Origin of the sequence: Pedobacter riviphilus (assembly GCF_014692875.1) — a bacterium.
Taxonomy (GTDB): Bacteria; Bacteroidota; Bacteroidia; order Sphingobacteriales; family Sphingobacteriaceae; genus Pedobacter; species Pedobacter riviphilus.
On sequence record NZ_CP061171.1, the window covers coordinates 863,995 to 921,089 of the forward strand.

General features: G+C 37.1%; 60 protein-coding genes and 3 pseudogenes (2 of these 63 only partly in view). 35 read left to right on the forward strand and 28 right to left on the reverse strand.

All coding sequences use genetic code 11. The annotated features are described in order from the left end of the window. Positions 1–883, forward strand: partial view of a TonB-dependent receptor gene (locus H9N25_RS03590; protein ID WP_190327975.1) — the 3' end only. 1,853 nt of this gene lie to the left of the window's left edge; the window shows 883 of its 2,736 coding nt (coding positions 1,854–2,736); the start codon falls outside the window, past its left edge; it ends in the stop codon at positions 881–883. Between the two features lie 84 nt (positions 884–967). Here the strand turns inward: H9N25_RS03590 and H9N25_RS03595 are convergent, their stop codons facing one another. Then, entirely contained in the window at positions 968–2,203 is a 1,236-nt protein-coding gene (locus H9N25_RS03595) for a glycosyltransferase (protein ID WP_190327976.1), read from the reverse strand. A gap of 153 nt (positions 2,204–2,356) precedes the next feature. On the opposite strand from H9N25_RS03595, the gene miaE reads away from it, so the two are divergent. After that, positions 2,357–2,938 carry a tRNA-(ms[2]io[6]A)-hydroxylase gene (miaE, locus tag H9N25_RS03600; protein ID WP_190327977.1) on the forward strand — a complete coding sequence of 194 codons (582 nt, stop codon included), beginning with the start codon at positions 2,357–2,359 and terminating at the stop codon, positions 2,936–2,938. Between the two features lie 41 nt (positions 2,939–2,979). Here the strand turns inward: miaE and H9N25_RS03605 are convergent, their stop codons facing one another. Genes H9N25_RS03605 through H9N25_RS03615 form a run of 3 tightly spaced genes read right to left on the reverse strand, consistent with a single transcriptional unit; the run spans position 2,980 to position 5,817 of the window. Further along, entirely contained in the window at positions 2,980–4,056 is a 1,077-nt protein-coding gene (locus H9N25_RS03605) for a DUF3810 domain-containing protein (RefSeq protein ID WP_190327978.1), read from the reverse strand. Between the two features lie 5 nt (positions 4,057–4,061). Then, positions 4,062–4,436, reverse strand: a complete 375-nt coding sequence (locus tag H9N25_RS03610) for a hypothetical protein (RefSeq protein ID WP_190327979.1) — start codon at positions 4,434–4,436, stop codon at positions 4,062–4,064. A gap of 46 nt (positions 4,437–4,482) precedes the next feature. After that, positions 4,483–5,817, reverse strand: a complete 1,335-nt coding sequence (locus H9N25_RS03615) for a dihydroorotase (protein WP_190327980.1) — start codon at positions 5,815–5,817, stop codon at positions 4,483–4,485. 293 nt (positions 5,818–6,110) lie between these two features. Here H9N25_RS03615 and H9N25_RS03620 point away from each other — a divergent pair. The 4 genes and pseudogenes from H9N25_RS03620 (at position 6,111) to H9N25_RS03635 (ending at position 8,788) form a co-directional block, all read left to right on the forward strand. After that, positions 6,111–7,456, forward strand: a pseudogene (locus tag H9N25_RS03620) (DEAD/DEAH box helicase). Then, positions 7,456–7,728: a hypothetical protein gene (locus tag H9N25_RS03625; RefSeq protein WP_167293366.1), complete on the forward strand. Its 273-nt coding sequence runs from the start codon at positions 7,456–7,458 to the stop codon at positions 7,726–7,728. The pseudogene H9N25_RS03620 and the gene H9N25_RS03625 overlap by 1 nt, the downstream one beginning before the upstream one ends. A 117-nt stretch (positions 7,729–7,845) precedes the next feature. After that, positions 7,846–8,181, forward strand: coding sequence for a gliding motility protein GldC (gene gldC / locus H9N25_RS03630; RefSeq protein ID WP_029275370.1), 336 nt, complete (start codon positions 7,846–7,848; stop codon positions 8,179–8,181). A gap of 205 nt (positions 8,182–8,386) precedes the next feature. Beyond that, on the forward strand, positions 8,387–8,788 hold the full coding sequence (locus H9N25_RS03635) for a hypothetical protein (protein WP_190327981.1): 402 nt from the start codon (positions 8,387–8,389) through the stop codon (positions 8,786–8,788). Positions 8,789–9,044: 256 nt separating this feature from the next. On the opposite strand, the gene H9N25_RS03640 is transcribed toward H9N25_RS03635, so the two are convergent. Next, complete coding sequence (locus H9N25_RS03640) at positions 9,045–9,443, reverse strand: cupin domain-containing protein (protein WP_190327982.1); 399 nt, start codon at positions 9,441–9,443, stop codon at positions 9,045–9,047. A gap of 20 nt (positions 9,444–9,463) precedes the next feature. After that, positions 9,464–9,943: a methylated-DNA--[protein]-cysteine S-methyltransferase gene (locus H9N25_RS03645; protein ID WP_190327983.1), complete on the reverse strand. Its 480-nt coding sequence runs from the start codon at positions 9,941–9,943 to the stop codon at positions 9,464–9,466. A gap of 120 nt (positions 9,944–10,063) precedes the next feature. Here H9N25_RS03645 and H9N25_RS03650 point away from each other — a divergent pair, with 120 nt between their 5' ends. From H9N25_RS03650 to H9N25_RS03665, 4 genes are all read left to right on the forward strand, one after another. Beyond that, on the forward strand, positions 10,064–10,729 hold the full coding sequence (locus H9N25_RS03650) for a heme exporter protein CcmB (RefSeq protein WP_108200712.1): 666 nt from the start codon (positions 10,064–10,066) through the stop codon (positions 10,727–10,729). Between the two features lie 143 nt (positions 10,730–10,872). Continuing rightward, positions 10,873–11,622: a cytochrome c biogenesis protein gene (locus tag H9N25_RS03655; protein WP_223833567.1), complete on the forward strand. Its 750-nt coding sequence runs from the start codon at positions 10,873–10,875 to the stop codon at positions 11,620–11,622. Between the two features lies 1 nt (position 11,623). After that, a complete protein-coding gene (locus tag H9N25_RS03660) occupies positions 11,624–11,842 on the forward strand; it encodes a CcmD family protein (RefSeq protein ID WP_029275364.1) in 219 nt (72 codons plus the stop codon). A gap of 652 nt (positions 11,843–12,494) precedes the next feature. Next, on the forward strand, positions 12,495–13,916 hold the full coding sequence (locus tag H9N25_RS03665; RefSeq protein WP_167293375.1) for a Glu/Leu/Phe/Val family dehydrogenase: 1,422 nt from the start codon (positions 12,495–12,497) through the stop codon (positions 13,914–13,916). A gap of 341 nt (positions 13,917–14,257) precedes the next feature. Here the strand turns inward: H9N25_RS03665 and H9N25_RS03670 are convergent, their stop codons facing one another. From H9N25_RS03670 to H9N25_RS03680, 3 genes are all read right to left on the reverse strand, one after another. Then, positions 14,258–15,607 (reverse strand): hypothetical protein, encoded by a 1,350-nt coding sequence (locus H9N25_RS03670; protein ID WP_190327984.1) that lies wholly within the window; start codon positions 15,605–15,607, stop codon positions 14,258–14,260. 49 nt (positions 15,608–15,656) lie between these two features. Beyond that, the gene (locus tag H9N25_RS03675) at positions 15,657–17,678 is read right to left on the reverse strand and encodes a hypothetical protein (protein ID WP_190327985.1); all 2,022 of its coding nucleotides are present in this window, start codon (positions 17,676–17,678) and stop codon (positions 15,657–15,659) included. A gap of 147 nt (positions 17,679–17,825) precedes the next feature. After that, positions 17,826–18,506, reverse strand: coding sequence for a hypothetical protein (locus H9N25_RS03680; RefSeq protein WP_167293378.1), 681 nt, complete (start codon positions 18,504–18,506; stop codon positions 17,826–17,828). Positions 18,507–18,762: 256 nt separating this feature from the next. Between H9N25_RS03680 and H9N25_RS03685 the strand changes: the two genes are divergently transcribed. The 10 genes and pseudogenes from H9N25_RS03685 to H9N25_RS03730 all read left to right on the forward strand — a co-directional run bounded on the left by H9N25_RS03685 (position 18,763) and on the right by H9N25_RS03730 (position 26,828). Next, entirely contained in the window at positions 18,763–19,197 is a 435-nt protein-coding gene (locus tag H9N25_RS03685) for a cytochrome c maturation protein CcmE domain-containing protein (RefSeq protein ID WP_057932366.1), read from the forward strand. A gap of 5 nt (positions 19,198–19,202) precedes the next feature. Next, positions 19,203–21,667, forward strand: a pseudogene (locus tag H9N25_RS03690) (heme lyase CcmF/NrfE family subunit). A 4-nt stretch (positions 21,668–21,671) separates the two neighbouring features. After that, complete coding sequence (locus H9N25_RS03695) at positions 21,672–22,436, forward strand: Rossmann-like and DUF2520 domain-containing protein (protein WP_190327986.1); 765 nt, start codon at positions 21,672–21,674, stop codon at positions 22,434–22,436. A gap of 40 nt (positions 22,437–22,476) precedes the next feature. After that, a complete protein-coding gene (locus H9N25_RS03700; protein WP_029275355.1) occupies positions 22,477–22,809 on the forward strand; it encodes a 2Fe-2S iron-sulfur cluster-binding protein in 333 nt (110 codons plus the stop codon). A 102-nt stretch (positions 22,810–22,911) separates the two neighbouring features. Next, positions 22,912–23,154: a Fe-S cluster assembly protein IscX gene (gene iscX / locus H9N25_RS03705; RefSeq protein WP_167293382.1), complete on the forward strand. Its 243-nt coding sequence runs from the start codon at positions 22,912–22,914 to the stop codon at positions 23,152–23,154. A gap of 71 nt (positions 23,155–23,225) precedes the next feature. Then, positions 23,226–23,753: a KdsC family phosphatase gene (locus tag H9N25_RS03710; protein WP_190327987.1), complete on the forward strand. Its 528-nt coding sequence runs from the start codon at positions 23,226–23,228 to the stop codon at positions 23,751–23,753. 386 nt (positions 23,754–24,139) lie between these two features. Next, on the forward strand, positions 24,140–24,970 hold the full coding sequence (locus tag H9N25_RS03715; RefSeq protein WP_190327988.1) for a universal stress protein: 831 nt from the start codon (positions 24,140–24,142) through the stop codon (positions 24,968–24,970). Positions 24,971–25,073: 103 nt separating this feature from the next. After that, positions 25,074–25,463: a Spy/CpxP family protein refolding chaperone gene (locus tag H9N25_RS03720; RefSeq protein WP_167293385.1), complete on the forward strand. Its 390-nt coding sequence runs from the start codon at positions 25,074–25,076 to the stop codon at positions 25,461–25,463. A gap of 69 nt (positions 25,464–25,532) precedes the next feature. Continuing rightward, positions 25,533–26,099, forward strand: a complete 567-nt coding sequence (locus tag H9N25_RS03725; protein WP_190327989.1) for a Maf family protein — start codon at positions 25,533–25,535, stop codon at positions 26,097–26,099. A gap of 48 nt (positions 26,100–26,147) precedes the next feature. After that, a complete protein-coding gene (locus H9N25_RS03730) occupies positions 26,148–26,828 on the forward strand; it encodes a hypothetical protein (RefSeq protein ID WP_190327990.1) in 681 nt (226 codons plus the stop codon). A gap of 55 nt (positions 26,829–26,883) precedes the next feature. On the opposite strand, the gene H9N25_RS03735 is transcribed toward H9N25_RS03730, so the two are convergent. The 8 genes from H9N25_RS03735 to H9N25_RS03770 form a co-directional block, all read right to left on the reverse strand. After that, the gene (locus H9N25_RS03735) at positions 26,884–27,798 is read right to left on the reverse strand and encodes a Ppx/GppA phosphatase family protein (protein ID WP_167293388.1); all 915 of its coding nucleotides are present in this window, start codon (positions 27,796–27,798) and stop codon (positions 26,884–26,886) included. Positions 27,799–28,037: 239 nt separating this feature from the next. Further along, positions 28,038–28,754 (reverse strand): DUF72 domain-containing protein, encoded by a 717-nt coding sequence (locus H9N25_RS03740; protein WP_190327991.1) that lies wholly within the window; start codon positions 28,752–28,754, stop codon positions 28,038–28,040. A 219-nt stretch (positions 28,755–28,973) separates the two neighbouring features. Then, positions 28,974–30,131, reverse strand: coding sequence for a molecular chaperone DnaJ (gene dnaJ / locus H9N25_RS03745; RefSeq protein ID WP_167293390.1), 1,158 nt, complete (start codon positions 30,129–30,131; stop codon positions 28,974–28,976). 89 nt (positions 30,132–30,220) lie between these two features. Further along, positions 30,221–30,802, reverse strand: a complete 582-nt coding sequence (locus H9N25_RS03750; RefSeq protein ID WP_029278681.1) for a nucleotide exchange factor GrpE — start codon at positions 30,800–30,802, stop codon at positions 30,221–30,223. Positions 30,803–30,930: 128 nt separating this feature from the next. Next, positions 30,931–31,614 (reverse strand): cell division ATP-binding protein FtsE, encoded by a 684-nt coding sequence (locus H9N25_RS03755; protein ID WP_190327992.1) that lies wholly within the window; start codon positions 31,612–31,614, stop codon positions 30,931–30,933. Between the two features lies 1 nt (position 31,615). Continuing rightward, positions 31,616–31,819 carry a hypothetical protein gene (locus H9N25_RS03760; protein ID WP_057932355.1) on the reverse strand — a complete coding sequence of 68 codons (204 nt, stop codon included), beginning with the start codon at positions 31,817–31,819 and terminating at the stop codon, positions 31,616–31,618. A gap of 51 nt (positions 31,820–31,870) precedes the next feature. After that, positions 31,871–33,817 (reverse strand): gliding motility-associated C-terminal domain-containing protein, encoded by a 1,947-nt coding sequence (locus tag H9N25_RS03765; RefSeq protein WP_190327993.1) that lies wholly within the window; start codon positions 33,815–33,817, stop codon positions 31,871–31,873. Between the two features lie 78 nt (positions 33,818–33,895). Continuing rightward, positions 33,896–34,912 (reverse strand): acyl-CoA reductase, encoded by a 1,017-nt coding sequence (locus H9N25_RS03770; RefSeq protein WP_190327994.1) that lies wholly within the window; start codon positions 34,910–34,912, stop codon positions 33,896–33,898. 78 nt (positions 34,913–34,990) lie between these two features. On the opposite strand from H9N25_RS03770, the gene H9N25_RS03775 reads away from it, so the two are divergent. Then, positions 34,991–35,341, forward strand: a complete 351-nt coding sequence (locus H9N25_RS03775; protein ID WP_025143125.1) for a 4Fe-4S dicluster domain-containing protein — start codon at positions 34,991–34,993, stop codon at positions 35,339–35,341. Between the two features lie 3 nt (positions 35,342–35,344). Here H9N25_RS03775 and H9N25_RS03780 read toward each other — a convergent pair whose 3' ends face one another. Both H9N25_RS03780 and H9N25_RS03785 read right to left on the reverse strand, forming a co-directional pair. After that, the gene (locus tag H9N25_RS03780) at positions 35,345–35,935 is read right to left on the reverse strand and encodes a P-loop NTPase family protein (RefSeq protein ID WP_190327995.1); all 591 of its coding nucleotides are present in this window, start codon (positions 35,933–35,935) and stop codon (positions 35,345–35,347) included. Positions 35,936–35,958: 23 nt separating this feature from the next. Beyond that, positions 35,959–36,408 carry a universal stress protein gene (locus H9N25_RS03785; protein WP_057932517.1) on the reverse strand — a complete coding sequence of 150 codons (450 nt, stop codon included), beginning with the start codon at positions 36,406–36,408 and terminating at the stop codon, positions 35,959–35,961. A 110-nt stretch (positions 36,409–36,518) separates the two neighbouring features. Here H9N25_RS03785 and H9N25_RS03790 point away from each other — a divergent pair, with 110 nt between their 5' ends. After that, on the forward strand, positions 36,519–37,304 hold the full coding sequence (locus tag H9N25_RS03790) for a C40 family peptidase (RefSeq protein WP_190327996.1): 786 nt from the start codon (positions 36,519–36,521) through the stop codon (positions 37,302–37,304). 135 nt (positions 37,305–37,439) lie between these two features. Here H9N25_RS03790 and H9N25_RS03795 read toward each other — a convergent pair whose 3' ends face one another. From H9N25_RS03795 to hisG, 9 genes and pseudogenes are all read right to left on the reverse strand, one after another. Continuing rightward, on the reverse strand, positions 37,440–38,339 hold the full coding sequence (locus tag H9N25_RS03795) for a WD40 repeat domain-containing protein (protein ID WP_190327997.1): 900 nt from the start codon (positions 38,337–38,339) through the stop codon (positions 37,440–37,442). Between the two features lie 78 nt (positions 38,340–38,417). After that, positions 38,418–39,020 (reverse strand): bifunctional phosphoribosyl-AMP cyclohydrolase/phosphoribosyl-ATP diphosphatase HisIE, encoded by a 603-nt coding sequence (gene hisIE, locus H9N25_RS03800; RefSeq protein WP_190327998.1) that lies wholly within the window; start codon positions 39,018–39,020, stop codon positions 38,418–38,420. 107 nt (positions 39,021–39,127) lie between these two features. Next, positions 39,128–39,883 (reverse strand): imidazole glycerol phosphate synthase subunit HisF, encoded by a 756-nt coding sequence (gene hisF, locus H9N25_RS03805; protein ID WP_190327999.1) that lies wholly within the window; start codon positions 39,881–39,883, stop codon positions 39,128–39,130. Between the two features lie 304 nt (positions 39,884–40,187). Next, positions 40,188–40,937, reverse strand: coding sequence for a 1-(5-phosphoribosyl)-5-[(5-phosphoribosylamino)methylideneamino]imidazole-4-carboxamide isomerase (gene hisA / locus H9N25_RS03810; RefSeq protein WP_167293480.1), 750 nt, complete (start codon positions 40,935–40,937; stop codon positions 40,188–40,190). A 1-nt stretch (position 40,938) separates the two neighbouring features. Then, positions 40,939–41,532, reverse strand: coding sequence for an imidazole glycerol phosphate synthase subunit HisH (gene hisH, locus H9N25_RS03815; protein ID WP_190328000.1), 594 nt, complete (start codon positions 41,530–41,532; stop codon positions 40,939–40,941). Between the two features lie 199 nt (positions 41,533–41,731). Next, entirely contained in the window at positions 41,732–42,865 is a 1,134-nt protein-coding gene (hisB, locus tag H9N25_RS03820) for a bifunctional histidinol-phosphatase/imidazoleglycerol-phosphate dehydratase HisB (protein WP_190328001.1), read from the reverse strand. A gap of 1 nt (position 42,866) precedes the next feature. Beyond that, positions 42,867–43,907, reverse strand: a complete 1,041-nt coding sequence (gene hisC / locus H9N25_RS03825) for a histidinol-phosphate transaminase (RefSeq protein WP_167293483.1) — start codon at positions 43,905–43,907, stop codon at positions 42,867–42,869. A gap of 117 nt (positions 43,908–44,024) precedes the next feature. Beyond that, positions 44,025–45,304 (reverse strand): annotated as a pseudogene (hisD, locus tag H9N25_RS03830) (histidinol dehydrogenase). A 49-nt stretch (positions 45,305–45,353) separates the two neighbouring features. Next, entirely contained in the window at positions 45,354–46,205 is an 852-nt protein-coding gene (gene hisG / locus H9N25_RS03835; protein WP_190328002.1) for an ATP phosphoribosyltransferase, read from the reverse strand. Between the two features lie 275 nt (positions 46,206–46,480). On the opposite strand from hisG, the gene H9N25_RS03840 reads away from it, so the two are divergent. The 13 genes from H9N25_RS03840 to H9N25_RS03895 form a co-directional block, all read left to right on the forward strand. After that, positions 46,481–48,043 (forward strand): L,D-transpeptidase family protein, encoded by a 1,563-nt coding sequence (locus H9N25_RS03840; RefSeq protein WP_190328003.1) that lies wholly within the window; start codon positions 46,481–46,483, stop codon positions 48,041–48,043. A gap of 71 nt (positions 48,044–48,114) precedes the next feature. Then, positions 48,115–48,807 carry an NUDIX hydrolase gene (locus H9N25_RS03845; RefSeq protein ID WP_190328004.1) on the forward strand — a complete coding sequence of 231 codons (693 nt, stop codon included), beginning with the start codon at positions 48,115–48,117 and terminating at the stop codon, positions 48,805–48,807. Between the two features lie 68 nt (positions 48,808–48,875). Continuing rightward, positions 48,876–49,709, forward strand: a complete 834-nt coding sequence (prs, locus tag H9N25_RS03850) for a ribose-phosphate diphosphokinase (protein WP_190328005.1) — start codon at positions 48,876–48,878, stop codon at positions 49,707–49,709. A gap of 8 nt (positions 49,710–49,717) precedes the next feature. Continuing rightward, the gene (locus tag H9N25_RS03855; RefSeq protein ID WP_190328006.1) at positions 49,718–50,203 is read left to right on the forward strand and encodes a nucleoside 2-deoxyribosyltransferase domain-containing protein; all 486 of its coding nucleotides are present in this window, start codon (positions 49,718–49,720) and stop codon (positions 50,201–50,203) included. 137 nt (positions 50,204–50,340) lie between these two features. Continuing rightward, a complete protein-coding gene (locus H9N25_RS03860; RefSeq protein ID WP_223833568.1) occupies positions 50,341–50,787 on the forward strand; it encodes an NADAR family protein in 447 nt (148 codons plus the stop codon). Between the two features lie 15 nt (positions 50,788–50,802). Next, entirely contained in the window at positions 50,803–51,312 is a 510-nt protein-coding gene (locus H9N25_RS03865; protein WP_190328007.1) for an O-acetyl-ADP-ribose deacetylase, read from the forward strand. Positions 51,313–51,325: 13 nt separating this feature from the next. Beyond that, entirely contained in the window at positions 51,326–51,676 is a 351-nt protein-coding gene (locus H9N25_RS24320) for an RNA 2'-phosphotransferase (protein ID WP_223833569.1), read from the forward strand. A 104-nt stretch (positions 51,677–51,780) separates the two neighbouring features. Continuing rightward, entirely contained in the window at positions 51,781–51,867 is an 87-nt protein-coding gene (locus H9N25_RS25230; RefSeq protein ID WP_330221106.1) for a hypothetical protein, read from the forward strand. A gap of 1 nt (position 51,868) precedes the next feature. Then, entirely contained in the window at positions 51,869–52,597 is a 729-nt protein-coding gene (locus H9N25_RS03875; protein ID WP_190328008.1) for a metallophosphoesterase family protein, read from the forward strand. A gap of 3 nt (positions 52,598–52,600) precedes the next feature. Beyond that, the gene (locus tag H9N25_RS03880; protein ID WP_190328009.1) at positions 52,601–53,071 is read left to right on the forward strand and encodes a macro domain-containing protein; all 471 of its coding nucleotides are present in this window, start codon (positions 52,601–52,603) and stop codon (positions 53,069–53,071) included. 12 nt (positions 53,072–53,083) lie between these two features. Beyond that, complete coding sequence (locus H9N25_RS03885; RefSeq protein WP_190328010.1) at positions 53,084–54,541, forward strand: nicotinate phosphoribosyltransferase; 1,458 nt, start codon at positions 53,084–53,086, stop codon at positions 54,539–54,541. 123 nt (positions 54,542–54,664) lie between these two features. After that, positions 54,665–55,081, forward strand: coding sequence for a hypothetical protein (locus H9N25_RS03890; RefSeq protein WP_190328011.1), 417 nt, complete (start codon positions 54,665–54,667; stop codon positions 55,079–55,081). 60 nt (positions 55,082–55,141) lie between these two features. After that, on the forward strand, positions 55,142–57,095 hold the 5' portion of the coding sequence (locus H9N25_RS03895) for a BatA domain-containing protein (protein ID WP_190328012.1). 89 nt of this gene lie beyond the right edge of the window; the window shows 1,954 of its 2,043 coding nt (coding positions 1–1,954); the start codon lies at positions 55,142–55,144; its stop codon lies off the right edge, out of view.

Consider the following 57,095-nt stretch of genomic DNA (forward strand, 5'->3'; position numbering starts at 1 on the left):
CGTGCAGGGAGGCAATGTTTTCGAAGTTAAAATCGCGCCGAACTACAGTCCAATTACAAGAGCAGCCGGAATTCCTGACCTGAAACAAGAAAAATCCATTAATGCAAGTTTAGGCCTTTCGTGGAAACCAGTTTCTGAAATTACAGTAACCTTAGATGGTTATCGCATTAATATTAAGGATAGGGTGGTATTATCTGGTCAATTTGACGAAAGTATACCCGCTTTAAAACCAATTTTGAATCAATTAAATGTTGCACAGGCACAGTTTTTTGCAAATGCAGTTAATACCACAAATTATGGTTTGGATTTAGTTGTCGATTATACTAAACGATTTGATAATAAAAGCATTAAAGTCTTGTTTACGGGAAACTTAAATCATCTAAATATTGATAAAATTAATATTCCGAATGCTTTAGATGGTTCTTATAAAAACCAACAGGCATTTTTTAGCGACAGAGAGCAAGCATATATTAAAGCATCTGCTCCTCCTGTAAAACTGGGATTAAACTTAGATTATGGGTTTGGTAATTGGATGGTTGGCACGCATTTTCTATACTATGGCAAAATTTCGATTTTAGGCTATGGTTATGCAAACACTTATCCACCATTGGTTGCATTGGATGATGATCCAAACAAAACAGTTTTGGAGCAATTTAATTATTCAGGTAAAATGGTTACCGATATTTATGGCTCTTACAAAATTTCGAAAAAAGTGACTGTATTTTTTGGTGCCGATAACGTATTTAATATTCATCCTGATTATGGTTACGTACAAGGTGCAAAGCTTTCTGCCTATGATGGTGAAACAGGTGGTGCATGGGATGCCGTTCAAATGGGTTTTAATGGGCGAAGGTTATTTACTAAACTTGCTTTTAATTTCTAAAATATTATACAAAAGAGGTTTTGATTTGTTCAATACCTCTTTTGTATTTTTAATACACTATATCTTCGGACTAAGGACTCTGAACTATCTCCTATTCTTCTCTTCAATCCACAAACTCATATATTTTGTACTCTGCGCGGTGTGGTGATTTAATATTTGTCCGAAAAAGTTATTTTGCCTGTGTGCAGTTAAATCTGAAGTTAATCTCTCAAGTTCTAGTATGAATGGACCAGTAAAATATTTAGCAGAATACCTTTTGTTAATAATCTGTACGCCATTTTGTTGTGCCACTTGCCAGGCATTTTTATCCTGATAGAGTTTTACAGCTTCGTCTATAAATAGCGCTAAATTATCTTCAATGCTACCGTTCCAATCTAAATTGCCTTTCATGGCCTCAGCACCAACTGATGTGGTAACAGATGGGGTACCTACATGCATGGCATCAATAAATTTGCCTTTTACACCTGCACCAAACTGAATAGGAGCAAGTAATATTCGGTGTTTAGCAATGGTTTCTTTAGCATCTACAGCTCTTCCTTTAATTAAGAACTTTTCGTTTTTGTTATCCAGTTGCAGCACCTTTTGCGATGCGTAAGATCCAAATATATTCAAACTTGCATGGGGAAGCCTTTTTCTGAGCACAGGCCATACTTTGGTTTTTAAAAACTGCACGGTGTTCCAGTTGGGTTCGTGAAGGAAATTGCCAATGAAAACAAAATCAGCCCGTTCTTCATAAGAAATCCAGTTCGCAATATTTTTTTTGGTGATTTCTTTTTCTAAAAATGGTAAATAATAAATTAATGAAGCATCGATCTTAAACTGTGTTTTCAGCATATCCATTTCCACTTCAGAAATGATTAAAGATAAATCGCAACGTAAAATTGAAGCAATTTCTCTTTTGGCCGTATCCGAAAATAAGTCTAAAACTTGTTTTTTCTTATCGCTTTGCTGGCGGGCACTTCTCAGGCAATGCAGATCTTCGGTATCTAAAACCTTAAGTGCATTAGGGCATTCCTGTTGAACGCGCCAGCCATATTGTTCTTCTACCATAAAACGGTCGAAAAGCACTAAATCTGGATTTAATTTTTTCAGAAATACGTTGAAACTTACATCGTTCAGTTTGATTTGCTGTTCAAAAACGTTAGTCTTACTAAAATCGTAACTGAAATCGCTTTTTGATGCTGCCGATGCAAAAACGATCTGATAACCTTTCGAAAGAAATAAATCAATCAACTGGATCATCCTTGTACCTGCTGCCGATGAGTTGGGTTCGGGCCAGACCAATCCAATTATCAATAATTTCTTTGTACTTGTATTCATTTGCCTGTAAAAATAAGTTCTTTTTTTTGGCTCCCGAGGATAAATGTGATTTTAGCGGGGTAAAATGTAAGCTGTATATTCTTTTAAATCTGCGGGAGATATTAAACGTATCTTAAATATTCCTAATTTTGCAGCTCAATTACAAAGCACTACATGTTAGGATTAAAATTATTGACAGACCCACGTTGGGCAAATATTGCTGAATCGAATTTAGAAGAAATTTTATCTGACCATGCCTGGTGCGAACAAAAGGCTGCAACCAACGCGATTACATTAATCACTCAAAATTCTGAACATCAGGACTTGGTAGATGAATTAACAGCAATTGCCATCGAAGAAATGCAACATTTTCAGATGGTAATTGAAATTATAAAAAAACGGGGCTATACTTTAAGTCGCGAGCGGAAAGATGACTATGTTGGTCGTTTGGTGAAATTTAGTAAAAAAGACGGAAGCCGGAATATGGCTTTTATTGACAGGTTATTGTTTGCAGCAATGATTGAAGCCAGAAGCTGCGAACGTTTCAGGGTACTTTCGTTAAATATAAAAGATCAGGAGCTGGCCAAGTTTTACCATGAGCTAATGGTTTCGGAGGCAGGGCATTATACCACATTTTTAAATTTTGCACGTAAATACAGTATCGATGTGGATGTAGATAAACGTTGGAAAGAATGGTTAGATTTTGAAGGAGAGCTGATTCAGAGTTTTGGGACCAAAGAGGCGATTCACGGTTAATTCAGTTTACAGTTTTTATTGTTACTGTTAATTGAAAACTGCTAATTGGCAACTGACAACTGCTTTTTATGTATATTCCATAGCCAAATTACAATATCTTGGTAGCTATCGATTCCTTTTTTCTGGTTGTTCAATTTTAAGAAGCTATCGAATGCGGCATCCATATAACCGAACATATCACCATTGTATTTTCGCCAGAATTCTTTTTCGGTTTTAAAATCGGCTAAAACCTGCGGTAGGAGCTTTGTGTGAAGTGTTTTATAATCGTCAGGTGATTTCATTCTGATCTCAAACAAAATATAGCGTAACATTTCATAATTGGCAGAATATTGGTAATTTACATCAGGGCTATTGCTTGCAGTTAAATAACCCAATAGGTTAGCTTCATCCTCATAAGCGACGCCCAATTGATGGCCTATTTCGTGGCAGCTTACATAGGGTTTTACAAAGTTGGGCAGATTCATATTCATGTTGGCTTCGCCAGAAAGTGGCGCATAATAACCTTCGATGCCAATTTTACTGATCATCCATGAGTTTAAAACCGATTTTAAACAAGGGTTTGGATAATGGAACAACTGATTTTTTTGTGCCATCAACGCATAAGCTGCTGCTGATTTTATTTCTAGTTCTTTGACCGTGTAAGTTGGGATTTTGCCCTGCTTCACTTTTAGTGCATTGGTTTTTTTGATGAAATAATCCCCAAGAACAACCAATTCTTTAACACTATATTTTTCATTCCCAATGCCCAATTCTTCGCTTATACTTGGTCGGCTGTAGTTTAAACCCCAAACTATTTTGAAAATGATATAAAGAATTAAAAAGAAGTTTAAAATCTGTAAGGGTATAATAATTCTATCCTGCTTTTTTAGTGATTTACGACGGCTGTAGAATCTAACGATTTTATAAAGTACAAAACCAATAAGTAAAACATAAATAATATCGCCAATAGCAAAAGGAAACAGAGCAGAAATAAACCTTAGCGTTGAGGAGATGTGAGGATAAAAACCTGTTGAATAATATTTTTGGACAAGGGTGGGGAAGAAACCAAAAAGGTAGATAAGTATAGCAATAAGTAAAATCGCAATAAATTTTGAGTAGATAGATTTATTTTTTTGCATTTATATTATAAGCTAAGAATAACGATTATCATAATCATCACCAATATGAATATTGGCCTTAGCCATCGTTGTTGGTCTGCTTTTCTAAGGTATCCATCTTTCCTTAATTCCCAGGAAACTATAACTTCTATAAAAGTACTTGGCTCAAAGATAAAGTCGAAAAAGGAATAAGATTCTTTCGCTCTTTTTAGATCTTGTAATCTAACCTTTTGTTTGGACTGGTGTTTTGCATGTTTGATCTCTGATTCATCAACATTTCTTAAGGTTAACTCTAGTTGGGCCTGTTCTATGGCGGATTCATCCCATGCATTTGGAGAGCCTACAATTAATAGCAGTTGTTTTGTTGTTCTATCTTCTATAGGAGGATTGAATGTAAGCATTATTTACCGATGATATTAATTGGATACTTCGATAAATATAACAAATCTATCTTGCAAAAGTTAATCGCTTTCCGATCTGATCTGTCGTGAATTTGCCATTTTGGTAAGCCAAATTACCTGAAACAAAGGTATGTGTAATACTTGCCTGGAAAGTATCACCATCAAAAGGGCTCCACCCACATTTGTAGAAATTGTTAAGCTTGGTTACTTTCCAGGAATCTTTTAAGTCTACCAACACTAAGTCTGCCCAATACCCTTCACGAATGAAACCGCGTTTTTCGATATCAAAACAGATGGCCAGGTTGTGCGCTGTTTTTTCTACAATTTTCTCTAAAGATATTTTGCCCTGTAAATGCATTTCTAGCAGTGCTGGCAAAGCATGCTGTACCAGTGGACCACCTGATGGGGCTTGAGCGTAAGGCTGCTGCTTTTCTGCCAGCGTGTGTGGGGCGTGATCTGTTGCAATCACATCAATATAGTCTTCAAGAACGCCTTTAAGCACACCTTTTTGATCATCTTCCGTTTTTACTGCAGGATTCCATTTAATAAAATTTCCTTTTGAAGCGTAATCTTTATCATTAAACCAAAGGTGGTGTACACAAGCTTCGGCCGTAATTTTTTTATCTTTTAATGGCGTAATGTTATCAAACAGGGTAATTTCTTTCGCTGTAGAAATGTGCAGGATATGCAAACGGGTTTTGTAGGCTTTCGCCAGCTCCACGGCCAATGACGATGATTTATAACAAGCTTCGGCACTGCGGATCAAAGGATGCATATCTATAGTAAGCCCTTCGCCATATTTGGCTTTAAATTCGGCCAGGTTATGGCGGATGGTTGCTTCATCTTCGCAATGCGTAGCTACCAATATTGGTGCTTTGCTAAAAATATTTTCCAGGGTTTTTTCATTATCCACCAGCATATTTCCGGTTGATGAACCCATAAAAACCTTAATTCCGCAAACATTTTTCGGATCGGTTTTTAAAACCTCTTCAATATTGTCGTTACTGGCGCCCATGTAAAATGAGTAATTGGCCAATGAGGTTTGAGCAGCAATTTCGTATTTATCAGCTAATAAATCCTGTGTTAAAGTATTGGGTACGGTGTTGGGCATTTCCATAAAAGAGGTAATCCCTCCGGCTACGGCAGCCATACTTTCGGTAAAAATATCGGCCTTATGGGTTAAGCCTGGTTCGCGGAAATGGACCTGATCGTCAATCATCCCTGGTAAAAGGTATTGTCCTTCTGCGTTAATTTCTTGGGCATCAGGTGCAGATAGATTTTGACCGATTTTGGCTATTAATCCATCTTTTATCAATACATCGGCAACAATTTTTTGTCCTTCGTTTACAATTGTGGCGGCTTTTATCAGGTAAGAATTCATGGTTTCAAAGGTAGTAATTTAGTGTTAAGTAGCTAGTATCAAGTATCAAGATTTTGATGCTGTGGATAGGGGGAATTGAGTTTTTATGTTACTGTTTTTGGTTAAATAAACCTGATAGCAGTGGACACGGAGTGTAACGAAGTAAAACGGATAGCAGGACCACAGGAACCGAAAAATTACTGAAATTGCTTTACTCCTAATTCTGATAAAAAGAAGCTTAGATTCTGCATTGGATTGAAACCTTCTGCCTTACACCTTCAAACCCTCAACCTTAATCACTATCTTTGTGCGCTATGGCAAAATCGTTCGAAGAATTTAAATTAAACAGGCAAATTTTAAATGCAGTTGCCGATGCAGGTTACACCGTTGCCACACCGATACAGGAAAAAGCAATTGCACCAGTATTATCTGGACAAGATATTTTTGGTATCGCCGAAACGGGCACAGGAAAAACAGCTGCTTTTGTTTTGCCAATTTTAATGCAATTGAAATACGCGCAGGGCGATAATCCAAGAGCGCTGATTTTATCTCCAACGCGTGAACTGGCCATGCAAATTGCTGAGCAGGTAAAGTTGTTTTCTACTTATACCGATTTACGTTCTTTAGTGATTTTTGGTGGAATTGGCCCGAAAACACAGAAAGAACAGATCGCAAAAGGAGTTGATATCCTGATTGCCACCCCGGAAGATTCCTGGATTTATATTTAGCAGGTGATATCAACACACAAAGCCTAAAGTTTTTGGTGCTTGATGAGGCTGATAAAATGATGGATATGGGGTTTATTGGCTCTATTCACCGGATTTTAGAAATTGTTCCACGTAAACGCCAGAATTTGTTATTCTCTGCAACGATGAGCGATTTGGTGCAGAAAATTGCAGGCGATTTCTTGAATAATCCGCTTGTAATTGAGGCATCTGCACAAGCAACCCCTGCAGCAAACGTAACACAGGCTTTATACTACGTTCCTAATTTTAAAACGAAAATTAATTTACTGCAGCATTTGCTGAAAAATGATGAGGCATTTAACCGCCTGATTATTTTCTGTAAAACAAAAACCGTTGCCGATAATATTTACAGTTTTATTGAACGCAGGTATGGTGCGGAAAATGTCCGTGTAATCCACGCTAATAAAGGGCAAAATACCAGGATTAACTCCATAAATAGTTTTAAAGAGGGTAATGTCAGGGTTCTAGTGGCTACAGATGTGGCAAGTAGGGGTATTGATGTGAGTGATGTAAGCCACGTAATCAATTTCGATGTGCCGATTATTATTGAAGATTATGTACACCGTATTGGCCGTACCGGTAGGGCTTTTGCCAAAGGTGATGCGATTACCTTTGCAACGGATGCCGAAAAATATTATATCCGCAAGATCGAAAAATTAATCCGCCAATATATTCCCGTGGCCGAAATTCCGGAAGGTGTTTTCATTGATGAAACGCCTTACGAAGAGCGCCAACATATTGCGAAGGAAATTGATATGCAGAAACGCAAGGAAGATCCTGACTTTAAAGGGGCTTTCCATGAGAAAAAACATGCTGCGGCGATAGAGAAAAAGGTAAGAGAAAAAGCCAAAGCAAAAGCTGGTAAGCAAGTAAAAAGTTTTAAAAAGGGTAAAAAATTCGATAAGAAAAAGTAATGAAGCTTAGGATTACGCCTTTAAATATTGTAAGCGCCATTGGTTTGGGACTAGTGGCCATAAATTTAGTTTCAGAGAAAAGCACAGCACCACGTCATGTGGATATGAGCGGCTTTTATCTCCTGATTTTAGGTTGTCTTATTCTTGTAACCTTTATTACAGATATGATTTTCCGATTCACCTTAAAAGATATTAAAAGGATCTGGGTGGTAGAATTGATCTTTATCTTCATTGCCGCAATCTTGATGTTAATATTACAAAAAGTAGTGTAAGGCTACGATGAAGTAAAACTAATATTAAGCATCTTTGCATCCGGAAAAATAAACTGATATCCTAAGAATCCCTTTATCGGTGTAATCCTTTAATCGGTGTAATCATATTTAAAAAAAATGAAAAAAGCAGAAATAAAAATAACCGTTGAGTTAGATGAAGGCAATAACCCAGATAATATACTTTGGGAAAGTACAGATTCTGGAAACGCTGATAAAGTGCCTGCAAAGGCTATGTTTTTATCGGTTTGGGACCACAATTATAAAAACACATTAAAGATAGATCTTTGGACAAAAGATATGCCTGTTGATGAGATGAAACGTTTCTTCTACGAAACTTTGCAGACCATGGGCGATAGCTTTTTAAAAGCCACAAACGAAACTTTGATTGTTGAAGATTTACGCGATTACTGTGCCCATTTTGCTGATAAGATGGGGATTATTGAGGGGCAGTAGTTTTAGTCATTAGTCATTAGTCATTAGTCATTAGTCATTAGTCATTAGTCATTAGTCATTAGTCATTAGTCATTAGTCATTAGTCATTAGTCATTAGTCATTAGTCATTAAAAAATGCCAGACAAGTTAGCGATTAAACTATTAATCATCGACTTCTGTCATAAACTATTAACCAATTTATCCAGTTAACCGATTAACCAAAAATATGTTAGTATTAAATAAATTCAGGGCTTGGTTAGGCATTTTGTTATGCGGTATTGCAGGTTTTTGCCCAATGTTAAAAGTGCCCATTAAAGGCAATTGGAACTTGTATCAATCAGATGCCCGTTTGTTTTTGATCACCTATGCCATTATCGCCATTTCGGTATTGTTTCTGTTTATCAGAAAAGTTGGTGCCTTTAAGTTTATGAGTTTCGTAATGGCTATCTGGTATGTTTTAGCAGTAGTTGCTGTTTATTTTACTGCAAATAATTATACTAAATATGGCTTCGCCAATAAACTTATCGGTAAAGTTGTTCATTTCCAGTGGGGCTGGATTGTACTTTTGGTAGGTGTTATATTTATGCTTTTTAGTATTAAAAAAACGCAGTTAGAGGTGAAATCTTAGCTCATTCAACCGAATTGTTTAGGAATAGCTAGCAGCCATGATTTTATCGGCTACGCGTGTTAAGAAAGAACGCTTAGATATAAAACAATATTAAATTAAAATGCAGGTAATCGTTAAGTTACCTGCGTTTGTTTTTTGAAACAAGGTTATGATGGAGAATTAATTGTTTCCTTTCTTTTTAATCTGCTCCAAACCTTGTATCAGGATATCGCCTATTTTTTGGATGTCAGCTGAGGTTTTGGCATCCTTTTCGGTTTTAAAACGAAGTATCTGCGATAAAATAATCATCTGTATCATCTTCCAAAGGAATATAAATCCGTTCCCATTCATTGCCTTCCATAACTTCCCAGGTGTGTCCTTCTCCAGCTGTATCATTGGCGATGAGTATAACCCCTGGCTCTATAATAAAAGTTTCGCCACTGCTTACTGTAAACCGAAGTTTACCCTTAAGCGTAATTACGTATTGACGTCTTGGGGCAGGGTGGGGGATTTTCTCTAAAGTGGATACATCGGTTTGTGCGAAAAAATAACTCGCATTAATATGCTGACGGATAGGGATTGTGCCCGTTTCAAAAGCACATTTGTTATCTTCAATATTAATTAAACGGATGGCTTTTATATCATTTTTAGTTGTTTCGGCTTGATCTGTGTTCATCTGCAAAAAAAAGTATGGTTTTAAAATTTTAATTCGGTTTGTCCTTTTTGGGCAACTTCACGTTCGTGTTGCAGCAGCCATTGTTTGCGCCATAAGCCACCTGCGTAACCTACAAGCTTGCCGTTACTGCCAATTACCCTATGGCAAGGTACTACAATGGCAATATTGTTTTTTCCATTTGCTGCAGCAATAGCCCGTATCGCTAACGGATTGTGTGCAGAAAATTTGGCATATGAGGTGGTTTCGCCAAAAGGTATGGTCAGTAAATTCTGCCAGACTTCCTGTTGAAATTCAGTCCCTTTTTGCTTTATAGGGAAATCGAAATCCTTTAAATCGCCTTTAAAATAATCATTTAACTGATTGGATACCTTTACCGTAAGTGCATTTTCTGATAATCCTGTAATATCCTTTTCAGCAAAAGTAATTATATGTACAAATTCGTCATCGGCTAAGATGGTTACTGGGCCAACAGGCGATGTTATAACTGATGCGTAATTCATATTTTTCCGTGACTTCAGTGTTTCTGTGGCTAATTTCCTTTGCGCTTATTCTTGAACAAAATTACAACAATACAACAATTTAAGCGTGCAATATTTATCAATAAAAGTATCTTTGCGGTTATGCAATTGGCCAAAGAGGTTAAATATTTAATTCACAAAGAAGTATTGTTAGAGTGGCGCTCCAAATATACCATTAACGGTGTATTGCTCTATGTGGTTTCTACCATTTTTACTTGTTACCTCTCTTTTGTTAGCCTGGGTGATAAATTAACATGGAATGCTTTGTTTTGGATCATCATGCTTTTTGCTTCAATAAATGGTGTATCTAAAAGTTTTTTGCAGGAAACCAAAGGTCAGCAGTTGTATAGTTATATTTTGGCAAGCCCAGCAGCGGTTTTAATCTCTAAAACGGTTTACAATACGCTCCTTATGTTGGTGCTTACTACAATTGCTTTAGGTTTTTATACGCTGGTTTTCGATTCTTTTACCCCCCCCGATTTGGTGATGTATTACGTAGCCGTGGTATTGGGTAGTATCAGTTTTTCTACTGTATTTACAATGGTTTCGGCAATTGCAAGTAAAGCGGGAAATGGTGGAATGTTGATGGCTATTTTAAGCTTTCCAATCATTATTCCGGTATTGATCTTGTTAATTAAACTGGCCAAAAATGCTGTTGACGGCTTGCCGTGGGAGAATAGTTACGATGAAATAGCGATGTTACTTGTAGTGAATGTGCTGATGGTGGCAACGTCTTTATTGTTATTTCCTTACCTTTGGAGAGATTAAAAAATGATTGAATGAGAGAATGATTGAATTATAAAAATGAGAAATTCGAAAGTATTAAATCCTTGATGCCTTATTAAAGATTAAAGGCATAAGAAAAGAACATCCGCTCATTCATAACTCAACATTCAAAATTAAATATACGCATGAATAAAATTTGGTGGAAAATTTTAGGTTCGGTTTTGGTAATTTATACTGCAATAGCAGGTTTATTACTTGGTGTACCGCATCTGGCTATTTTGAACGAAACAATCCGTAATCTGTATTTCCATGTTCCGATGTGGTTCGCCATGATTGTGCTCTTTTCGATCTCTGTTTTTTACAGTATAAAATCATTAAGCACCAAAAGTGAAATTGATGATATTAAAGCGGTAGAAAGCGTAAACGCAGGGATAGTTTTTGGCGTTTTAGGTTTAGTAACAGGTGCCATTTGGGCTAAATATACCTGGGGACAGTTTTGGAGTTTCGATCCTAAACAGAATTTCGCTGCCATTTCAATCTTGCTCTATTTTGCCTACCTCATTCTTCGCAATGCGATAGACGAAGAACAGAAAAGAGCCAAGATTTCTGCCATTTACAATATTTTCGCCTTCCCAATGATGGTGGTATTACTTTTTGTTTTACCCCGTTTAAAAGATTCATTGCACCCGGGCAATGGCGGTAATCCTGGCTTTAACAGTTACGATTTGGATAGTCGCATGCGTATGGTATTTTACCCAGCATGTTTGGGCTGGATATTAATCGGTTACTGGGTTTATACCATCCGTTTCAGAATACGTTCAATAGAAACCATCACGAATACACCTGATTACGGTGAAATGAAAGGTGTTCGTGATAGCTTCGTTACAGATGAAAATCAATCAACAACAAACGAAAACAAACAACAACATAACTAAGATGAAGAAGATATTTTTCTCCCTGATATTAATGATGGCCACTATGCAGTTATTTGCGCAGGATAATGGCGTAGAAATGGCCGATAGCCTTCGCAGCAATGGAAAGATATATGTTGTGGTAATATGTATCGTAATTATTCTTGTAGGTTTGCTGGCCTACCTGTTTTCGATCGATAAAAGGTTAAAGAAAATAGAAAAAGAAAACCAAACTGATAAATAATAGCGCAAATACGAATCCTGGTTAAAACCATATTTTGCTTTAATAGTCTGTAAATAGGTGTATTTTAAGGTTAAAATCATCAAATTTTTGTATTTATCTTATTGTAAAAGAGGTTTTTGGTGATTTTAAAAGCTCTAATTAAAAATACAGAGCAGTAACCACATAAAATACCTACATCACAGTATTGTTTTTTGGTAATTTATTGATCAAGTTTGATTAGATATAAATTAAATCAACGGGACGATTTAGATTAAATTAAGAAGTGATCAACACAATTGGTCACTTTTTTTTATATCCGGTTTTTTATAGGTTTTGCAATATTCGTAATATTGATCTGTTTTTTAGCTTCTATTTGTTGAGTGTTGTAACAAAAGGCCGTTTTGAATATTTTTTTTATAATTTTTTTTAGATCAAATAACCTATACTAAAACTTATAAAAATAGTCGTTTTTATGGTGTAAGCTGACTAAGATATCTGCGTTTAAATGTGTATGGGTATAGTTTTTAAACAGTTTTCTCCAACGGGTATAAAAGCTGTTGTTAGGCTAAAATATAATGGTGTTTGCTTTACACTAAGTCTTTTTACATTTGGATATGTGCGGTTTTTTTAGGCAATTTTGCATCGAAAACTTATTCAATATAAAAAATAAATAATGGCTAATCTAGCAGACGAGAACAAGTTCTTTGCAGATGTTTGTAAGAACTTTGACAGTGCGGCTCAATTCACCAATCATCCAGAAGGTTTATTGAACCAGATTAAAACATGTAATAGTGTGTATCGTTTCCAATTCCCAATCCGCCGCGGAAACGGTTTTGAAGTAATTGATGCTTGGCGTGTAGAGCACTCTCACCACATGAGCCCTACCAAGGGCGGTATCCGTTACAGTGAAATGGTAAACGAAGATGAGGTTATGGCACTCGCTGCCTTAATGACTTACAAGTGTGCCATTGTTAATGTTCCATTTGGTGGTGCAAAAGGTGGTATAAAAATTAACACTAAACAATACAGTGTTGCCGAGTTAGAAACCATCACCCGCCGTTATACTACAGAATTAATTAAGAAAAACTTTATTGGCCCTGGTATCGATGTTCCTGCTCCTGATTATGGATCTGGCGAACGCGAAATGAGCTGGATTGCCGATACTTATATGACCATGAATCCTGGTCAGTTAGATGCTTTAGGTTGCGTAACTGGTAAACCAATTGCGTTACACGGTATCCGTGGCCGTAAGGAAGCTACCGGCCGTGGTGTTGCTTATGCCGTACGTGAATGTGTAGAAGTGGCAGAAGATATGGCTAAATTAGGCTTTAAAGCTGGTTTAGGCGATAAAAGGGTAATTGTTCAGGGTTTAGGTAATGTGGGCTACCACTCGGCTAAATTCTTAGCAGAATTTGGTGCTACTATTGTGGGTTTATGCGAGTTTGAAGGCGCTATTTACAATCCTAATGGCTTAAATGTAGATGAGGTTTTTGCACACCGTAAAAACACAGGTTCAATTTTAGGTTTCCCTGGCGCTAAAGACTTTAAAAACTCAATGGAAGGCCTAGAGCAAGATTGCGATATCATTGTTCCTGCTGCATTAGAAAACCAATTTACCGAGCTTAACATTCGCAATATCAAGGCAAAAATTATTGCTGAAGGTGCAAATGGTCCAACTACACCAGAGGCCGAAACAATATTTACCGAAATGGGTGGTATCATTATTCCTGATATGTATTGCAATGCAGGTGGTGTTACGGTTTCTTACTTCGAGTGGTTGAAAAATCTTTCTCACGTGGCTTTTGGTCGTATGGAGAACCGTTATGCAGCTAATTCAAATGCCAATCTGATCAATACTTTAGAAAATTTAACGGGTAAAACCATCCTTCCAGAACACCGTTTAATGATTGTTAAAGGTGCATCAGAAATGGAATTGGTAAACTCTGGTCTAGAAGATACCATGATCCATTCTTACCACGAAATCCGCGAAACATTAATGAACAAGCCAGCAACTCAAACATTGAGAACAGCTGCTTTTGTAAATTCGATCGATAAAATTGCGGTTTCTTACATGAATTTGGGCGTTTGGCCATAATCAACTAATCGTCATTGCGAATCCCGATCCTTTATCGGGGTCTGGTAATCTTATTATGAAGCCTTGCAGGGTTAAAACTGCAGGGCTTTTTTGTGCCTAAGTTCGTTATCACAGATTCCGATTTGAATATTTAGCTGACTGTGTAAGCCATTTTTAGCTTTTTTTATTTTGGAAATGATAGGTCTGTGTTTCATGGGAGTGGGTTAGTCCTGCTGTACCTCCTGCCAATTGAAGGAATTGGCATCCGTCCCATCAGGTTTAGGTACAATGGACAGTTATCTGTGTAAATCACCTTGAATCTGCGACAAAAATATAACAGAACCTACCTCTATTACTTTTTGTTATAAACTTTTTAAAATCTGGTAAAGTGAATTAATATTTTCGTCTTTCAATTTAAGTTTACCATCGATCTTAACTCTTTTACCATCCAATAACTTTCCTTTAACTTCTAAATTTTTCAGCGTTTTAAAATAGCTGGTCATGAACGGCGCTTCTAATTGTTTACCCAGTTTGATCAGATCAACATTTAGATAAAGAAAATCTGTTGAAACAATATTTGAAGTTGAGGTATTCTGATTTTTAACTGTCGCGAAGTTTAAGTTTTCATTGCTGCTGTTCACAAATACTTTATAAAGCGGGAAAGCATTTTTATTTACCGAGTTGCTATCTAAATTAATCAACCCCTGGTTTGCCAGGTAATTTTTTAGTCCGTTGCCTTTCGAGCCGACATTAATCGAAATGGAAGGGATATTGCGTTTTCGTAAATCTACTTTTTCAACCTTTTCAAAATCATCATTGTATTCATAGGTAATAATAGAATCAGTTTGTGTGATGGAATTTGTCCATTCGAAATTTAAATTGCCATTATAATATTTTAATAAGCTATCCTGCTCGAAACTAAAATTCTTAAACTTATAAATTTTGTCTTTGTCGGGTTTTATGCTAACATTTAACCAAAAGGAAGCTGTACTATTTGGGTTCAAATGATGATGTAAAGGTTTGTTTGAGGCTAAAATATCCCCAGACAGAAACAGATCGTTTAAATTAATCACGCCATTCTCAAAATCGATCGATCCCTGATGCTGCGCGGTTTCAAAGGCAATATGCGCCAGCGATTTTGTTGAATATTTAAATTTGCTATCGTTTATTTTTATAAAATTTTTCTGGTTTAATATCTCCATTAAAAGATCATCCAAATTTTCTGCCTTAACAGATAATGAAACTGCAGCACTTTTACTGTTATAGTAAATAACCACATTGCCTAGTTTCGATCTGGCCATATTGGTGCCTTCTGTTCTTTTTATGATATCCAAGTGCATTAAGTCCCTCAAAGAATTTTCAAAATCGTTTATGTTTTCTATTTCAAAACGCGAAAAGTAAATCTGAGGTTTGCTTTCAATGGTATAAAAATAAATGCTTGCTGGTATTTTTAAACCGTTATTAAATTTATCGGGTGAATTTAAATTTGTAGTGTCATTTTTTAAATCAGATTTAAAATAATAACCCAGGTTACTTAGCATATTCGAAGCAAGCGTTCTACCTAACTCATCAACATTGATTTTGACAATCCCCGTAACATTTTTTGGAATCAATGTGCGTTCTGACTGATATCTCCGGTATTTTATAACACCGGCAAAAAAAATAAGCAGCAATAAAACTATTGCTGCTGTTATTTTTAAAAATTTCTTCATAGAATATGGTTAACTGTTTTAATCGGTTAACTGTAAACCGCCAACTAAACTACTTAGCTGCATTTTCAATTAAAGAAAACAGATATTTCAAAGCGTTTTCATGTCCGTTCGGAATTTCTGCGCTAATATCTGCTGAAACCAATCTGCCCTTAATCGGGTTCGATTTCATATACACATTGCCCATTTTCTCTAAAGTACTGTTAAATTTCTTAGCAGTTTCTTCGCCACCAATTTCCGAATCTGGTACCTTGCCCACCAGGTTTTTGGCATTAAACAGAAAGCTGAAATTGTTTTTGCTCAATAGTTGTTTGTGCAGTTTACTTAATTTACTGTTGTTGTATTGATTGTTGCTAATACCTTGCATTTCTGCTAACGAATTGCCGAAAAATACAATACCATCTTTAATCATAAAGTAAATATCAATAGGACTTTTCTTTTCCAATATTTTATAAATGTTGTTCTCAACAGATACGTAGTTTTTGTTTACACCGTATTTAATCAATTTGTTGATCAACCTGGTGTCTTCAGAAGAAAACATGAAAAGGAAATCAGGCAAAGTTTCTTTTTTGGTTTTAATTACTTCTTTCTGCTTGTAATCATCATCATATTCGTAAGTGGTATAAGTAACATCTTTGGTGTTTAGTCCATTAATTACAAATAGGGCATCGCCCTTAATTACTTTGCTTACTGCTTCTTCATCTAATAAAAGAGAGAACAGTTCAGCACCTAGGTCTATTTCTTGATCCATTTTAGCACCCAAAAAAGAACCATAGGTCTGTTTTAATAATTTAGGGAATTCTTCCAGATAAGCTTTGGTATCAATAGAATAGCTCATAAAACCAAGCGCTTTTTCACTGTTTACATATTTCAAAAAGTTTTTGTTTAACTTTCTGTTCAAGATTTTTTTATAGGAATCGGCTTGTTCCTGAGACAATTCTAAACCTGTTGAGATGCGGAAACTCTTATTGTCCATAAAAAGCTTTGCATTTAAGCTGCCATAACCTTTCATTAATCCTGCTTTACCATAAGCACCGAATTCTGGAGAAATCGCATTGTAAACATCTTGAAGGCTCGATACCCAAAGTTCTGCAATGGCTTTATTATCCAAACTCGCCGTGTATGATTTATTGTTTTCGATAGACTCGTAACTGCCATTAAAAATCTGATCCGCCTGGGCAGTCATCCAGGTAAATGCCAATCTCTTTTTCTTGGCATCTTGTTCTGCACGTTCTTGTTGGTAAGCATCATATCGTTCATCAACAATGCCATGAACTGGAGTCATAGCGCTTGCAGTATCAACTGCGAATTCTCTTGGTTCTCGGGATTCATCAAAATCTGAATCTATTTTGGTGACTTTTTTAGATTTTTTAGCCGTTTTCTTTTTGCCAGTTTTTTTTATTCCAGTAGTTTTTTTAGCAGTCGATTTTTTCTGAACTTTTATTTTTACAACAGGCGGGGCAGGTACTTCTTCAATCATCGGTTCTGCAACTGCTACAGAATCTACAGCTACTGCAGCAGTACTATCAATAGCTATTGCATCATCATTTTGAAATCTGATATCTTTAATTCCATAATGTGCAGATTTAGCAGAATCGGCAAAAAAAGAACTGCTAATGCTTCCGGTTACAAAGTACATCATGTTATTGTTCCACTTAATAATGCTTGTACTATCAGGCAAAATCATAGTCCTGACGTCGCCATCCCTTTTAAATTTATTCTCTTTGTTGTTAATTAAGCTTTCGAACTTAGTTGCATCTTTAATCGGTATGAGAAAGCAATTATAAGTAATACTATCACTCAACTGATTGAAGTAATACATGTTTTTCTCCAGGTTAATGCCGAAATCTTCTATGCTGGTAAAGCTTTTATCAAGTGATTTTGAAGTTTCGGTTAGTAATTTCTTACCCAGAAAAGATTCGTTAAAATCTTTTACAAACATTAGCTTAAATATATTATCACCTTTAATAGTGGCAACTGTAAAGGCATTTGCAGGTATTTTCTTAACCAGATCCTGAGCCTTGGCCAGGTTAAACGATAAGAAAAGAGAGATAGCAATTAGAATTTTTTTCATTGGATATAATTTGTTTTTTAGCGGTTATGAAGCTATCATGAGCATATTTATCTCGGTTTGTGAACGGTATGCTCCTGATGGTTTCATTGGATATAATTTGTTTTCAGTGGAGATGAAACTATCACGGATTAGGTGGTGGTTTCATCTTTATTTAGATAGTTGTATAGAATTAGATACGTTAATTTTTCCGTTAATTAAATCTGTGATGCTGCTTTTTAACATCACGGCTTTTTTAGATTTCGATACATTTGATGCTGGATTGGTACTACTTGTTACAACAGATTCGAAACGGTAGATACTGGTGTAGGTTGCGCCGTTAAAAACCGCCTTGTCTTTTGCTTTTAATTTATTGAATTCTGTTTTAGCCGTACCTATTGCCTGATATTTTCGGCTAAAGGTTTTGGTGGCTTTGTTATAAGTATACGAGGAGGTGTTAGTGGCCTTAATTTTTTGCTGGGCAAGAATGTTTTTGGTGATGTTATTGATATTTGAAACATCTTTAAAAGAAAAACTAATGCTTGCGATGTAATTGTTAAAATCGCTTGTGCTTTTTACATTAGAAATCCCTTCCGATTTTTTTAAATAGGCCACTGCTTCATTTAATTCTTGTTGAATTTTTTGTTTACTGGGTACTTTGTAGCCTTGAACGCTATCCAAAAGCATTACCGAAGCTACTTTGGTTTTGCTCTGGCTAAGATTTATCGTGAGTACCACATCGCCCGTTCCATCGTTTTTCATGGCAATTTCTTCAATTACCTCAAAACAAGAGCTTAAAAAGGGCATTAAAACTATAAATAACAAAAGCTTATAAAACTGCTTTAATTTCATGTTAATCCGGTTTATGTTTTACTGTGGGATGTTAAAAAGGAATGATTATCTGACAGGCCAAACTTAATAATTTCAGCCCGAACTTTTAAACGATTTAGGATATTACTTAAGATCGGTTATAAATAGTAGCTTTTGAAAAAATATTTTTACTTCAAAAATCAGATAATTGTCAATATAAAGACAAGAAAAATGTAAAAGAATGCTGGCTAAGCCGATTTTTCTATCTTTGTTGCCAGCTTTTACAACAAGTATAACCATGAAGAAAAGTGCAATCATTGGATTGATTACCATCGCAATTTCCGTAGGGATTTTATTTAGCTTAAACGCAAATACCGACACCTACTCTAATTTCAAACAGGCAGCCCTTTCTGAGAAAGAAGAGCATGTTATGGGCTATTGGGTAAAATCTATGGGTACTTACTACGACGCCGTAAAAGATGCTAACCATTTTTCATTCCATATGAAAGATGAAAAAGGGGAAGTGAGAGAGGTAATTTACGCAGGTACCAAACCGCAGGATTTCGAAAAATCAGAAAAGCTTGTGTTAATCGGTAAGATGAACAAGGACAAGTTTTATGCGTCGAAAATTTTAATGAAATGCCCATCTAAATATAACGACAACCTTGTTGAAATTAATAAAGACGGTAAGGTTGATACGGTAGGTAAGTACGGCGAGAAAAAATATAACTAATTTTAATGGATATTCAATTTGTAGGCGAAAACCTGCTACCGGGTAAAATCGGGCAGTTTTTTATTGTGCTGGCGTTTAGTGCATCATTACTTTCAACAATCGCATATTTTTATGCCAGTCGCGATAAAAATTTAGAAGATAAATCTTGGCGGAATTTAGGTCGGATTGGATTCTTGGTTAATTTTGCCTGTATAATTGGTATTGGAGCAATCTTATTCTACCTGGTACTGGGCATTACAATGAATACAGTTACATTTATTGGCACTCCTCAAAACAGCTTCCAATTTATTATATTATTTCGGCCTTTTGGGAAGGACAGGAAGGTAGTTTCTTACTTTGGGCTTTCTGGCAATCGTTTCTAGGTACATTATTAATCTGGAAAGCTAAAACCTGGGAGCGTCCTGTAATGACAGTTGTAGCCTTCTCCCAAGTATTTTTAACCTCAATGCTTTTGGGTGTAGAGATTTTTGGTGAGCGCATTGGAAGTTCTCCGTTTATTCTATTAAGAGATTCTCTTGATTTAAAATCAATGGCTCCTGTCGTTTTCGCAAATCCTGAAAACTACGCTAATTATTTAAAATTTATTACCGATGGTAGAGGATTAAATCCATTGTTGCAAAACTATTGGATGGTCATCCACCCGCCAACCTTGTTTTTAGGCTTTGCCAGTATGATTGTGCCTTTTGCCTATGGAATTGCGGCTTTATGGCAAAAAAGATATAAAGAATGGATTAAACCGGCTATGCCCTGGGCGCTTTTTGCGGTAATGGTTCTAGGTACAGGTATTATTATGGGCTCTTTCTGGGCTTACGAAGCGCTAAACTTTGGCGGTTTCTGGGCTTGGGATCCTGTAGAAAATGCCTCTTTAATTCCGTGGTTAACCTTAATTGGTGCTGTACACGTAATGATAGCGTATAAAAATACTGGGCATGCTTATTTTACCGCAATTGCTTTAGTATTTTTAAGTTTCTTATTGGTGCTTTATGCCTCTTTTTTAACCCGAAGCGGGATTTTAGGCGATACATCGGTTCACTCTTTTACCGATATGGGGATGTTTGGCCACTTGATCTTATACAATGTTGTATTCGCTGTTTTAGCAATTGTGCTCATTGTAGTACGATGGAAAGAATTGCCAATTACCACCAAGGACGAAGAGACCTATTCGCGCGAGTTCTGGATGTTTATTGGTGCTTTAGTCGTAACTATTGCTTGTATCCAGGTTATATTCTCTACTTCAGTTCCTGTATTTAATAAAGCATTCGGTACCAAATTTACGCCACCAATTGATGCTGTAAAATATTACAATCAATGGCAGGCACCTTTTGCGGTATTAATTACCTTAATTTCGGGATTTTCTCAATACTTAAAATACAAACGAACAGATCCTCGGAAATTTTATAGCAGTTTAATCTCTGCGATTTTGTTTTCTATTGTATTAACGGCAGGTTTGGTATACGTGGCCGAGATTTATACCAATACCATGTACATCCTGATTACTTTCAGCTGTTTATTTGCTGTACTTTCCAATGCGGCAATATTGTATCAGGCTTTTGGTGGTAAGGCAAAATTAGCAGGTTCTGCAATTGCACACATTGGTTTTGCACTCTTAGTTTTAGGTGCATTAATTTCTGCGGCTACCAACAGGCCTTTATCAATTAATACTACTAAATTCATTCCGGTAAAAGATTTCGAAAAAGTAGAAAAACCGGGTGAGAACATTATGTTATACAAAAACGAACCCAAGAAAATGGGTAAGTATACCGTAACCTATGTTGCCGATACCACTGTAGCGCCTAATACCATTTATACCCTTAATTTTAAGGTTTTAGATAAAGAAGGTAAGGTTAAAGAAGATTTTAACTTACATCCACACGTACAGGAGAACGAAAAAATGGGCTTAATTGCCTCTCCGGATACTAAACATTACCTTACATACGATGTGTATACACACATTACTAGTGCAGCAGTTAAACAATCATCTCATGAGGATCATGAAGGGCATTCGGATGATGAAAATTATAAGGCGCCACGTATTGTAAAGGTTTCGGTAGGGGATACCATACATACTTCAAGCGGTGTGGTTACGGTTAAAGATTTAAACAGAAAACCTACCGCAAAAGATTTAGTTTTAGGTCAGGGCGATTATGCTGTTGGTTTACCATTAGAGGTTAATGCTGCTGGCAAAATTTATAACACGGAGCCTATTTTTTTAATCAAAGGAAATAACACTTTCGATTTCGCGCGTAAGGTAGACGAATTGGATCTAAAATTCCGTTTTTCAAGAGTATTGCCAGATGAGAAAAAAGTTGAGCTTCAAATTTTTGAGAAACCGCAACAGGCTAAAGATTGGGTAGTTTTCAAAGCAATAGAATTTCCTTTTATCAGTTTGTATTGGGCCGGTACCATTGTAATGGTTGTTGGTTTCTTACTTTCAATTTTTAGAAGAAGAAAAGAGGCCAAAGCGGTATAAAATCATGAAGATCGTTTTATTGGGTTCAGGAAATGTTGCCACACACTTGGCTAAGGCTTTAAAGGCTAAAGGCGAAGATCTGGTACAGGTATACAGCCCAAACTTAAGTCATGCAGAATCTTTAGCTGTTGCAATTGGAGCTGAAGGGCTAAACGATCTTACGGAAATTGAACAAAACGCTGATTTATACATTATCTCAATAAAAGACGATGCCATTGAAAGCGTTGCCAAATCATTAAAAAATGTAACTGGCTTGGTGGTACACACCTCCGGAACTACAGATATTAATGTTTTATCTTCGCAGGTAAAAAAAGCAGGTGTTTTTTACCCTTTGCAAACTTTTTCGAAAGGTAAAGAGCTTTCATTTGAAAATATACCGCTGTGTATCGAAGCGAACGACGAAAGTCAATTGGTGATTTTAAGCAATCTGGCAGCTAAAATTAGCCGTCAGGTGTACGAGTTGGGTGGCGAGAAAAGAAAAGTATTACATCTTGCAGCGGTTTTTGCCTGTAATTTTCCGAATCACCTGTACGCTTTGGCAAATAAAATTTTAAACCAAAACGGTCTGAATTTCGAAATGATTAGGCCGTTAATTGCCGAAACAGCCGATAAGGTAATGAGTAATCTACCTGAAAATGTGCAGACTGGGCCAGCAGTACGGGCAGATGAAAACACTTTAAATAAGCATTTGAGCATGTTAACTGATATGCCCGAATTGCAAAACATTTATCAAACATTGAGCGATAGCATAAAATTAACGCTGAAATAGCATAATTACGGCTTTTGCTTCTTACTTTTGCAAAATAATTATGAGCATTTTTAAACTAAAAATAAATTTTGAAGAAGCAGATCACGAATCTATTGAATTACCAATAGCAGCAGGAGAATCTGTTTTAGATGTTTGTCTGGATAATGGAATCGAATTACAGCACAACTGTGGTGGTGTTTGTGGTTGCAGTACCTGCCATGTGTACGTAACTAAGGGAATGGATAATATCGAAGAGATTTCTGACAAAGAAGAAGACTTTATTGATAGGGCAGTTCGTCCGAAAATTACTTCCCGCCTGGGCTGCCAGTGTGTGGTGATTAATGGTGATATCGAAGTGACCATTCCAGATCAATCAGATTTTATGGGACACTAGTTAGTCTGGAGTCCGAAGTCTTCAGTCGGGAGTCGATTAACCCTATATAACAGTTAACCGATTAACCAATTCAAACAATTAACCGAAACAACAACGAACAACATGAATAACGATAAATTTGCTTTACCTTTTTACTGGAACGACTATGAAGATATTGCAATGTCTTTATATGAGAAATTTGGTGATGATTTTACAGAAGCCAAAATCTACCGCATCCGCTTTACCGAGCTTTTAGACTGGGTTTTATCATTACCCAACTTTAAAGGAACCCGTGAAGAAAGCAATGAAGGCCATTTAGAGCAAATCCAATCTGCTTGGGTTTACGAGTGGAGAGATAATCAATAATTAGTCCTGAGTTCGGAGTCCTCAGTCCAGAGTCAGCACCGAGCGCTTAACCCTAAACGCCAAACGCGCGAATGTTTCTGCAAAAACTAAAAGAGATCACCACTTTCATTTTTGATGTAGATGGTGTGCTTACCGATGGAACTGTTCAGGTTACTGATAATGGCCAGTCGTTGCGTACTTTTAACATTAAAGATGGTTACGCCATGCAATTGGCCGTTAAAAGAGGGTATAACATCTGTATTATATCTGGTGGAGATGGTATTGCCATGGGAAAGCGTTTTTTCAATCTGGGGGTTACCGATGTTTTCCTCGGAACAGGAGATAAGGTGGCCATTTTTAATCAATACCTTCAGGATAAAAAGATTGCTGCCGGAGAAGTGCTTTATATGGGAGATGATATCCCTGATTTAAAAGTAATGAAACTCGTAGGGCTTCCAACCTGCCCAGCTGATGCCGTTGAAGAAATAAAGGCGATATCTACATTTATTTCTCCTTACAATGGAGGCAAAACCGCTGTCCGCGATATTATCGAAAAAGTAATGAAAGTACAGGGCAGATGGCATGATGAAAATCCAAATGCTGCCGATTCGGGTATGTAAATTGGTGCAATAATCATTGGTTCATTGGTAATTGTAAACTGCCAACTGGAATCTGCTTATTGTAAATTGAACATTGGTCATTGCTGTTTCTCACAATTATCTTCCCTCTCGATTGTCATCCTGAGCGGAGGTGAAGGATTTTTTGCGATCCGTCACCCTGAACTTGTTTCAGGGGCTTTATCAGCCAGATAATTTAAGCCCTCCTAAAACAATATTATGCTGCATGTAAGATTCTGAAACAAGTTCAGAATGACGGTAACAGCTAGTAAGATTATAAATCTCAGACATTAAAATTTGCAATAAATCAGATTATATGCGAAATTTACATTTACAAATTAATCAATCGATTGATTAATTTGTAAATTAAAAACATTAATTTTAATTATATGAGTACATACCTTGTACCTGTCGATTTTTCTAAAACAGCTGATCACGCTGCGAAATATGCGGCCAGGTTGAGTTTCGCAATGACGGACTCAAAAATTATACTGCTTAACGCATACTATGTTTCAGAATATGAAAGCATCTTGCCAACTCCCGATTTAATTGTTACTACGGATGTTCATATCGCTGATGAAATTACGCGAAGGATGGAAGCACTAGAAAAACTGAAATCAAAAATGTTGGAGATTAACCCCGAGGCCGACATAGAGGTTTCTTTAACAAGGGAAACTTTATTAAGATCTATCATCGATCGGGTAAATAGAGAAGAGATCGAACTTATTATTATTGGCAGCAACGGTAAAAGAGCGAAAGACGAAAGTGATATCGGTTCTAATGCGATCAAAATTTCTAAATCAAGCCCGGTTCCGGTTTTGGTTGTTCCGCCTAAAGCCGATTATCAATCGATCCGTAAAGCCATTTTGGCCTGTGATTTTAAAAAGGTTAAAGAGGTGATTCCCATGCATGCGCTTAAAAATATTTTAAGCAAACATGCCTTAGAACTTTTGGTGCTCAATATCAATTCTGGTCATCCTGTTAATATGCAAGAAGAACATATTTTGCACGAAATGCTTAAAGATTTTTCTCCAGCTTATCACTATGCCGATCATCCTGATACGATTAAAGGAATCGTAAAATTTGCTAAAAGTGAAGAAGCCCAGCTGATTATTGCATTGCCCAAAAAATATAGTTTTTTCGAAAGTCTGCTTCACGAAAGTGTATCCCAAAAACTGACTATTAAATCACATGTACCTGTATTATTGTTAAAAGATTAACTGTGTTTTAATCTGCAACAGCTAAGTTACATTTACAGATTAAACTTTCATCTTTTTGCACACTCCAACATGCTCAATTTTCAACCAAAACAACAAAAACGACATGAAAAAATTAATGATGATTTGCGGATTGATGCTAGGAATAGCTGGTTTCGCTAACGCGCAGCAAGGTGGCGGACAAGGCAGAATGATGATGAAGCCTGAAGAACGTGTAAAACAGTTAGATGAAAAATTAAAATTATCTGATGATCAGAAAACAAAGTTAACTGCTGTTTTTACTGAGCAGGCAGAAACCATGAAAAAAATGCGTGAAGAAATGCAAGGCGGTGGCGATAGAGATGCAATGAGAGAGAAAATGCAAAAAATGCGTGCTGAAAACGATGCAAAAGTTACTGCTGTATTAACCGACGATCAGAAAAAAACATACGAAGCTTGGCAAAAAGAGCAACGTGCCGAAATGCAGAAACGTATGCAAGGTGGTGGAAATAATTAAATCCAGTTAAAATATTAAATAAGAAAGCGGCTTTATGTCGCTTTTCTTATTTTAGCAGAAAAATAAAATATGCCTGTCAATTTTCCTCCTATAATTTTAGCATCTAAATCCCCACGTAGACAAGAACTTTTAACACTTATGGGCTTAAACTTTAAAGTCGAACTAAAAGATGTAGATGAAAGCTACCCATCGGGTTTAAGTCCTGCAGAAATTGCCGTTTACATTTCGGAGCAAAAGGCCAAGGCTTTTACTGCTGATGGTGAAATAGTGATTACAGCTGATACCATTGTGGCCTTAAACGGAGAAATTTTAGGTAAACCCGAAGATAGAGCGCATGCACAAGAAATGTTAAAAAAACTATCGGGAAGCAGGCATGAAGTTTTTACGGGAGTAACGCTTGTTAAAGGCGATAAAATCCATTCGTTTTACGATAGGACAGAAGTTTACTGTAAATCTGTTACAGCTGATGAAATTGATTTCTACATTGATAATTATAAACCCTTTGATAAGGCTGGGAGTTACGGTGTGCAAGATTGGTGGGGTATTGTTGTAGTAGAGCGTATAGAAGGCTCTTATACAAACGTAATGGGCTTGCCAACGGAAAAGCTGTATAATGAACTGTTGAAGTTTATTTAAAACTTCTTGTGGAATTCGCTTGAAAGTTTCATCATCTATAAAATTAGCATGATGAAAACGAGAATTAACGAAGTTACCATAGCCGAGCCATGTTTACAGAACTGGGATGAAATGGATAAAGGAGAAGGCTTTAATTTCTGTAAAGCCTGTAGCAAAAATGTAATTGATTTTTCGGGCTATACCAATGCCGAAATCATTAGCGTATTGGCCGGAGCCAGTTCTTCTGTATGCGGCCGCTTAAGCCAAAGCCAATTAAACCAGCTTAACCTTCACCTATCAATTGTACCAACTATCAATAGAAACTGGATGAAGTACCTTGGTGTACTGGCTATTGGCATGAGTATTTTTATAATGGATGCCCGGGCAGAAAATTTGAAAACGCCGATCGAAATAACAAATGGCATAAATAACAAAATAGACGATAAAAAACCAGTTGTACCGAAAAGAATATATGGCTATGTTAATGGCGTAGATAATAAGCCTGTAGCTGGAATAAGGTTATCTATTCTCGATACCAAATACACAGCCTTGACCGATAAAAATGGTCGTTACGAGATTGTTTTGGATAATAATTTCGATGTAAAAAAGAACCAATTGACGGTAGAAAGTATCCAATACACAGCTCTGCTAATACTTGATTTTTCTAAAGAAAAACAAAATAATCTCAGGCTTAAAAAAGCCGAATCCATGATTATGGGCAAGATAATGATTGCACCAAAAAAGAAATAACCTAAATTAATATTCTCTAAGCTCCCGATGATCCATAGCTTGTATGGATCATTTTTTACATCAGGCCGGCCAAAACACCCATCTTTAAATCGTAGGTAGAAAGCATTAATCTATTTATTTTGCAACGCCCTAAAACATAGTTTGTGATTAAAGCAGCGATCACAATCATATCTATCCTTAAAGGGATCATTCCGGGCATTTCTGCTCTTTCGTTATGCGTAGCATTCAATAGTTTAATAGAAGTTTCGATGTAGTTGTCAAAATTGAACGCGAAGGTTTTGGCAGTTTTAATATCAGCTTTCAAGTTGTTTTTTCTAATAATAAGCTCAGCAAATGTTTCAAACGCTCCGGCAGATCCGATCAAAATTTCAGGATGGTATTTTTCACAGATTTCGAAAAGATCAGCCAATTGATTTTGAATGTGAAATAAAATGGCGTTTTTCTCCTCGTCGGCTATGGGATCTGATTTGAAGAACTGTTGCATTAAACGCGCTGCCCCAATGTTATAACTTTTTTTCCAGATCAGTTCTTCGGGATCACACAGGATAAATTCTACACTGCCGCCGCCGATATCCATAATCAAAGATACCTCAGTAATTGCTCCGCTCAGTTTTACACCTTGATAAATTAATTCAGCTTCTTCATCGCCGCTAATCGTTTCGATGCTTATTCCGGTTCTTTCCTTTACTGCATGTACAAAATCTTGCCCGTTTTCTGCACTTCTAACCGCCGAAGTTGCCGTAGCCCTCACCTCATTAACCTGGTATTCGGCAATTGTATGGTTAAAAGCTTCAAGGCAGTTCACACCTCTTTCAAAGGCTTCCGGAATAATAATATTGTCGTTAATTCTTCCTTCGCCCAATTTAACAGGTACATTGGTTTTGTATAAAATTTCTGGCTGATTTCCTGTTATTTCAGCAATAAGTAAGTGGAAGGTATTGGTTCCAAGGTCAATAACGGCGACGCGCATATTTTTTGTTTTATTTTTTTGGAAAACAGAAGCAGTACTTTATCGGGAGCTGCAGTCCTGCTATCTATTAAATTTCGTTAATGTTGGTGCTAAATTAAAGCTAGTTCGTCGAAATATCATTGCTATCAGGTTTATTTTTTCACGTTAGTAGCTTTTGGCAAAATAGCGAACGGCCAAAAAACTGTGGTGTTAGATGTAGCATCTAATTGCACTTATACAGTTGGTTGCACTAAATGAGCCTATTTCGTTAAATTTTGCAATTGTTTCGCGTTTTGTAATGCTCCAACGCCCCAGGTATTATTAAAATATACAAAAACTTCATTAACACCATCTTTAATCTGATTTTTGAAGCCCTTAATCGCATTTATATCATATTCTGATTTATACAATACGGGTTTTCCGTGAAAACGGTAATACACAGTCTCTGTATTCTGAATTGCATTATCAGGTAGCGAAGAAGGATAGCTTTGTCCGCTAAAAATGATCTTGTTTTTAGCCAGTTTTTTATAGATTTCTTCATCAAACCAACTGATGTGACGAAACTCTACCACATTTTTAAAATCAGGTCTTAAATTTTCGATCAATAGATTTAACCGTTCCGTACTATAATCGAACTTTGGTGGAAACTGAAACAGTACACATCCCAATTTCTCTTTTAGTCCGACCTGAATAGCCTCGTAAAAATCGTTGATAAGTTGCCCGCATTCATTGAGCTGTTTATAATGTGTAATCAGCCGAGGTGCCTTAATCGTAAACAAAAAATCACCCGGACTTTCATTATACCACTTATCGAACGATTTTTGAGCTGGCATTTTATAAAAAGTAGAATTAATCTCTATCGTATTAAAATGTTCGCAATAATACTTGAACCAGTCTTTTTGTGCTAAACCTTTAGGATAGAAAACCGATTTCCATTCGCGATAATAGAAACCTGAACAACCAATTCTCCATTTCATGTATAGAAAACAGGTTATAAGGAGAAAGGTTTAAAAGTTGCATTGTTATTTAGATATCAAATAGAAAGTTCGTCATGCTGTAAAGATTGCCTGAATGCTGCAGGCGGGTTTCCTCGGCTGAAAAACCTTTTCGCAAGACGACACTTAGAAGAGATTTATCTATTTTAAACAAGAAAACCGATGCTTGCGACATCGGTTTTTCAATTTATATTTAATTAATTACTCGAAGTATTCTTTCATTCTTTCGAAGAAACTCTTATCGTTTTTACCCGGTTGAGGCTTAAAGTTTGGCGATTCACGTAATTTTTCTAAAGCATTACGTTCGTCGCTACTTAAAGCTTTTGGGGTCCAGATGTTGATGTGGATAATCTCATCACCTCTATGGTAAGAATTCACTTCTGGCAAACCTTTACCTTTTAAGCGCAATAACTTTCCGCTTTGGGTACCTGGTTCTATTTTTATTTTTGCTTTACCATCAATGGTTGGTACTTCAATGCTCATCCCTAAAGCAGCATCAACGAAGCTTAAATGTAAATCGTATACGATGTTATTGCCTTCGCGTTTTAAAGTTTCGTGTGGTGTTTCTTCAATTAAGATAATTAAATCGCCAGGGATGCCACCATTAGGTGCTGCATTTCCTTTTCCACTCATGCTTAATTGCATACCTTCACTTACACCTGCAGGAATATTGATGGTAATGGTTTCTTCACCGCGTACAACACCGTCTCCATGACAAACTGAACACTTAGCCGTAATTTGCTGACCGCTACCATTACAGGTAGGGCAGGTAGATGCTGTTTGCATCTGGCCTAAAATGGTATTGGTTACTCTACGCACCTGGCCGCTACCACCGCAGGTACCACAGGTGCTTACCGATGATTTATCTTTTGCACCAGAGCCGTCGCAGGTTTTACAAACAATTAGTTTATTAACCTTGATTTTCTTTTCTGCACCATGTGCAATTTCCTCTAGTGTTAATTTAACTTTTATACGTAGGTTAGAGCCTTTTGCTACACGACGACCGCCACGTTGCTGGCCGCCACCACCACCAAAAAAGCTTTCGAAAGGATTGTGACCGCCAAATACATCGCCGAAATTGCTAAAAATATCGTCCATGTTCATGCCGCCACCGTAACCACCGCCACTTGCGCCTCCAACACCCGCATGACCGTATTGATCATAACGTTGTTTTTTATCAGGACTGCTTAAAACTTCGTAAGCTTCGGCAGCTTCCTTAAATTTATCTTCCGCAGCTTTATCTCCTGGATTTTTATCTGGATGATATTTAATCGCCATCTTGCGATAAGCTTTCTTTATCTCATCAGTGGCTGCACCCCTAGTTACGCCTAATACGTCGTAATAATCTCTTTTACTCATCTTCTTTATAAAATGATTAAATGATTGAATGATGGAATGAGAGAATGTTAATTCAATCATTCAAAATTCAATCATTCAATAATTATTTCTTACGCTCCAACTACAACTTTAGCAAAGCGGATTACATTATCATTTAAGGTATAACCTTTTTCAACTTCGTCGATCACTTTCCCTTTAAGATCATCGCTAGGAGCAGGGATATTGGTAATTGCTTCGTGGAAATCGGTATTGAAAGGTTGACTGATGCTTTCTACATCTTTCAATCCTTTTTGTGCTAAAGTGTTTTTTAGCTTTGTGCTTACCAATAAAATGCCTTCTTTAACCGGAGCAACGTCAGCAGCAGTTTCCATTGCTTTTAATGCACGGTCGAAATCATCTAAAACAGGTAAAAGTGAAACAATTACATCTTTACCAGCCGTTTGCAATAATTCTACGCGTTCTTTTTGTGTACGACGTTTATAATTATCGAACTCAGCGTATAAACGTAAATATTTGTCGTTAAGTTGTTGAACTTCCGCTTGCAATTTTTCTTCTGCAGATAATTCGGGTGCCTGCTCAGTTTCAGCGATAGGAGCATCAGTATTCTCTACATTCTCAGCAGTATTTTCTGATGTATTTTCAGGATTCATTATATTTTCTTCTTTATCGTTATTTTTCTTCTTATTAAACATAATACTGGGCTGAATTTTTTTGTGTTAATCTCAACTATTTTGCCATAAACGGAAATCAGCCAAGCTGTCAGATTTATTTGTATTTATCTGAACAGATTGGCTGATTAGCTGACGGATGTCAGAATTTTTTATACAATTTGTGCATCTTCGTGCACAATTCCATTCTCACATTTAATAATGCGCGAAGGGAAAGTACGGATGATATGGTAATCGTGTGTGGCCATTAATACAGCAGTTCCGGCCTGGCTAATCTGTTTTAAAAGGGTTACAATTTCTTCTGATGTTTCCGGATCTAAATTCCCGGTTGGCTCATCAGCTAAGATTATCTCTGGATCATTTAATAAAGCCCTGGCAATAACAATACGCTGCTGCTCACCACCAGAAATTTCGTGTGGCATTTTTTTGATTTTAGAACGCAAACCAACTTTGTCTAAAACATCTTTAATGCGTTCGTTAATTAGTTTTTCATCTTTCCAGCCTGTTGCTTTAAGCACAAATTCGAGATTTTTTTCAATAGTTCTATCGGTAAGCAATTGAAAATCCTGAAAAACTACACCCAGTTTACGGCGTAAAAACGGCACCTGACTTTCTTTTAGGTTTTTAAGGTCGAAACCAGCAATATTGCCTTCGCCATTGCCAATGTGTAAGTCGCCATATAATATCTTAAGCAAACTGCTCTTACCTGAACCTGTTTGTCCGATAAGGAATACAAATTCATCCTTTTCGATATGTAAATTTACGTTTGAGAGGACTAGATGTTTCTGCTGAAAAACATCAACATTGCTTAAATGAATTACTGAATTGCCTGCCATTTTATATTTCTAATTTTGCAATCTGCCCGAAAGGCAAATCTTTAACCATTTCCATAATGTATTCTTGCTTGTCTCCAAGTCCGAGTTTTTCCAGCGATTTATCAGGTCTATCAACCCTAAAATAGGCTAAAAGTGTAAACTTGTCATCTCTTAACTGCACGTAATCTGGAATTTTGGCTATGCCTTTAACTTTAACGATATACATTGTGTCCAAAAATAGCATTTCCAAATGATAAGCGAAAGAATGAAGTCCTTTTTATCTCATCAACATTACCCAGCCAGTATAGGTTTTAAAATCTTTGTTTAAATAAATGCTGTAATAATATATGGCTGATGGAAGATCTTTCCCGTTCATTTTGCCATCCCAGGCTTTAAAAGTTCCGTTACTTTGATAAACAAGCTGGCCATATCTATTGGTTATTTTAACAATAGATCCTGGGAAAGAGGCGATGGATGGAATATTCCAGGTATCGTTTACATTATCGCCATTTGGTGTAAAGGTATTGGGGATAACAACTTTTGGATAAACCTTGATGAAAACTTCGTCACTGCTGCTGTTACAGCCTAAATTTGAGCTGGCATGTAAAGTATAGGTAATGTCTTCAGTTGGTGTAGCAATTGGATTGAGTTTGGTAGGATTGTCGAGATAATCTGATGGCGTCCAGAAATAGGTAAAATCATCTCCACTCACTTTACCGTTTAAAATGGTTGATTGTCCGGTAACGATCGTTTGATCCGCACCTGCATCGGCCATTACATTTTTATTCACATTGACGGTGATTTCTGCATCTGCTGAACATCTTCCATTAGAAACCTGGACAGTATATGTCGTGGTTTCAGTTGGTGAGGCGATTGGGTTAGCGATTTGAGGATCTGACAGACCTTTTGATGGGCTCCAAAGATAGGTAGAGCCACCCGATGCTTCTAATTGAACCGATTTACCTTCACAAATGGTTGCGCTTTGGATATTGGTTATCGGAATTATTGGATCTAAAATCTCAATTGTTGTTGTTGCAGGGAATGTACATCCATTTGCAGTCACCTGAACGGTATAAGTACCTTCCATCGCTTTAGTAGCATTGGGGATAGATGGACTTTTATCTGTTGAACTAAATTGATTCGGGCCCGTCCAGTTGTAACTTGTTCCGCCAGATGCATTTAACTGAATGTTATTACCAATACAAACTGGTCCAGAATTTTCTGCCGAAGCCGTTGGCAATGGATTTACTGTAACCTTTATTGGCTCCGATACTGCCCTGCAGTAAGTTCTATCGATATTGCCATTCATAGCCGTAATTAACCGATATTGATAAGTGCCAGCTATGCGATTTGAAAAATCTATAGCAGCTTGTTTCGTTGTTTTGCCAGCAATGTCAGTCCAGCCGCTACCTGTATTTTCCTGCCATTGGTAAACTGCGTTTGTATATCCTGCGGTAATATTTGCATCTAAAACGAAATTGCTGGTATTACCCTCACACATGTTTAATAAAGGGGCATTCGTGTTGAAAAATGGAGCGATAGCTGGACCGCAAGCTTGTACGGTGATGTCATCCAAAGCAAAATCATTACCACTATTTGTTGGTGTGTTATTAACTAACTGTAAGATTACAGTTGAGCTATTGCTATTACTAAAATCAACGGAATATTTATGCCATGTTCCATCTGCGGGTACATTTTCAGTTGGTTTTTCGCCTAATATATTATTATTGGGATCGGTTATACGCAAGATCATGTTTGGGGGTTGGGCATTGGCAGCCGGCGAATTTGCATTTAATACCCAAATAGATAAACGTAAAGTGGTATTTGGGCATAAATTATCCATTCGCTGCTCAAAAAATACAGTTCGAGTTGCTATACCATCAATTAAAAGCATCAAACCATTAGGATCTCCGGTATGATCAGCATGTGGCTGCCAGTAAATAGGATATGGATTGCCTGGTGTAGCTGGCGTTTTAACCAAACCCGATTGGTTGGCCGTTAAATTACGTGGGCTTACTCCCGGAGGACCAACAAAAGTTGTATAAGTAGAAGCGCCTGGTGCATACTGCGCCAATGGGCCATACCAATTATCTGTACTATTTCCCTGTCCAAAGGTTTGACTAATGAGTGGTTGTCCGAAAGTTCCACTACAAAGTTGTGCTTTTGCTAAATTTGCAAACAAGAAGATAGAAAGAAAAAATAACGCTTTTAATAGAGAGTGCATTTACTGGCTCAGGTTTATGCAATATTAAATAAATTTAGAATCTAAATTACTATGAATGAGCAAAGTTACTGGCCAATATTAGTTTAACCCATTCAAAAACTCTACAGTATTTACATTATCTGCATAATCCCAAAGTTTGGGATGCTGGCTTTGGCCAAAGCTGAAAGTGTTGAAACTTAAAGGCGATTTGGTAATGATACACTGAATGTTTTCTGAATTTTCCCTTAATTTATCTTCTACTTCTTGGAGCTTATTATATTCTTCGTAAAAGAGAACAGCCAAAGGCGATGTAAAGCTTTCATCTCCTTTTAATAACAAAAAGCCGTTATCGAAATGTTTGGCCGCATTAACCAGATAGATAGATTTATTGTAATCGTAATTGTTATTGTATTTAAAGTGGTTGATAATAGGCTGAAAACTTTCTATACCTTCATAAAAATTCGCAATATCATATCCTTTTGGGAAATATATTTTAGATACATTTCTACAGCCTAGGCCAAAATAATCAAAAATATCGTTACCCAGGTTTTGAATATCCTCGAAACTTTCCGAACCATCTAAAACTGCTACACTATTTCTGTTTTTCCTGATAATGTTGGGTACCTTGCTAAAATAGTAGTCAAAATAGCGTGATGAATTGTTGCTTCCTGTTGCAATAACGGCGTCAAAATCTTTTAAACGCTCAACATACTCTATTTTATCATCAAAAGCAGGTTCTATTTTAATCAGTTCGGCAATTACGGCTTTAATTAATTTATCATCAGCCGAAGAAAGTTTGATTAAAGCAATATTACCGGTGGCCAATACACATAAAACATCATGTAAACCCACCAGTGGTATGTTTCCTGCCAGGATTAAACCAACCTTTTTAGGTGATGTACTAAACTTAACCGATTCGAACCAAATGGCCAAATCAGCCTCATTTAACACTTCAGCAAAAGATAAAATAGATTTTTTTATGTTTTCTGCAGTAAACCATGCATTAGCACTTTCGGCACTATAAAATGCATTTCCTAGTATGTCAGTAGGGTTTGTAAGCAATTTACCTAGTTTGTTGAACGCGATTATTGCTTTTTCTTGAGTTAATGCTGACATATTTAGAATTATTATTAAGTGATTATATATTATATTTGCAGCGCAAAGGTAAACTAAGCAAAAGAATTAGACGAAAACATGGCGATTAAAATAACAGATGAGTGTATAAATTGTGGGGCTTGCGAACCAGAATGTCCTAATAACGCAATTTACGATGCCGGTACTGCATGGCGTTTTTCTGATGGTACAAATTTAAATGGTATCATTGATTTTGGTAATCAACAAATTGAAGCTGATGCGGCTCAAGAAGCGGTTTCGGATGAAGTTTATTATATTGTATCCGATAAGTGTACAGAGTGTAAGGGTTTTCATGACGAACCTCAGTGTGCGGCAGTGTGTCCGGTAGATTGTTGTGTGGATGACGAAGATATTCGCGAAACCGAAGAAGAATTGTTAGCTAAGAAAGCTTGGTTACACCAGGAAGGATAAGCTTTATAAAATATTTACAGTATTAAAGGCACCATTGGTGCCTTTTTTCGTTTCTAGATAGTCTGTAATTTTTTTTATTCTTTCTTCAACAGTAAAATCACCTCTAATCTGTAAAATTTCTTTGTTTAAATTTTTAATCCAGTCCTCATGTACTTTTAACGATCTGCCTGTAAAGCCAGATTTAATCGGATCAATATCATAGTTAGTTGCCCATTCTATAAAATCCTGATACTTTTTTATTCTTTCAGGATCCTGATAAATTACAGATCCATAGCGTTCAAATTCTCTTTTTTTTAATCTGTTCAACCTCACTTCTGGTGGAAGCCAAAGAAATACAATCAGATCAAATTCTGGAAAAATACCATCGCCCCAACTCACACTTGAGCCACCAAAAACCCAATAATCACTTTCTGTTAAAGCTATTTTGATGAGGTCATTTCTTTCCTTAGGATTTCGTTTTGTTGTAAATGGAGGATCAGTTAGTATCCAGAAATATTGATCACTATCAAAATAAGGGATGTTTAATTTTTTTGCCAAGGCTTTGCCCAGCGTAGTTACGCCTGAACCAGAAGCTCCGAATATGTGAATTTTCATTTGGGATGAACCGAAATTTTAGCTCAAACATCGCATTTATTAGGGATAATTAAAACAGGACATGCCGACTTCCTTGCTACGTGTTCGGCAACGCTGCCCATTAAAAAGTGGTATAATCCTGTGCGGCCGTAAGTGCCTATTACAATTAAATCAGATCCCCACTCGTCCGATTGTTGGATAATACCATGGGCAGCGGTATCAACAACACTTAAATAAGTGGTTTTTGCACCTTTGCTATATTTCGTCTCCATTTCTTTGAGCAAAATGTGGCTGTTTTCTTCGCTGTTATCGTAAGTTTCTAGAAATACGGGTGCCAATGTTAAATCGGGATTTACATTGGCTGGGATAGGCTCGATAATATTAACCAATGCTACTTCTGCTCCAAATTTTTCAGCCATGTCGTAACCGGCTTTTGCCGCTTTTTCTGAGCAGGTACTATTATCAACGGCAATTAATATCTTTTTAAAATTCATGGCGAGCTTATTTAAAAGGTAATCATCATAAAAATAACAAATTTGTAGGCAAAATGTTAGGCAATGGATGTATTTTATTAGTTTTACAATAGTTTCACGAGCACATTTAAATGGAAAATCAATACGGTATTTGTAGGGTTGCTGTAGCACCCTTAAGAGCAGATGCATCAGATAGAGCAGAAATTGTTTCGCAACTTTTATTCGGCGATCATGTTGAAGTTATTCAGAAGGAAGACCGCTGGTGGCTCATTCAAAATGGATATGATGGGTATGAAGGCTGGATGGATTTCAGGCAGTTGGCCCCGATTACTCAAAACCAATTTGCAGAAATGCACGATTGTAAATTGCTTGCTCCATTAAGCTTCAATAATGTACTAACAGCAGCCGATGGAAGTTCATATCATTTAAGTCCGGCGAGTAACCTTCCTTTTTTAAAAGATGGTTTTTGTTACGCAGGTGAAGAAAAGTTTAAGTTAAATTTTGAAGCATACGATAATAGTACTGTAGATTTTACTGATAAAGTTACTGAAACTGCAAAATTTTTTCAAAATATCCCGTACCTATGGGGTGGAAGACATTTGTTTGGCTTCGATTGCTCTGGTTTTGTACAAACCGTATTTAAAATGTTGGGCATTAAGTTAAATCGTGATGCTTCACAACAGGCCGAACAAGGTGAGCTGGTTGGTTTTTTAGCTGAATGTAGGGCTGGTGACGTTGCTTTTTTTGATAACGATGAAGGCAAAATTACCCATGTAGGCATTATGTTGAGCCCTAATGAAATTATCCATTCATCAGCCAAAGTAAAAATTGACCCGATTGATGATCAGGGGATTTTTAATAAAGAATTGGGTAAATATTCGCACAAGCTGAGAATTATCAAACGTTTTGTGGAATAATAGTTATGAAAGCGAGCATTACCCTGACCTGTAGCGCAGCGAAAAGCTACGCAGTAAATTCATTTCAGGATTTTTATTATATCAAGAAAGATGCTGAACTAAATTCAGCATGACGACAGCTTATTCCTATAAAAACTAACTTTCCATTTCCCAGACCATCACCTGCCTATCATCTCCTGTAGAAATGAGGTATTTACCATCATGGCTCCATATAATCTTATTGATGGAGTGGGTATGGCCGGTACCTGCTTTTTCTAGACTTAAAATCTTATACAGTTTAAAATTCTCCGCATCCCAGAGTTTGATACTTTTATCCTGACTGCTTGTAGCGAAATAAGGAAGGCTAGGGTGAAAGGCTATATCGTAAACGGTAAACATATGTGCCGGAACGGTTTCCCTAAGTTCATAGTTTGGCAGATCCCATATTTTTAGCTGCGCATCCCTGCTGCCCGAAATGAGGTATTTGCCTGTGGGATGATATGCCAAAGAAGTAACAGGTAATGAATGTCCTTCGAGAGATTGTTTGAGGCCATAATCAGCAAGGTTATAAATCCTGATTAAGTGATCTTTACAACCAAAGGCCACTTCACTTTCGTTAGGCGCAATTGCAATGGCCCTAACCGTATCGTAAGCTACCTGAAAACGATAAATCTCTGTAAAATCTACTAACGACCAAACCGCAACCGTTCCATCTTCGCCAGTGGTTAGAAGTTCATTTTTACCCTTTACGGTTTGTATATTGAAAATGGGTTTAGTATGGGCATTGATCCTTGCAATTACTTTCTGATCATTAAAATCGTAAACGCTAAACGCACCACTGCGTTCACCGATAAATAGTTGTTTATTGTAATAGTGTAAACAATATACCGAGCTCTGTACCGGCATTTTAACCTTTACAAAAGCCATCGTATGTAACGACCATTCTACAACGCCTTTATCGTTTCCTGCGCTAAAAAAAATACCATCCTCATCCGAATTGGATAATGCATATATAGGGTTTTGGTGACCAGGAAGGGTTTGTAGGTGTTTGAGCATGAAGGTCAGGATTAGGGGTTAGGGTTTAGGTTGGAAGGTTAGGCAATTGCCTTATACGCTAACCTCTAAACCTTAACCTTATTGATGTCTTTTCTCTAAATTTTTAGCAATATCCTGAATCGATAAACCTTTTTCTTTCAATAAAAACAATAGGTGGAAAACAAGATCTGATGCTTCTCCGATGAGTTCTTCTTCCGATTCGGCAAGTGCTGCGATTACGGTTTCAACTCCTTCTTCGCCAACTTTTTGTGCAATTTTGTTTAAACCTTTGCCACGCATTTTGTTGATGTAAGAGCCCTCAACCGGGTTTTCATATCGATCGTTAATGATATTTTCCAGCTCGAAAATAAAATTCTGATTGAAGTCTGTTTTAAAACAGCTACGGCTACCGGTATGGCAGGTTGGGCCAACGGCATCCGTTTTGATTAGAATGGTGTCGTTATCACAGTCTACAAAAAGTTCTTTAACAAACAAAAAGTTATTGCTGGTTTCACCTTTTGTCCAAAGGCGGTTTTTAGAACGCGAAAAGAAAGTTACTTTGCCTTCGGCCTGCGTTTTCTCCAATGCTTCAGCATTCATATAACCCAGCATTAAAACCTCTAAAGTTTTGTAATCCTGAATAATTACAGGGAGTAAGCCTGCTGTTTTATCCCAATCAAGGGTTGATATATCGATATTCATTTTTTATCATGTTTTCGTCATTGCGAGGCACGAAGCAATCTTATTGTGCAGGCTTTCGAACCCATAGCTTTAGGATTGCTTCGTGCCTCGCAATGACGAGTGTATTATTATATTCTAACAGGAATATTGTTTCTTTTCAATTCCTGTTTTAAATCTGGTATCAAAATTTCACCGTAATGAAATACCGAAGCTGCAAGTGCGGCATCAACATTGGCTTTTTGAAAAACTTCAGTAAAATGCGCCATACTACCCGCTCCGCCTGATGCGATAATCGGGATATTGATCATTTGGTTTACTTTACTGAACAACCCACAATCAAAACCTGCTTTGGTGCCATCGTGGTCCATCGAAGTTAACAAAATCTCTCCTGCACCTAAATCTTCTGCCTGTTTAATCCAGTTTTCGGTTTCAAGTTCGGTAATTAGTCTTCCTCCATTTAGGTGGACCATATTTTTACCGTTTACATATTTGGTGTCGACTGCCAAAACCACAAACTGCACCCCAAAGGTTTTAGCCAGATCTTCTATTAATTTAGGGTTCCGAACTGCTGCCGAATTGATGCTGATTTTATCCGCACCTGCGTTTAATAACGCATCAGCATCTGCAATTTCTGTTATTCCACCACCAATGGTAAAAGGAATATTTAATTGACGAGCAACCGATTTAACCATTTCAATCATCGTTTTACGACGCTCGTGGGTAGCCGTAATATCCAGGAAAACCAATTCGTCGGCACCTTGCTGCGCATATTGTGCCGCTAATTCAACAGGATCACCAGCATCACGTAAGTCAACAAAGTTTACGCCCTTTACCGTGCGGCCGTCTTTTACATCTAAACAAGGAATTATTCTTTTTGAAAGCATTTGTTTGTCTGGGTTTCGCCATTGCACGAAGCAATCCTACAACGATACTAAAGCATTAAGATTGTTTCGTAGCTCGTAATGACGGGTATTATTTTTATCTTTTTACTAATCCAATTATTGTGAGAACTATTCCAATTAAGAAAACAGGAATGCAGAATAGAAACGAATATTCTCCAGTTATGGACATTAATTCCGTAACATCACCTCTATAAGTGAACATATGCACGCCCCACAGCAGCATTCCTATTCCTAGTAAAGTTATAACTACTCCCGCAATAAATGTTTTCTTTGATTCCAACTGATTTTAAATTGAACTCAATGCCTTCAAATTCCACTCTTTAATTTCTTCGATGGTAATGCGGTCTTCGTAAATTGCTTTTCCAACCACCACACTTCTAATTGGATATTTAGCTAGGTCATAAATATCCTGCATCGAACTTACACCACCTGAAGCAATCAGTTTAATCATAGGAGAGTGTTCGAGCAGTTTTTGGTATAAATCTATTGCTGCACCGCCTAATTTTCCATCTTTGCTGATATCGGTGCATAAGAAGCGGAAAAAGCCCAGTGAAAGACATTTGTCAACATAATCCATCAGTTTAATTGGTGAGCTTTCCATCCAGCCAGAATATTTAATTACTTCATCCAAAACATCGATTGCAATTACAATGCGGTTGGCGTAATCGTCTTTTTTAGCGAAAGCTTCGCTTAATTGAGGTAAGAAATCAGGATTGGTAATGGCCTGTGTACCTACAATTACGCGGTGGATGCCGGCATCAAGCAAATTGGTAACCTGCTCAATGGTTCTGATACCCCCACCGTACTGCACTTTCATTTCGGTTTTTTTAATAATCTCAAAAAGTGCTTTTTGATTACTAAAATCACCTTTGGCTCCGTTTAAATCAATAATATGAATGAAATCTGTACCATTTGAACGGTATTTTTCTATCATTTCGGGGATTGAAACGTCATATTCCGTTTTTTGGTTGTAATCGCCTTCACGAAGACGGACAACTTTTCCGTCCAAAATATCAATAGCAGGTATTATGTACATTTTATAAGCTTAAGTTTGAAAAATTTTTTAATACTAGTTCGCCGGCTTTTCCCGATTTTTCGGGGTGGAACTGAACGCCGAAAAAATTATCTTTTTGTACCGCTGCCGAAAACTTTAAACCATAATCAGCAGATGCGATGTCAAAAGTAGGGTTATATTCAATAAAGTACGAATGCACAAAGTAAAATTGTGTATTATCTTCAACACCTTCAAATAGCGAATTGTTTTTCGGGTTCACTGCATTCCATCCCATGTGTGGTATTTTGATATTCAGAGACTTATCGAATTTTTTGGTTTTAACCGGAACGATATTTAAAAGCGCTGCATCGCCCTCTTCCGAATGTTCGGTAATGAGCTGCATGCCCACACAGATGCCAAGAACGGGTTTTGTTAGTTTTTTAATGGCTTCAACTAACCCTGTTCCTTTTAGTTTTTCCATGGCGGCACCTGCATGGCCAACACCAGGAATGATGATGTGGCTATATTTTTCGAGGTCATTTTCGGAGTTTACCATGCCGTAGGTTACGTTTAAGCGGTCTAATGCTGCGGTAAGGGAGAAAATATTGCCTGCTCCGTAATTTACTATTCCAATCATAATTAATAACGCTGATTCTTTTATTTAATAAGGGTTTGAAAATGAATGCCAGTTTTTCAAAGGTGCTGTAGTCCCGCTATCGCTTATAGTCCTCTCCCGATGAAGAATCGGGATGCGGGCTATTCCGCTCTATCGGGTTTATTAACAGCGGATGGGCGTTAAAACCCTCCGCCTTAAACCTTTCAGCCTTCCAATTTTCTTACAATAGCCCCTTTGTGCTTGGCAAAACCATTTTCTCGGCATCGCGTTTGATTGCCATTTTAATTGCTTTTGCAAATGCTTTAAAAATAGCTTCAATTTTATGGTGTTCGTTATCACCTTCTGCTTTTACGTTCAAATTGCATTTTGCGGCATCACTGAACGATTTAAAGAAGTGGTAAAACATTTCTGTAGGCATATCACCAACTTTTTCACGTTTAAATTCAGCATCCCAAACAATCCAGTTTCTTCCTCCAAAATCGATGGCAACCTGTGCCAAACAATCATCCATTGGTAAGCAAAAACCATACCTTTCAATGCCTAGTTTATTGCCTAATCCTTTGGCAAAGGCTTCGCCTAAGGCAATACCGGTATCTTCTATCGTGTGGTGCTCGTCTATATGTAAGTCGCCTTTTGCAATTACCTCTAAATCTATACTTCCATGTCTGGCAATCTGATCAAGCATATGATCAAAGAAGTTTAATCCTGTTTCGATTTTGACTTTTCCGGTTCCATCCAGATCAAGGTTAATGGTAATGTCGGTTTCGTTGGTTTTGCGTTCGTGGTGAATTTTTCTGCTTCCTGCTTTGAGCAAGTTGTAGATATCTTCCCACTTCTTGGTTTCCAGAATAATCACATCCAACAAAGTTTCGTGTTTATCCAATGCTTCAGTCGAACCCAAGGCATCATTCTGACGAAGAAAAATTGCTTTGGCACCTAAATTTTTAGCCAAAACCACATCGTTTAAACGATCGCCGATTACGAAAGAGTTTTTCAGGTCATAATCCTTGCTGAAGTACTTTGTTAATAAAGCAGTGCCGGGTTTACGGGTAGGGGCATTGTCTTTTGCAAAAGTTCTATCAATTACAATTTCACTAAAATGAACACCTTCGCCTTCAAAAGTATCCAGCATAAAATTGTGGATCGGCCAGAAATTTTCTTCAGGATTTGAAGGTGTCCCCAAGCCGTCCTGATTGGTAACCATTACCAGTTCGTAATCCAGTTCAGCTGCAATTTTCGATAAATAATATAATGAGCGTGGATAAAATTTAAGCTTTGCAAAACTATCTACCTGTTCATCATCCGGCTCGATATTTAACGTTCCATCGCGGTCTATAAACAATACTTTTTTCATCTTAAAAATTTTCTAGAACAGTTAATAGTTTGTCGTTTTCTTCTTTTGTGCCCACGGTAATCCTTAAACATCCTTCACACAAAGTTACTTTAGAACGGTCGCGGACAATGATGCCCTGATCAACCAAAGTATCGTAAATTTTTAAAGCATCGGTAACTTCTGTCAGGATAAAATTAGCATCAGAAGGATATACTTTTTTAACAATATTTAGTGCGGTTAAAGCCTTGCTTAAACGGTCTCTTTCTGCAACAGATTCTTTAATCCAATCGTTAACCTGCGCGATATTTTTTAAGGCTTCAAATGCTAAATCCTGAGTCGCCTGATTGATGTTGTAAGGTGGCTTAATTTTGTTCAAAACATCGATCACTTTTGTTGAAGAAAATGCCATGCCTAAACGTAAAGCGGCAAGCCCCCAGGCCTTCGAAAAAGTTTGCAAAACAACCAGGTTTCCGTACTCGGTTAACTCCTGAATAAAGGTCTTCTGGCGAGCGTAATTAATATAGGCTTCATCTACTACAACGATGCCATTAAAGTTGGCTAAAATGGTTTCAATATCTTCACGGTTTATTGAATTTCCGGTCGGATTATTTGGCGAACAGATGAAGATTAATTTCGTGTTTTTATCAATCGTTTCTGCGATCTTTTCCATGTCCAATTGGAAGTTCGGAAGCAGGTTAACTTTGCGTATTTCTACATCATTTATATTCGCCGAAACTTCATACATGCCATAGGTTGGTGGCAGCACAATTACGTTGTCTTTTCCAGGATTACAGAATGCGCGAAATAATAAATCAATCGCTTCATCGCTACCGTTTCCTAAAAAAGTATTCTCAATCGGTACACCTTTTATTTTACTGATTGCATCTTTTAAATCGAGTTGCAATGGATCAGGATAACGGTTATAATTTGCCGGCAATGGCGAGCCATAACTGTTCTCATTTGCATCCAAAAAAACAGATGCCTGACCTTTAAATTCGTCCCTTGCGGTAGAGTAGGGGCGAAGGTTTTTTATATTTTCTCTTACTAAATCGTTAATGTCCATTTTAATATTTTTATTCGTCACCCTGATCTGATAGCTATCGGATCAGGGTCTTTTTTTATTATGTAGATGCTGAAATGAATTCAGCATGACAGATCTCACTATAGATGTTATCTAAATTTAATTCTTCAATCTAATGCTTACCGCATTCTTATGCGCTTCAAGGCCTTCCGCTTCCGCAAGGATCTCAACTGTTGCACCAATGTTATTTAATCCTTCGCGGGATAAATGCTGAAAAGTGATTTTTTTCAAAAAAGCATCAGTTGATACGCCCGAATAAGCTTTTGCGAAGCCACTGGTTGGTAAAGTATGGTTGGTTCCAGAGGCATAATCGCCAACACTTTCTGGTGTAAGGTTGCCTAAAAACACTGATCCAGCATTGATAATCAATGGAATAAGGCTTTTAGTATGCTCAGTAGCCAATATGAGGTGCTCAGGCGCATATTCGTTTGAAAATTGCATGGCCTCATTCAGGTTTTCAGCAAAAACTGCATAAGAATTGGCTATTGCTTTAGCCGCTATCTCCTTGCGTGGGAGGATAGCAAGTTGATTTTCAATTTCTTTTAACGTATCAGCAATGATCTGATTTGAAGTAGCCAATAAAATAGCCTGACTATCAGTGCCATGTTCTGCTTGCGCAAGTAGGTCTGCAGCAATAAATGACGGATTGGCAGTCTCATCAGCGATGACCAGTACCTCTGATGGCCCTGCGGGCATATCAATCGCAACGTTGTTCTGAACCATTGTTTTTGCTATAGTTACATAACGGTTGCCAGGGCCAAAGATCTTATACACCTGTGGTACACTTTCCGTTCCGAAAGCCATTGCAGCAACAGCTTGTGCCCCCCAATCAAGAATATTTTTTCGATACCCAGCAGTACTGCACAGTAAGCTAAATAACAATTGGTTTTGCCATCACTTTGTGGAGGAGAACATACCACAATTTCTTTACAACCGGCAATCATTGCTGGAGTGGCAAGCATTAAAAAAGTGCTCGGTAAAACGGCAGTTCCCCCGGGGATATAAAGCCCTACTTTTTCAATCGCCCTCGATTCCCGCCAGCAAACAACACCTGGCATCGTTTCGATTTTATCTTCAGTTTTTAACTGCGACTGGTGAAAAGTCTTGATGTTTTGGTAAGCCGTATCAATCGCTTTTTTTGCTTTGGCAGGGATGGTAGATGCAATTGCTTTTAATTCTTCTGCATCTAAAAACAGCTTCTCCAAATCAACTTTATCAAATGCTTTTGCGAAGTTGAAAAGAGCCTGATCGCCATCTTTTTTTACGGTGCTGATGATGTCGGTTACCCGTTCTTCAACCAGTTTATCGTCTTCAATTTGCCTCGAACAAAGTTCTTCAATTTTTGATTTAGATAAATCTGTATAATTGTAGATTTTCAATGTTTTATAATTTTAAATTAACTAATAGTTAATGTGAATTTAAACGATTTTACTTGATTATTTTCTCGATTGGCATTACCAAAATACCTTCGGCACCTGCTGCTTTTAAACTGTTTATTTTATCCCAGAAATCTTCCTCGGCAATTACAGAGTGAACAGCCACCCAGTTCGGTTCGAAGAGCGGAACCACGGTTGGACTTTTTACTCCTGGAAGTAAATCGACTACTTTTTGAAGGTTATCTTTTGATACATTTAGTACCACGTATTTGTTAGATTTTGCACTGAGTACAGAGCGGATACGTTGAAGTAATTCTGCAACTTCTGGATTATCAGCTATCGATTTGTTTCCGATTAAAACAGCTTCAGATTGCATTACATCAGCGAATGGTTTTAGTCCATTGCTCTTTAATGTTCCACCTGTTGATACGATATCAAAAATGGCATCACTTAAACCTAAGCCCGGACCAATTTCTACCGATCCGGAAATGATTCTGATATCAGATTTTATACCTTTTTCCCGTAAGAATTTTTCGAGGATTACCGGGTAAGAAGTAGCAATCGCTTTGCCATTTAACTCTTCCAGTTTTTGGATATTACTGGTAGCCTGAACAGCGATTTTTAAGGTGCATTTCCCGAAGCCTAATTTTTGAAGATAATCTACCTCGGCCTTGGTTTCTACAATTACGTTTTCTCCAACAATACCCAAATCGGCAATGCCATCCTGCACATATTCAGGAATATCATCATCCCGAAGGAAAAGAATTTCTAAAGGAAAATTGGTAACGGTTGAGATGAGAGAGCTTTTGTAGTTTTCGAAAGATAAACCACAGTTTTTAAGTATTTCTACAGATTTTTCGTTTAACCTACCCGATTTCTGGATAGCGATTTTAAGTGTTTTCAAAGTATTGAATATAGAGTGAACAAGAAATTATTTTACGGAAAAAAGTTTTGAAGTACAAAACAAACATATCATATCGCCTATCGGCGATGGTGTAAATGTAAGTGATGGTTCAAAGTTAAATTCATAAATTATTTCTGCCAGTATCAATGCTTTAGCTGATAAGCGCTGGCAAATATAGTGTTTGAAATGGGAAAACAAAAAATAATGGCACTTAATTTGCCATTAAGCTGTTTTTATTGCCAATAACCCTTATTTTATATTAAAATTTTATTCTTTTGAAAAAGTTTCGCTTTCTAATTCTGCCCTTTATTTTGTTCATTTCTGCCTGTGGATGGTTTAAAAGCCCACCGGAGATCGGAAAAGTATTGTCTGAACATTTCAAGAACAAAATCTACAAAGATTTCGACACTGTAGCTTATGATAGCATTTTTGTGAAAACAATGGACAGTCTTTCGGGCAAGTTCGTTAATCCTAAAACCATAAAAGCTTTTTATTTAAATCATTCTGCTGAACCTAAATTAGTTACGCAGTTTTATATTAATGGGGAATTAGACTCGCTGGTGAGCTATTTAGAGCAAAGTAAGGTGCATGGCTTCAATCCAAAGATTTTTAAAGGCGATGAGATCAAAAGCTTGTTAGCAGAATTAACGGCCAATAAGTTTAAAAAGGTGGAGGAAAGCTATCCTTTAATTGCCAAATTGGAGCTGTTATCTGCAAATGCTTATCTGAATTATAATAATTACCTCAAATATGGGGTGGTAAACCCACGCACTATTTTTTCGCGTTATTACATTAAAGTCAAACGCCCTGATAGCTTGGGGATGATCAATCTTTTAAATAGTAAAAGTTTGGTTGATACATTAAGATCTGTTCAGCCGAAATCGGCCCAATACAAGGCTTTACAAACCGCGTATTTGAATACAGATGCAGAAGATGAAAAGCGGATTTTGCTGTTAAATATGGAGCGCTTCCGTTGGAAAATGCCAGAGACAGGAGACAACTATGTGCAGGTAAATATTCCTGATTTTAAGTTAACCTGGTTTGATAAATCTGATACTGTAATTACAATGAAAGTTTGTGTTGGTGGGAAGCGTGAAAACGGTTACGAAGAGAAGTTAAAAGCCTTTGCAAAATCGGGTAATCTGGATGATAAACCAAAGAACCACGAGACGCCTTTATTGTTCAGTAAAATCAATTCTATTCAGGCCAATCCGATCTGGAATATTCCGGTAAGTATTGCGCAAAGTGAGATCTATTGGATGGCCAGAAAAGATCCATATTATTTATCGAACAGTAACATCAAAGTTTACTATAAAGACAAACTAATTGGTGAGCCCGATACCATCAATTGGAACAAGTATTCGAGGGATAAACTGCCCTTTAAATTTAAGCAGGGATCTGGCGGTGGAAACGCTTTAGGGAAATTCAAATTCATCTTCGATAATAGCTCGAGTATTTACCTGCATGATACCAATAACAAGAACGGATTTAACCTAACTAATAGGGCGATTAGTCATGGTTGTGTACGTATCGAAAAACCTCTTCAATTTGCCGAACTTTTAGTGAACGATTCTTACACTTATGACAAATTAAGGGCAGAAGTAGATTTACCACCGATAGACAGTACGCATGTGAAATGGTATAAAAAACGCATGGCGCAAAAGGCAGATACCACCAAAGCATTCCAATTAAAACCAGCTTGGTTCGGGCCAAAGAAATCTGTTCCCTTAATTATTACCTACATTACGGCCTGGTCGCAAAACGATAAGATTGAATACAGGCCTGATGTTTATGGTATGGATGAAAAACTTTGGGCTGCGATGAAGAAGTTTAGGTAGAATTTAATCAACAGTTTCGATCTTCTTAGTTAAAACGATTAGCTTTGTGTTGTTTTAACACAAATCAAAGGATGATCGATCAAAATATTAAAGTTGCTGTTGACGCCATTGTTTTTGGCTACGAAAAAGGAACACTTTATGTGTTAGCCGTTCAGCAGCGATTTGGTAAATTGGCCGATAGATGGGTTTTGCCTGGTGGATTTATTTTAAATGATGAGCCTTTGCTTATGGCCGTTGAGCGCGAACTTAAAGAAGAGGCAGGTATAACGGTAAATTACCTTGAGCAGTTGGGTACTTTTGGTGATGATATCAATCGCGACGAACGCTTCAGGGTAATTTCTGTAGCTTATTTTGCCTTGGTTAATCCTAAAAATTTTGTATTAAAAGCCGATACCGATGCTAAAGATGCGAAATGGTTTCCTGTAACCGGAATTCCACAATTGGGTTACGATCACAATGAAATGGTTAATCTCGCACATCAGCGTTTAAAAAGTAAACTCACTTATCAGCCGATCGGTTTTGATCTGCTGGATCACGAATTTCTCTTTTCAGATCTTGAAAATCTGTATTGCACCATTTTAGAAAGAGATATAGACCGACGAAATTTCAGAAAAAAAATTCTAAGTTTTGGAATTGTTGCAGAAACCGATAAAGTGGTTAAAATAGGTACTAGTGGCAGACCAGGCAAACTTTTCACCTTCGATAAGACAAAATATAACCAGCTTTTGAAGGATAATTTCCAATTCGACATTAGGTTTGCGTAAAATAAACACAAATTATTCTTTGTATTCTAAAAATCGTTTTTATTTTTGTGTAAATAATACGCAAATATATGTTAAATCTTAATCCAAGTTTTACTCCGCTAGGCGAAAATAACTTAATCGAATATAAATCTTTCTTATTTGCGGGTGGCGAACCACACATTAAAATTTCGACCAATTTTGATGTTGCTGCTCCGGTTACCATTACGCAAAGAATAAATTCCTTCAATGATTTAGGTATGATCTGCATTACGGTTGATGCCTTGAGGAGAATGGGCGTAAAAGAAATCGAACTTTTTATACCGTACTTTCCGGCTGCAAGGCAAGATCGGGTGATGATCCCTGGCGAGCCTTTATCGGTGAAAGTTTATGCCGATATCATTAACGCCATGGCTTTGGCAAGTGTTACCGTTTTTGATCCGCATAGCGAAGTAACACCAGCCTTACTCAATAACTGTGTTACAGTTTCCAATCACGAATTTATAAAACAGGTAATTGCAAAAATAGGTACAGAAGTAAAACTCATATCTCCTGATGGTGGAGCATTAAAGAAAATTTACAAAGTATCTGAATTTTTAGGTGGAGCAGAAGTGGTAGAGTGTTCAAAAAGCCGGGATGTGAAAACAGGAAAACTTTCAGGATTTAAAGTATATGCAGAAGATTTAGCTGGTGCTGATTGTTTAATTGTGGATGATATCTGTGATGGCGGTGGTACATTTATTGGTCTGGCAGAAGCGCTAAAGGCTAAAAATGCTGGGAAGCTTTATTTAGCGATTAGTCATGGCATATTTAGCAAAGGTTTTGATGAGCTGGACAAATATTTCGAGCAAATTTTTACTACCGATTCGATCAAAGAAGTTGATCATGATGGGGTAACACAGATAAAATTGGTAGGTATTTTATAAAAATATAAATGAAAACGATACTTCCACCAACAGCTATTTCTTCTTCGGATATTTCGGTATTTCTGGCCGGAACCATTGATATGGGCAATTCGGTAGATTGGCAACAAAAATTTATCGATAAGGCAAACACCGAAGAAGCCTTGGGTAATGTAAATGTTTTCAATCCACGAAGGGCATCTTGGGACCATAGCTGGGCGCAGACAATCGAAAATGCACAATTCAGTGAGCAAGTGAACTGGGAGTTGGATGCGATGGAAAGTGCTGATGTGATTTTATTGTTCATTGAGGGTAATTCTAAATCACCCATTTCAATGATGGAGTTGGGGTTATTTGCCGATTCTGGTAAATTAATGGTTTGTTGTGAAGAGGGATTTTGGAGAAAAGGCAATGTTGATATCGTTTGTAAGAGGAGAGGAATTGACCAGTATGATACGTTCGATGAACTTAGTGCTGCTATAATTGCAAAGCTTAAAAAGTTGGTAGAAAATAAATAGAAATTGATTTTAAAAATAATTGGGTATGATGTATGATATAAATTGGTTACTCAAAACGGTGGATGAAAAAGAAGTCGACTTTTTTAATGTTCTGAGGGCATCAAAGAAGTAAAGATGGATCTATTATTAAAACCTGCATGAGCCAATGGTGGCCATCTCCATTTGTTGAAAATGATATTATCTATCAAACAGCTGAACATTACATGATGGCAAAAAAGGCTTTATTATTTAACGATCACCAGGTTTTTGAAAAAATATTAACTAAAAAATCTCCCAAAGATGTAAAAGACTTGGGGCGACAGATCAGAAATTTTGATGCTGCAAAATGGAATGCTCATAAATATGAAATTGTAAAACAGGGAAACTTGCTTAAGTTTTCTCAAAATGAAGATTTGAAGTCTTTCCTTTTGCAAACTAAAAATAAAGTCCTGGCCGAGGCCAGTCCGGTCGATGCAATTTGGGGGATCGGTTTGGCAGAAGACCATATAGATGCAATAAATCCCAAAAATTGGAAAGGTTTAAATCTGTTAGGCTTCGCATTGATGGAAGTAAGGGATGACATATCTAAGAAACAGGTTTATTAATAAAGCAAGTAAAAAATGATTTTAGAACTAATCAAAGCCGATATAACAGAAATTAAAGCTGATGCAATTGTTAATGCGGCAAACAGTTCTTTGCTTGGTGGCGGTGGGGTAGATGGTGCCATCCACAGAAAGGGTGGAAAGGCAATTTTAGAAGCTTGCATGGCCATCAGAGATAAACAGGGAAAGTGCAAAACTGGAAATGCGGTAATTACCATGGCAGGCAATTTACCCGCAAAATATGTAATCCATACGGTTGGACCTGTATGGAATGGTGATAGCGAAGAAAAAAATGCTTTGCTCGCAGATTGTTACCGTAACAGTTTAACCCTAGCAGTTGAAAACGGTGTTAAAATTATTGCTTTCCCAAACATCAGCACAGGGATTTATCATTTTCCTAAAGAAAAAGCGGCAGATATTGCCATTAACACTGTAAATAATTTTGCTGAAAAAGGAAAGATAGAAAAGGTAATCTTCGTTTGTTTCGATGATGAAAATTATCAACGCTACCTAGAGAAATTAAAGTAATAACATTTAAGTCATGGACAATAAAATAATAAAAGGCATAAGTAAACTACTCAGCTATATTTTGAGGCATTCGCCAGAAACCATAGGCTTAGAACTTGACGAAAACGGTTGGGCAGATGTAAATGAGTTAATTGCCAAATTTGATCTTTACGACAGAAGGATAGATTTTGAACAGCTTGACTACATTGTTGAAAATAACGACAAAAAGAGATTTGCCTTCAATGATGATAAAACTAAAATAAGGGCAAGCCAAGGGCATTCCATTGCTGTTGAATTAAACTTAAATCAAGCCGAACCATTAGCGTACTTGTATCATGGTACAGTTGAAAAGTTCCTGTCGGATATAAAATCGCAGGGACTGTAAAAAATGAGCAGACAGCAGGTGCATTTAAGTGCCGATAGAGAAACAGCCAATAAAGTAGGTGGCAGGAAGGGAAACCGGTTATCCTTACCATTAATAGTGGAGAGATGCACAGGGCAGGCTATAAATTTTATTTATCAGCTAACAATGTATGGCTTACAGATGTTGTGCCCGCTGAATATATAACGTTTTAACATGGGCAGAACATTAGTAATAGGTGATATTCATGGGGGATTAAAAGGTTTAGTTCAGTTATTCGAGCGTGCAGAAGTAACAAAAGATGACAAACTGATTTTTCTTGGCGATTATGTGGATGGATGGAGTGAATCGGCACAGGTAATCAATTACCTGATGCAATTGGAAGAAAACCAGCAATGCATTTTTATCAAAGGAAATCACGATGCGTGGTGTATCGACTGGTTGGAAAAAGGTATTGTTGATGATGTTTGGTTTGTTCATGGCGGCAAATTAACCATCGAAAGTTATAAAAACATGCCTGATCTAGTGAAGCAAAAACATCTAAATTTCTTTGAACGCATGAAAGATTACTACGTTGATGAGCATAACAACCTCTTTATTCACGCTGGTTTTTCTTCTATGCACGGTCCTGAAAAAGAACATTATTCTTCCAATTATTCGTGGGATAGAACGCTTTGGGAAATGGCCCTGACTATGGATAAGAGGATCAAAAAAGATTCGGTACTTTATCCTAAACGTTTATTGCTCTACCATGAAATCTATATCGGCCATACCCCAACGCTCTATTATAATATGAACGTGCCCATGCAGGGTTGTAATGTCTGGAATATCGATACCGGCGCTGCATTTACCGGAAAATTAACCTGTTTGGATATCGAAACCAAGGATTTTTGGCAAAGCGATACTTTACAAAGCCTGTATCCAAACGAAAAAGGAAGAAATTAAAACATGAAAGACATTGAATATAAAAAAGGTGATGCAACCAATCCATTCGGTGAGGAAAATAAGATAATTGTTCACATATGTAATGACATAGGTGGATGGGGAAAGGGATTTGTACTGGCTATTTCGAAAAGATGGAAAGCTCCCGAAAGCAAATATAGAACCTGGTATCAATCAAAAGATAATTTCAATCTTGGTGAGGTTCAGTTCGTACGAGTTGAACAAGATTTATGGGTAGCTAATTTAATTGGCCAACATAAAATAATTAAAGATGAAAATGGCAACGCTCCAATAAGGTATGATGCCGTTGAAGGTGGCTTAAGAAAGGTTGCAGATTTTGCAAGAGATATTAGTGCTTCCGTGCACATGCCAAGAATAGGATGTGGATTAGCAGGAGGGAAATGGGAAATAATTGAGTCAATTATTAAAGAAACGATTTCAAAGAAAGATATTAATACAATAGTTTACGATTTTTAAAAGATAGACACTATGAATCCATTATTATTAACAGACGGTTATAAAGTTGACCACCGTAGACAGTACCCAGAAAATACCACATTAGTTTATTCTAACTGGACGCCAAGAAAAAGCAGACTCGAAAATGTAGATTATGTGGTGCTTTTTGGCTTGCAGTATTTTATCAAAAAATACATCATTGAAGATTTTAACCAGAATTTCTTTAAACAGCCAAAAGAAGAAATTTTAAAGAAATATGCACGCAGGATCAATAATTACCTGGGAGAAAATTTTGTAGGTATACAACATATAGCTGATTTACACGATCTGGGTTATATTCCAATGGTTTTTAAATCATTACCAGAAGGTGCTGAAGTGCCTCTGCGCGTACCTATGTTTACCATGTACAATACAAAGTCGGAATTTTTCTGGTTGACCAATTATTTCGAAACCTTACTATCTGCGGTGGTATGGTTGCCATGCAATTCTGCTACGATAGCTAAACAATACCGGGTAATTTTGGATCAGTATGCGGCAGAAACCTCTTCAGTTCCAGAATTTGTAGATTGGCAGGGGCATGATTTCTCTATGCGTGGTATGGGTGGAATAGAAGCTGCGGTAACTTCGGCAGCTGGACATTTATTGAGTTTTACAGGAACAGATACTATTCCAGCCATCGATTTTTTAGAAGAATATTACAACGCAGATTCAGATAAAGAGTTAATCGGCGGGTCGGTAGCGGCTACAGAACACTCGGTAATGTGTATGGGGACCAATACCAGAGAACTCGAAACCTTTAAACGTTTGATTTTAGAAGTTTACCCGAAAGGAATTGTATCTATCGTTTCTGATACTTGGGATTTATGGAAAGTACTAACGGAATATCTACCTGTTTTAAAAGACGATATTATTTCCCGTCCAGGTAAAGTAGTAATCAGGCCAGATTCTGGAGATCCGGTTGATATTATCTGCGGAAATCCAAATGGTAAAAACGAAAATGAGAAAAAGGGTGTAATTGAGTTGCTTTGGGATGTTTTCGGTGGGAAAACCAACGATAAAGGATTTAAAGAACTGGTACCGCAGATTGGTGCTATTTATGGAGATAGCATTACTACCGAAAGAGCTAAACAGATCTGCGAGCGACTAAAGGCTAAAGGTTTTGCCTCTACCAATGTTGTATTTGGTATCGGTTCATTCACATATCAATATAATACACGCGATACTTTTGGTTTTGCGATGAAAGCCACTTATGGAGAAGTAGACGGTACCGGTCGCGAGATATTTAAAGATCCAATTACCGACGATGGCACAAAGAAATCAGCAAAAGGCTTATTGAAGATTTTTAAAAATGCGGAAGGCAAATACGAACTGAAAGATCAATGCAGCTGGGAAGAAGAAGCACAGGGCGAATTGAAAGAAGTTTTCAGAGATGGAAAGTTATTGATTGATTATTCTCTCGCCGAAATTAGAGAAAGGCTAAAGAATAGTTAACTTCGCCAAGTTTTTGGAGTGGTATCATTAATATAGAGTTGTCATTCTGAGTTTGTCGGAGGAGCATAACAATGCATTTCGACAGGCTCAATGTGGCAGATTTAGATTGATATACATCATTTAATGAAAGATACAATGCAGAACACCCCCACATTTAACCATCAGGCTGATATCGTAAATGGTGCCATTAGATTTATAAGCGCATGGTTTAAACAATCGAAGGCTATTACCGATGAACTGAATGATTTTTTTATTCTCCCAGGTAATAAAGTTATTGGTAAGGATGTTATTATTGGTCGGTTAAAAGGTATTTTCGGTCGGTCTGATGAATATGTAGGCGGTAGATACGATATTATAGATGTTAATTTTGAATTAATGAACGAGGGTAAGGGCATGGGCTTTGTTGAAGGGGTTGCAGGTTATAGAGATGTTATTCAAAAACAATCGAAAATAGTAAGCGGGCCTTTTAAACTGTACTTTGCATTGCACAATGATGGCTGGAAAATTGTAAATATCGAATTTCCGGGCTTTAGTTATTAAAACGACTTTATTACAATAGTAGTTCGCCACTTTCCATAATTTTTCTATCTTTGGTTTTTAATGAATTTCCTTTATCCGGGCTTTCTTTTTGCACTAATATCGGTTGCTATCCCGGTTATCATTCATTTATTTAATTTCAGGAAGTTTAAAAAGGTTTATTTCTCTAATGTTCAGCTTTTAAAAGAAGTAGAACAACAAAACTCTTCTAAAGAAAAACTTAAAAACCTGCTTATTCTGTTGTCGCGGATTTTGGCGATCATCTTTTTGGCGCTGGCATTTGCTCAACCCTACATTCCTGCTAACAACCAAAAAAGTACTGCTTTAAAAAATATAGTCAGCATTTATATCGATAATTCTTACAGTATGGAAGCCATTAATAAAGATGGCAACCTACTCGATGAAGCCAAGCGGAGGGCAAAAGAACTGGTTAAAGGTTTTGGTATCAACGACCGTTTTCAGCTTTTAACTAACGATTTCGAAGGCAAACATCAACGTTTGTTAAACGAAGAAGCGTTTTTGAAAGCATTAGAAGATGTTAAAATATCGGCTTCAAACCGAAACCTTCAACAGGTACTAAACAGGCAAGGCAATGTTTTAACAGGTTCCGGAAATAATAAATATAGCTTTTTGATCTCCGATTTTCAAAAAAATAGCTCGTCCACAAAAAAACTCGAAACCAAAGCCGATATTCAGTATTCATTTTTGAAATTGAATGCCAATACTTTGCCCAATGTGGCCGTTGATAGTGTTTGGATGCTTTCTCCAAATCATCAGCCCGGTGCTAATGAACGTTTAGTGGTACAACTAAAAAATTATTCAGAAGAAGAAGCAAAGAATATTCCGTTAAAATTAAGCATCAACAACCAGCAAAAAGGATTGGGAGCTGTAACTATCCCTGCAGGTAAAACAGTTAAGGATACCCTGAATTTCTCAGGACTTAATGCAGGTTGGCAAAAAGGTATTGTGAGCATTAAAGATTTTCCGGTAACATTTGACGATACACTGTCGTTCAGTTTTAAAGTTGATGAAAGTTTTCCGGTTTTAAGTATTAATGGTGCTAATGCAGGGAATTACATTAAAGCGTTGTTTGCTGCCGATAGCTACTACAAGCTTGCAGAAAATGCAGAAAGCAATGTGAACTACAGTAATTTTGCCAATTACGGTTTAATTGTATTGAATGGATTGAAAAATCCTTCAACAGGATTGGCACAACAGTTAAAAAACTATCTGAATGCAGGTGGTACAGTGGTACTTTTTCCTGATTTGGATGCCAATATTCAAACTTATAATTCATTTTTAAGCGGATTGTCGCTTCCTATCGTTCAAGCTTTAAATACAACAGCAAATAAAGTTGACCAGATTGATTTGCAAAACCCCATTTTCAGGACAGTTTTTGAGGAAATCCCCAAAAATCTGGATTTGCCAACTGTTTCCCGTTATTATTCTTTTGTAGAGAAAAATAGCTCCAACAAAGAAGATATTATGTTGCTGCCTGGTAGAAAGCCCTTTTTCTCCAAATATGGGGTTGGGAACGGCCAGGTTTATTTATCAGCTTCTGGATTAAATACCAGTGATGGAAATCTGGCACGTCATCCGGTTTTTGTGCCGTTAATTTATCGCTTGGCCCTGAGTGGGGGAAATGAAGTGCCTTTATATTATAATATTGGCAATGACAATATATTGGCCAGTAAAAAAATCAGCTTGGGTAAAAACCAGAGCTTAAAAATCACAGCCGATCATTTTGAAGCGATTCCTGAAATACGCCAATCAGATGGGAAAACGCTGATTTACATCGCCGATCAGATAAAAAATGCAGGCTTTTATAACCTAAAACTTGCAGATTCGCTGCTCGCTGTTTATAGTTTTAACAATGGCAGAACAGAATCTGATATGCACTATCTAAGCAAAACAGAACTTGAACAATTAGCAGATAAAAGTAATCTTAAGATATTTGATACTGATAAAGATGCCGTTAAATTAATTGCCGGCGGCAATAAAATCGGGCAAACTTTAT

What these genes read in the sequence shown, in the direction of transcription:
- H9N25_RS03595 (WP_190327976.1), bottom strand. Translation starts at nt 2,203, where the DNA reads ATGAATACAAGTACAAAGAAATTATTGATAATTGGATTGGTCTGGCCC.
- miaE (WP_190327977.1), top strand. Translation starts at nt 2,357, where the DNA reads ATGTTAGGATTAAAATTATTGACAGACCCACGTTGGGCAAATATTGCT.
- H9N25_RS03605 (WP_190327978.1), bottom strand. Translation starts at nt 4,056, where the DNA reads ATGCAAAAAAATAAATCTATCTACTCAAAATTTATTGCGATTTTACTT.
- H9N25_RS03610 (WP_190327979.1), bottom strand. Translation starts at nt 4,436, where the DNA reads ATGCTTACATTCAATCCTCCTATAGAAGATAGAACAACAAAACAACTG.
- H9N25_RS03615 (WP_190327980.1), bottom strand. Translation starts at nt 5,817, where the DNA reads ATGAATTCTTACCTGATAAAAGCCGCCACAATTGTAAACGAAGGACAA.
- H9N25_RS03625 (WP_167293366.1), top strand. Translation starts at nt 7,456, where the DNA reads ATGAAGCTTAGGATTACGCCTTTAAATATTGTAAGCGCCATTGGTTTG.
- gldC (WP_029275370.1), top strand. Translation starts at nt 7,846, where the DNA reads ATGAAAAAAGCAGAAATAAAAATAACCGTTGAGTTAGATGAAGGCAAT.
- H9N25_RS03635 (WP_190327981.1), top strand. Translation starts at nt 8,387, where the DNA reads ATGTTAGTATTAAATAAATTCAGGGCTTGGTTAGGCATTTTGTTATGC.
- H9N25_RS03640 (WP_190327982.1), bottom strand. Translation starts at nt 9,443, where the DNA reads ATGAACACAGATCAAGCCGAAACAACTAAAAATGATATAAAAGCCATC.
- H9N25_RS03645 (WP_190327983.1), bottom strand. Translation starts at nt 9,943, where the DNA reads ATGAATTACGCATCAGTTATAACATCGCCTGTTGGCCCAGTAACCATC.
- H9N25_RS03650 (WP_108200712.1), top strand. Translation starts at nt 10,064, where the DNA reads ATGCAATTGGCCAAAGAGGTTAAATATTTAATTCACAAAGAAGTATTG.
- H9N25_RS03655 (WP_223833567.1), top strand. Translation starts at nt 10,873, where the DNA reads ATGAATAAAATTTGGTGGAAAATTTTAGGTTCGGTTTTGGTAATTTAT.
- H9N25_RS03660 (WP_029275364.1), top strand. Translation starts at nt 11,624, where the DNA reads ATGAAGAAGATATTTTTCTCCCTGATATTAATGATGGCCACTATGCAG.
- H9N25_RS03665 (WP_167293375.1), top strand. Translation starts at nt 12,495, where the DNA reads ATGGCTAATCTAGCAGACGAGAACAAGTTCTTTGCAGATGTTTGTAAG.
- H9N25_RS03670 (WP_190327984.1), bottom strand. Translation starts at nt 15,607, where the DNA reads ATGAAGAAATTTTTAAAAATAACAGCAGCAATAGTTTTATTGCTGCTT.
- H9N25_RS03675 (WP_190327985.1), bottom strand. Translation starts at nt 17,678, where the DNA reads ATGAAAAAAATTCTAATTGCTATCTCTCTTTTCTTATCGTTTAACCTG.
- H9N25_RS03680 (WP_167293378.1), bottom strand. Translation starts at nt 18,506, where the DNA reads ATGAAATTAAAGCAGTTTTATAAGCTTTTGTTATTTATAGTTTTAATG.
- H9N25_RS03685 (WP_057932366.1), top strand. Translation starts at nt 18,763, where the DNA reads ATGAAGAAAAGTGCAATCATTGGATTGATTACCATCGCAATTTCCGTA.
- H9N25_RS03695 (WP_190327986.1), top strand. Translation starts at nt 21,672, where the DNA reads ATGAAGATCGTTTTATTGGGTTCAGGAAATGTTGCCACACACTTGGCT.
- H9N25_RS03700 (WP_029275355.1), top strand. Translation starts at nt 22,477, where the DNA reads ATGAGCATTTTTAAACTAAAAATAAATTTTGAAGAAGCAGATCACGAA.
- iscX (WP_167293382.1), top strand. Translation starts at nt 22,912, where the DNA reads ATGAATAACGATAAATTTGCTTTACCTTTTTACTGGAACGACTATGAA.
- H9N25_RS03710 (WP_190327987.1), top strand. Translation starts at nt 23,226, where the DNA reads ATGTTTCTGCAAAAACTAAAAGAGATCACCACTTTCATTTTTGATGTA.
- H9N25_RS03715 (WP_190327988.1), top strand. Translation starts at nt 24,140, where the DNA reads ATGAGTACATACCTTGTACCTGTCGATTTTTCTAAAACAGCTGATCAC.
- H9N25_RS03720 (WP_167293385.1), top strand. Translation starts at nt 25,074, where the DNA reads ATGAAAAAATTAATGATGATTTGCGGATTGATGCTAGGAATAGCTGGT.
- H9N25_RS03725 (WP_190327989.1), top strand. Translation starts at nt 25,533, where the DNA reads ATGCCTGTCAATTTTCCTCCTATAATTTTAGCATCTAAATCCCCACGT.
- H9N25_RS03730 (WP_190327990.1), top strand. Translation starts at nt 26,148, where the DNA reads ATGATGAAAACGAGAATTAACGAAGTTACCATAGCCGAGCCATGTTTA.
- H9N25_RS03735 (WP_167293388.1), bottom strand. Translation starts at nt 27,798, where the DNA reads ATGCGCGTCGCCGTTATTGACCTTGGAACCAATACCTTCCACTTACTT.
- H9N25_RS03740 (WP_190327991.1), bottom strand. Translation starts at nt 28,754, where the DNA reads ATGAAATGGAGAATTGGTTGTTCAGGTTTCTATTATCGCGAATGGAAA.
- dnaJ (WP_167293390.1), bottom strand. Translation starts at nt 30,131, where the DNA reads ATGAGTAAAAGAGATTATTACGACGTATTAGGCGTAACTAGGGGTGCA.
- H9N25_RS03750 (WP_029278681.1), bottom strand. Translation starts at nt 30,802, where the DNA reads ATGTTTAATAAGAAGAAAAATAACGATAAAGAAGAAAATATAATGAAT.
- H9N25_RS03755 (WP_190327992.1), bottom strand. Translation starts at nt 31,614, where the DNA reads ATGGCAGGCAATTCAGTAATTCATTTAAGCAATGTTGATGTTTTTCAG.
- H9N25_RS03760 (WP_057932355.1), bottom strand. Translation starts at nt 31,819, where the DNA reads ATGTATATCGTTAAAGTTAAAGGCATAGCCAAAATTCCAGATTACGTG.
- H9N25_RS03765 (WP_190327993.1), bottom strand. Translation starts at nt 33,817, where the DNA reads ATGCACTCTCTATTAAAAGCGTTATTTTTTCTTTCTATCTTCTTGTTT.
- H9N25_RS03770 (WP_190327994.1), bottom strand. Translation starts at nt 34,912, where the DNA reads ATGTCAGCATTAACTCAAGAAAAAGCAATAATCGCGTTCAACAAACTA.
- H9N25_RS03775 (WP_025143125.1), top strand. Translation starts at nt 34,991, where the DNA reads ATGGCGATTAAAATAACAGATGAGTGTATAAATTGTGGGGCTTGCGAA.
- H9N25_RS03780 (WP_190327995.1), bottom strand. Translation starts at nt 35,935, where the DNA reads ATGAAAATTCACATATTCGGAGCTTCTGGTTCAGGCGTAACTACGCTG.
- H9N25_RS03785 (WP_057932517.1), bottom strand. Translation starts at nt 36,408, where the DNA reads ATGAATTTTAAAAAGATATTAATTGCCGTTGATAATAGTACCTGCTCA.
- H9N25_RS03790 (WP_190327996.1), top strand. Translation starts at nt 36,519, where the DNA reads ATGGAAAATCAATACGGTATTTGTAGGGTTGCTGTAGCACCCTTAAGA.
- H9N25_RS03795 (WP_190327997.1), bottom strand. Translation starts at nt 38,339, where the DNA reads ATGCTCAAACACCTACAAACCCTTCCTGGTCACCAAAACCCTATATAT.
- hisIE (WP_190327998.1), bottom strand. Translation starts at nt 39,020, where the DNA reads ATGAATATCGATATATCAACCCTTGATTGGGATAAAACAGCAGGCTTA.
- hisF (WP_190327999.1), bottom strand. Translation starts at nt 39,883, where the DNA reads ATGCTTTCAAAAAGAATAATTCCTTGTTTAGATGTAAAAGACGGCCGC.
- hisA (WP_167293480.1), bottom strand. Translation starts at nt 40,937, where the DNA reads ATGTACATAATACCTGCTATTGATATTTTGGACGGAAAAGTTGTCCGT.
- hisH (WP_190328000.1), bottom strand. Translation starts at nt 41,532, where the DNA reads ATGATTGGAATAGTAAATTACGGAGCAGGCAATATTTTCTCCCTTACC.
- hisB (WP_190328001.1), bottom strand. Translation starts at nt 42,865, where the DNA reads ATGAAAAAAGTATTGTTTATAGACCGCGATGGAACGTTAAATATCGAG.
- hisC (WP_167293483.1), bottom strand. Translation starts at nt 43,907, where the DNA reads ATGGACATTAACGATTTAGTAAGAGAAAATATAAAAAACCTTCGCCCC.
- H9N25_RS03845 (WP_190328004.1), top strand. Translation starts at nt 48,115, where the DNA reads ATGATCGATCAAAATATTAAAGTTGCTGTTGACGCCATTGTTTTTGGC.
- prs (WP_190328005.1), top strand. Translation starts at nt 48,876, where the DNA reads ATGTTAAATCTTAATCCAAGTTTTACTCCGCTAGGCGAAAATAACTTA.
- H9N25_RS03855 (WP_190328006.1), top strand. Translation starts at nt 49,718, where the DNA reads ATGAAAACGATACTTCCACCAACAGCTATTTCTTCTTCGGATATTTCG.
- H9N25_RS03860 (WP_223833568.1), top strand. Translation starts at nt 50,341, where the DNA reads ATGAGCCAATGGTGGCCATCTCCATTTGTTGAAAATGATATTATCTAT.
- H9N25_RS03865 (WP_190328007.1), top strand. Translation starts at nt 50,803, where the DNA reads ATGATTTTAGAACTAATCAAAGCCGATATAACAGAAATTAAAGCTGAT.
- H9N25_RS24320 (WP_223833569.1), top strand. Translation starts at nt 51,326, where the DNA reads ATGGACAATAAAATAATAAAAGGCATAAGTAAACTACTCAGCTATATT.
- H9N25_RS25230 (WP_330221106.1), top strand. Translation starts at nt 51,781, where the DNA reads ATGCACAGGGCAGGCTATAAATTTTATTTATCAGCTAACAATGTATGG.
- H9N25_RS03875 (WP_190328008.1), top strand. Translation starts at nt 51,869, where the DNA reads ATGGGCAGAACATTAGTAATAGGTGATATTCATGGGGGATTAAAAGGT.
- H9N25_RS03880 (WP_190328009.1), top strand. Translation starts at nt 52,601, where the DNA reads ATGAAAGACATTGAATATAAAAAAGGTGATGCAACCAATCCATTCGGT.
- H9N25_RS03885 (WP_190328010.1), top strand. Translation starts at nt 53,084, where the DNA reads ATGAATCCATTATTATTAACAGACGGTTATAAAGTTGACCACCGTAGA.
- H9N25_RS03890 (WP_190328011.1), top strand. Translation starts at nt 54,665, where the DNA reads ATGAAAGATACAATGCAGAACACCCCCACATTTAACCATCAGGCTGAT.